44 protein-coding genes and 3 pseudogenes (2 of these 47 running past the window's edge) are annotated in these 57,671 nt (G+C 63.0%); 25 read left to right on the forward strand and 22 right to left on the reverse strand.

The features are described from left to right. Both KW568_RS16990 and KW568_RS16995 read left to right on the forward strand, forming a co-directional pair. On the forward strand, positions 1-471 hold the end of the coding sequence (locus tag KW568_RS16990; protein ID WP_004575295.1) for a glucose/quinate/shikimate family membrane-bound PQQ-dependent dehydrogenase. The gene continues 1,947 nt to the left of window position 1, outside the view; the window shows 471 of its 2,418 coding nt (coding positions 1,948-2,418); its start codon lies beyond the left edge, outside the window; the stop codon is at positions 469-471. Between the two features lie 100 nt (positions 472-571). Then, complete coding sequence (locus KW568_RS16995; protein WP_004575294.1) at positions 572-1,840, forward strand: carbohydrate porin; 1,269 nt, start codon at positions 572-574, stop codon at positions 1,838-1,840. A 42-nt stretch (positions 1,841-1,882) separates the two neighbouring features. Here the strand turns inward: KW568_RS16995 and argE are convergent, their stop codons facing one another. Together argE and KW568_RS17005 are read right to left on the reverse strand one after the other, a co-directional pair. Then, a complete protein-coding gene (gene argE / locus KW568_RS17000) occupies positions 1,883-3,043 on the reverse strand; it encodes an acetylornithine deacetylase (RefSeq protein ID WP_004575293.1) in 1,161 nt (386 codons plus the stop codon). After that, complete coding sequence (locus KW568_RS17005; RefSeq protein ID WP_004575292.1) at positions 3,036-3,713, reverse strand: DUF1028 domain-containing protein; 678 nt, start codon at positions 3,711-3,713, stop codon at positions 3,036-3,038. Before KW568_RS17005 ends, argE begins: the two co-directional genes overlap by 8 nt. A 317-nt stretch (positions 3,714-4,030) precedes the next feature. Here KW568_RS17005 and KW568_RS17010 point away from each other — a divergent pair, with 317 nt between their 5' ends. Both KW568_RS17010 and KW568_RS17015 read left to right on the forward strand, forming a co-directional pair. After that, a complete protein-coding gene (locus KW568_RS17010) occupies positions 4,031-5,350 on the forward strand; it encodes an NAD(P)/FAD-dependent oxidoreductase (RefSeq protein ID WP_004575291.1) in 1,320 nt (439 codons plus the stop codon). After that, positions 5,350-5,766 carry a RidA family protein gene (locus KW568_RS17015; RefSeq protein WP_003247763.1) on the forward strand — a complete coding sequence of 139 codons (417 nt, stop codon included), beginning with the start codon at positions 5,350-5,352 and terminating at the stop codon, positions 5,764-5,766. The genes KW568_RS17010 and KW568_RS17015 overlap by 1 nt, the downstream gene beginning before the upstream one ends. Before the next feature lie 202 nt (positions 5,767-5,968). Here KW568_RS17015 and KW568_RS17020 read toward each other — a convergent pair. Together KW568_RS17020 and KW568_RS17025 are read right to left on the reverse strand one after the other, a co-directional pair. Continuing rightward, positions 5,969-6,708, reverse strand: a pseudogene (locus KW568_RS17020) (SDR family NAD(P)-dependent oxidoreductase). Between the two features lie 177 nt (positions 6,709-6,885). Next, positions 6,886-7,713: an amidohydrolase gene (locus KW568_RS17025; RefSeq protein WP_004575290.1), complete on the reverse strand. Its 828-nt coding sequence runs from the start codon at positions 7,711-7,713 to the stop codon at positions 6,886-6,888. Between the two features lie 148 nt (positions 7,714-7,861). Between KW568_RS17025 and KW568_RS17030 the strand changes: the two genes are divergently transcribed. After that, positions 7,862-8,800, forward strand: a complete 939-nt coding sequence (locus tag KW568_RS17030; RefSeq protein ID WP_004575289.1) for a LysR family transcriptional regulator — start codon at positions 7,862-7,864, stop codon at positions 8,798-8,800. 125 nt (positions 8,801-8,925) lie between these two features. On the opposite strand, the gene KW568_RS17035 is transcribed toward KW568_RS17030, so the two are convergent. The 4 genes and pseudogenes from KW568_RS17035 to pgm all read right to left on the reverse strand — a co-directional run bounded on the left by KW568_RS17035 (position 8,926) and on the right by pgm (position 14,561). Beyond that, positions 8,926-11,331 (reverse strand): TonB-dependent receptor, encoded by a 2,406-nt coding sequence (locus KW568_RS17035; RefSeq protein WP_004575288.1) that lies wholly within the window; start codon positions 11,329-11,331, stop codon positions 8,926-8,928. Between the two features lie 67 nt (positions 11,332-11,398). Beyond that, positions 11,399-12,343 carry a FecR domain-containing protein gene (locus KW568_RS17040; protein WP_004575287.1) on the reverse strand — a complete coding sequence of 315 codons (945 nt, stop codon included), beginning with the start codon at positions 12,341-12,343 and terminating at the stop codon, positions 11,399-11,401. Next, positions 12,340-12,845 (reverse strand): annotated as a pseudogene (locus tag KW568_RS17045) (sigma-70 family RNA polymerase sigma factor). Before KW568_RS17045 ends, KW568_RS17040 begins: the two are co-directional and overlap by 4 nt. 78 nt (positions 12,846-12,923) lie before the next feature. Further along, positions 12,924-14,561 carry a phosphoglucomutase (alpha-D-glucose-1,6-bisphosphate-dependent) gene (gene pgm / locus KW568_RS17050; protein ID WP_003247749.1) on the reverse strand — a complete coding sequence of 546 codons (1,638 nt, stop codon included), beginning with the start codon at positions 14,559-14,561 and terminating at the stop codon, positions 12,924-12,926. Between the two features lie 173 nt (positions 14,562-14,734). Between pgm and KW568_RS17055 the strand changes: the two genes are divergently transcribed. Next, positions 14,735-15,382 carry a DUF1345 domain-containing protein gene (locus KW568_RS17055; protein WP_003247748.1) on the forward strand — a complete coding sequence of 216 codons (648 nt, stop codon included), beginning with the start codon at positions 14,735-14,737 and terminating at the stop codon, positions 15,380-15,382. A 275-nt stretch (positions 15,383-15,657) separates the two neighbouring features. Continuing rightward, a complete protein-coding gene (locus KW568_RS17060) occupies positions 15,658-15,918 on the forward strand; it encodes a DUF1652 domain-containing protein (protein ID WP_004575286.1) in 261 nt (86 codons plus the stop codon). A 51-nt stretch (positions 15,919-15,969) separates the two neighbouring features. Here the strand turns inward: KW568_RS17060 and KW568_RS17065 are convergent, their stop codons facing one another. The 6 genes from KW568_RS17065 to tpx all read right to left on the reverse strand — a co-directional run bounded on the left by KW568_RS17065 (position 15,970) and on the right by tpx (position 28,028). Beyond that, the gene (locus KW568_RS17065) at positions 15,970-18,057 is read right to left on the reverse strand and encodes a bifunctional diguanylate cyclase/phosphodiesterase (RefSeq protein WP_003247744.1); all 2,088 of its coding nucleotides are present in this window, start codon (positions 18,055-18,057) and stop codon (positions 15,970-15,972) included. Between the two features lie 129 nt (positions 18,058-18,186). After that, positions 18,187-19,677: an efflux transporter outer membrane subunit gene (locus KW568_RS17070; protein WP_004575285.1), complete on the reverse strand. Its 1,491-nt coding sequence runs from the start codon at positions 19,675-19,677 to the stop codon at positions 18,187-18,189. Further along, complete coding sequence (locus KW568_RS17075; RefSeq protein WP_003247741.1) at positions 19,674-22,781, reverse strand: efflux RND transporter permease subunit; 3,108 nt, start codon at positions 22,779-22,781, stop codon at positions 19,674-19,676. The genes KW568_RS17070 and KW568_RS17075 overlap by 4 nt, the downstream gene beginning before the upstream one ends. Continuing rightward, positions 22,778-25,876, reverse strand: coding sequence for an MdtB/MuxB family multidrug efflux RND transporter permease subunit (locus KW568_RS17080; RefSeq protein WP_004575284.1), 3,099 nt, complete (start codon positions 25,874-25,876; stop codon positions 22,778-22,780). The genes KW568_RS17075 and KW568_RS17080 overlap by 4 nt, the downstream gene beginning before the upstream one ends. Continuing rightward, positions 25,873-27,180 (reverse strand): MdtA/MuxA family multidrug efflux RND transporter periplasmic adaptor subunit, encoded by a 1,308-nt coding sequence (locus KW568_RS17085; RefSeq protein WP_004575283.1) that lies wholly within the window; start codon positions 27,178-27,180, stop codon positions 25,873-25,875. The genes KW568_RS17080 and KW568_RS17085 overlap by 4 nt, the downstream gene beginning before the upstream one ends. Before the next feature lie 347 nt (positions 27,181-27,527). Further along, a complete protein-coding gene (gene tpx, locus KW568_RS17090; RefSeq protein WP_003247734.1) occupies positions 27,528-28,028 on the reverse strand; it encodes a thiol peroxidase in 501 nt (166 codons plus the stop codon). A gap of 300 nt (positions 28,029-28,328) precedes the next feature. On the opposite strand from tpx, the gene KW568_RS17095 reads away from it, so the two are divergent. After that, a complete protein-coding gene (locus KW568_RS17095) occupies positions 28,329-29,516 on the forward strand; it encodes an MFS transporter (protein ID WP_004575282.1) in 1,188 nt (395 codons plus the stop codon). A 71-nt stretch (positions 29,517-29,587) separates the two neighbouring features. On the opposite strand, the gene KW568_RS17100 is transcribed toward KW568_RS17095, so the two are convergent. From KW568_RS17100 to KW568_RS17110, 3 genes are all read right to left on the reverse strand, one after another. Next, positions 29,588-30,868 carry a serine/threonine transporter gene (locus KW568_RS17100; protein ID WP_003247731.1) on the reverse strand — a complete coding sequence of 427 codons (1,281 nt, stop codon included), beginning with the start codon at positions 30,866-30,868 and terminating at the stop codon, positions 29,588-29,590. Positions 30,869-31,239: 371 nt separating this feature from the next. Next, positions 31,240-32,436 carry an aromatic amino acid transaminase gene (locus KW568_RS17105; protein WP_003247729.1) on the reverse strand — a complete coding sequence of 399 codons (1,197 nt, stop codon included), beginning with the start codon at positions 32,434-32,436 and terminating at the stop codon, positions 31,240-31,242. Positions 32,437-32,656: 220 nt separating this feature from the next. Next, complete coding sequence (locus KW568_RS17110; RefSeq protein ID WP_004575281.1) at positions 32,657-33,682, reverse strand: Ldh family oxidoreductase; 1,026 nt, start codon at positions 33,680-33,682, stop codon at positions 32,657-32,659. Positions 33,683-33,824: 142 nt separating this feature from the next. On the opposite strand from KW568_RS17110, the gene KW568_RS17115 reads away from it, so the two are divergent. The 11 genes from KW568_RS17115 (at position 33,825) to KW568_RS17165 (ending at position 46,609) form a co-directional block, all read left to right on the forward strand. Next, on the forward strand, positions 33,825-34,697 hold the full coding sequence (locus tag KW568_RS17115; RefSeq protein WP_004575280.1) for a MurR/RpiR family transcriptional regulator: 873 nt from the start codon (positions 33,825-33,827) through the stop codon (positions 34,695-34,697). 22 nt (positions 34,698-34,719) lie between these two features. Continuing rightward, a complete protein-coding gene (locus KW568_RS17120; protein ID WP_003247722.1) occupies positions 34,720-35,472 on the forward strand; it encodes a transporter substrate-binding domain-containing protein in 753 nt (250 codons plus the stop codon). 153 nt (positions 35,473-35,625) lie between these two features. Then, positions 35,626-36,345 (forward strand): ABC transporter permease, encoded by a 720-nt coding sequence (locus KW568_RS17125; protein ID WP_003247720.1) that lies wholly within the window; start codon positions 35,626-35,628, stop codon positions 36,343-36,345. After that, entirely contained in the window at positions 36,342-37,052 is a 711-nt protein-coding gene (locus KW568_RS17130; RefSeq protein WP_003247716.1) for an ABC transporter permease, read from the forward strand. Before KW568_RS17125 ends, KW568_RS17130 begins: the two co-directional genes overlap by 4 nt. A 16-nt stretch (positions 37,053-37,068) precedes the next feature. Next, on the forward strand, positions 37,069-38,313 hold the full coding sequence (locus KW568_RS17135; RefSeq protein ID WP_003247714.1) for an FAD-binding oxidoreductase: 1,245 nt from the start codon (positions 37,069-37,071) through the stop codon (positions 38,311-38,313). 22 nt (positions 38,314-38,335) lie between these two features. Further along, entirely contained in the window at positions 38,336-39,118 is a 783-nt protein-coding gene (locus KW568_RS17140; protein WP_003247711.1) for an amino acid ABC transporter ATP-binding protein, read from the forward strand. A gap of 465 nt (positions 39,119-39,583) precedes the next feature. Further along, the gene (locus KW568_RS17145) at positions 39,584-40,393 is read left to right on the forward strand and encodes a gamma-glutamyl-gamma-aminobutyrate hydrolase family protein (RefSeq protein ID WP_004575279.1); all 810 of its coding nucleotides are present in this window, start codon (positions 39,584-39,586) and stop codon (positions 40,391-40,393) included. Between the two features lie 564 nt (positions 40,394-40,957). After that, positions 40,958-41,869, forward strand: a complete 912-nt coding sequence (gene kdgD, locus KW568_RS17150) for a 5-dehydro-4-deoxyglucarate dehydratase (RefSeq protein ID WP_003247703.1) — start codon at positions 40,958-40,960, stop codon at positions 41,867-41,869. A 105-nt stretch (positions 41,870-41,974) separates the two neighbouring features. Next, a complete protein-coding gene (locus KW568_RS17155) occupies positions 41,975-43,339 on the forward strand; it encodes an MFS transporter (RefSeq protein WP_003247701.1) in 1,365 nt (454 codons plus the stop codon). A gap of 77 nt (positions 43,340-43,416) precedes the next feature. Continuing rightward, the gene (gene garD / locus KW568_RS17160; RefSeq protein ID WP_004575278.1) at positions 43,417-44,970 is read left to right on the forward strand and encodes a galactarate dehydratase; all 1,554 of its coding nucleotides are present in this window, start codon (positions 43,417-43,419) and stop codon (positions 44,968-44,970) included. 58 nt (positions 44,971-45,028) lie between these two features. Beyond that, on the forward strand, positions 45,029-46,609 hold the full coding sequence (locus tag KW568_RS17165) for an aldehyde dehydrogenase (NADP(+)) (RefSeq protein ID WP_003247696.1): 1,581 nt from the start codon (positions 45,029-45,031) through the stop codon (positions 46,607-46,609). Positions 46,610-46,729: 120 nt separating this feature from the next. Here the strand turns inward: KW568_RS17165 and KW568_RS17170 are convergent, their stop codons facing one another. Both KW568_RS17170 and KW568_RS17175 read right to left on the reverse strand, forming a co-directional pair. Beyond that, a complete protein-coding gene (locus tag KW568_RS17170; protein WP_004577239.1) occupies positions 46,730-48,058 on the reverse strand; it encodes an IS110-like element ISPpu9 family transposase in 1,329 nt (442 codons plus the stop codon). Between the two features lie 380 nt (positions 48,059-48,438). Beyond that, positions 48,439-49,188, reverse strand: coding sequence for a FadR/GntR family transcriptional regulator (locus KW568_RS17175; protein WP_003247694.1), 750 nt, complete (start codon positions 49,186-49,188; stop codon positions 48,439-48,441). A gap of 197 nt (positions 49,189-49,385) precedes the next feature. On the opposite strand from KW568_RS17175, the gene KW568_RS17180 reads away from it, so the two are divergent. The 3 genes from KW568_RS17180 to KW568_RS17190 all read left to right on the forward strand — a co-directional run bounded on the left by KW568_RS17180 (position 49,386) and on the right by KW568_RS17190 (position 51,510). Next, the gene (locus KW568_RS17180) at positions 49,386-50,036 is read left to right on the forward strand and encodes a DUF998 domain-containing protein (RefSeq protein WP_004575277.1); all 651 of its coding nucleotides are present in this window, start codon (positions 49,386-49,388) and stop codon (positions 50,034-50,036) included. A gap of 74 nt (positions 50,037-50,110) precedes the next feature. Continuing rightward, positions 50,111-50,440, forward strand: a complete 330-nt coding sequence (locus KW568_RS17185; RefSeq protein WP_004575276.1) for a hypothetical protein — start codon at positions 50,111-50,113, stop codon at positions 50,438-50,440. A 161-nt stretch (positions 50,441-50,601) separates the two neighbouring features. Next, positions 50,602-51,510: a LysR family transcriptional regulator gene (locus KW568_RS17190; RefSeq protein WP_004575275.1), complete on the forward strand. Its 909-nt coding sequence runs from the start codon at positions 50,602-50,604 to the stop codon at positions 51,508-51,510. On the opposite strand, the gene KW568_RS17195 is transcribed toward KW568_RS17190, so the two are convergent. Next, the gene (locus KW568_RS17195; RefSeq protein ID WP_004575274.1) at positions 51,511-52,029 is read right to left on the reverse strand and encodes a DMT family transporter; all 519 of its coding nucleotides are present in this window, start codon (positions 52,027-52,029) and stop codon (positions 51,511-51,513) included. It lies immediately after the preceding gene. A 195-nt stretch (positions 52,030-52,224) separates the two neighbouring features. Between KW568_RS17195 and KW568_RS17200 the strand changes: the two genes are divergently transcribed. After that, a complete protein-coding gene (locus KW568_RS17200; RefSeq protein WP_003247680.1) occupies positions 52,225-52,734 on the forward strand; it encodes a MarR family winged helix-turn-helix transcriptional regulator in 510 nt (169 codons plus the stop codon). A gap of 334 nt (positions 52,735-53,068) precedes the next feature. Then, entirely contained in the window at positions 53,069-53,833 is a 765-nt protein-coding gene (locus KW568_RS17205; protein WP_003247675.1) for a hypothetical protein, read from the forward strand. A gap of 147 nt (positions 53,834-53,980) precedes the next feature. Here the strand turns inward: KW568_RS17205 and KW568_RS17210 are convergent, their stop codons facing one another. Then, positions 53,981-54,562: a hypothetical protein gene (locus KW568_RS17210; protein WP_003247673.1), complete on the reverse strand. Its 582-nt coding sequence runs from the start codon at positions 54,560-54,562 to the stop codon at positions 53,981-53,983. Between the two features lie 215 nt (positions 54,563-54,777). Between KW568_RS17210 and KW568_RS17215 the strand changes: the two genes are divergently transcribed. Then, positions 54,778-56,910: a TonB-dependent siderophore receptor gene (locus tag KW568_RS17215; RefSeq protein ID WP_050562504.1), complete on the forward strand. Its 2,133-nt coding sequence runs from the start codon at positions 54,778-54,780 to the stop codon at positions 56,908-56,910. Between the two features lie 84 nt (positions 56,911-56,994). On the opposite strand, the pseudogene KW568_RS17220 reads toward KW568_RS17215, so the two are convergent. Beyond that, positions 56,995-57,671, reverse strand: a pseudogene (locus KW568_RS17220) (PQQ-dependent sugar dehydrogenase) (it continues 617 nt past the right edge of the window).

The following is a 57,671-nucleotide window of genomic DNA, read 5'->3' on the forward strand; positions in this document are numbered from 1 at the left end:
GGCATGGGCGCGGTACCGCTCAAGGGCACCCCGTATGCCGTGAACAAGAACCGCTTCCTGTCGGTCGCCGGCATTCCATGCCAGGCACCGCCGTTCGGCACCCTGACCGCCATCGACATGAAGACCCGCCAGGTGGCCTGGCAGGTGCCGGTGGGTACCGTTGAAGACACCGGCCCGCTCGGCATCCGCATGCACCTGCCGATCAAGATCGGCCTGCCAACGCTGGGCGGCACCCTGTCTACCCAGGGCGGCCTGGTGTTCATCGCCGGCACCCAGGACTTCTACCTGCGTGCCTACGACAGCAGCAACGGTAACGAAATCTGGAAGGCTCGCCTGCCAGTAGGCAGCCAGGGCGGCCCGATGACCTACGTCTCGCCGAAGACCGGCAAGCAGTACGTGGTGATCACCGCTGGCGGCGCCCGCCAGTCGACTGACCGCGGCGACTATGTGATTTCTTACGCTCTGCCGTAAGACCGCGTCGCCTGCTTCGCGGGCAAGCCCGCTCCTACAAGGCCCCTGTAGGAGCGGGCTTGCCCGCGAATGCCCCTCAAAGACAATCCGAGATTCTGTAATGCCATCCGCAATTCGCATCACCCCCACCCTGCTGCTGGCCCTGGCCAGCACCACCGCACTTGCCAACGACGACCTCATGACCCGCAGCACCCTGACCGGTGACTGGGGCGGCCTGCGTCATCAACTCGAAGAAGACGGCGTCAAGATCACCGGCGACTACAGCGGTGAAACCGCCTACAACGCCCATGGCGGCCTGCACCGTTCGGCGCGCTATTCGCAGAACGTCAAGCTGGGCGTGCAGTTCGACCTGTCGAAACTGTACGGCCTGGACAACGGCGGCAAGGTCCAGCTGACCATCAACGACCGCCGCGGCAACAGCGCCTCGGAAGACCTGGTAGGCAACCGCCTGCCAATCCAGGAAAACTTCGGCGGCCTGTACACCCGCCTGACCGAGCTGAGCTACGAGCGCACGCTGTTCACCCCGGCGCTCAACGTAAAACTCGGCTACATGGCCATGGGCAACGACCTCGGCGGCTTGGACAGCGGCATCCTGTGCAACTTCATGAACGCCGGCTTCTGCGGCCACCCGCTGAACATGTCGGGCGGCAGTGGCTGGACCAATTACCCCAACGCCCACCTCGGCGTGCGGGTGAAGTACGACCTGTCACCTGCCTGGCAGTTGCGCGTGGCGGCGTTCAACGTCGACCCCGAAAGCAACGGCAACTCCAGCCGCGCTTGGCACCTGGGGCCCAAGCACACCACCGGCACCGTGGTACCGGTAGAACTGGTATACAAGCTGCAGGGTGAACTGCCAGGCGAGTACAAGCTTGGTTACTACTACGACAGCTCTGATGTGAAACGCATCGGCAGCGATGATGAAGTGTCCGGCCGGGGTGGACATTACCTGCTGGTCGACCAGGCGGTGTGGAACGACCAGGCCTCCCCAGGCCGAAGCCTGCACGCCTTCGGCCAGTACTCGGCGTCGAGCAAGGCCGCTTCGCCGTTCACCAAGTGGTATGGCGCCGGCGTGGTGCTGTACAAGCCGTTCGAAGGCCGCCCGAAGGATACCGTGGCACTGGGTTACGGCCGGGCCGTACCCAACCCGCGTAGCCGCGATGTGCTGGAAGATGCCGCGTTCAACGCGGGCCAGCAGTTCCCGGATATCGACAGCGCCGAACAGTTGATCGAACTGAGCTACGGCTACCAGGCCACGCCATGGCTGAACCTGCGCCCGGATGTGCAATACATCATCGAGCCAGGGGCGTTTTCGGGCAAAGACATCGACAACGCACTCGTGGTCGGCCTGCAGGTCAAGGCGACCTTCTGAACCGCCGGGGCCGCACCGCGGCCCCATCCGCCGGCGCAACCCTCAAGCCTGTTTGAGGTAGTCCACCAGTCTCAGCAGCATGGCATCACAGCCGCGCAACTGCTCGACACTGACAAACTCATCCGGCTTATGGCCCTGGTCCATGCTGCCAGGGCCGCACACCACGGTGGGGATGCCCGCCTGGTCGAACAAGCCACCTTCGGTACCAAACGCTACCGTGCCGAACGTATCCGAGCCGCTGAGTAGCGCCACCAAGCGCGCAGCCTCGCTGTCTTCCGGTGTCGCCAGCCCCGGATAGGCACTCAGCGGCGCCAGGCGAATGGCGCTGGCGGTATTGACCTTGCGCATACGCGGCAGCAACTCGGCTTCAGCATAGGTTTGTAACTGGTCGGCCACCGCCTGCGCCTCGAACCCAGGGAGCGCGCGCACTTCGAAATCGAACTCGCACTCGGCCGGCACGATGTTCAGCGCCCTGCCCCCTTTGATCACCCCGGTCTGCACCGTGGAGAACGGCGGATCGAAGCGCTCGTCGTGATGAGCCGGCAGTGCCAGGGCCTCGCCGATTTCACCCAACTTGCCAATCAGTTTCGCCGCATACTCGATGGCGTTCACCCCATACGGCGCGTACGCCGAATGGCACGCCGCGCCCTGTACCTGGCAACGCATTGCCAGCTTGCCCTTGTGCCCCAGCACCGGTTTGAGTTCGGTGGGTTCACCGATCAGGCACAGCCGTGGTTTACACGGGCGCTGTTCGAGGGCAGCCAGCATCGAGCGCACGCCCAGGCAACCGACTTCTTCGTCGTAGGAAAACGCCAGGTGTACCGGCATGCGCAACGGCTGCGCGAGAAACGCGGGCACAGCAGCCAACACCGAGGCGATAAAGCCTTTCATGTCGGCCGTGCCGCGGCCATACAGGCGGCCGTCACGCTCACTCAGGGCGAACGGCTCGACCGTCCAGGCCTGGCCATCCACCGGCACTACATCGGTATGCCCGGACAGCACCACACCGCCAACATCCCCGGGGCCGACAGTGGCGAACAAATTGGCCTTGGTGCCCTCCGGGTTATGGAACAGCTCGCACGCCACCCCCAGCTCGGCCAGGTAATCACGGATAAAACCGATCAGCGCCAGGTTGGAGTCGCGGCTCACCGTGGCAAAGCCGATCAGCCGGGCCAGCAGTGCGCGACTGGCAAATTCACTCATCGCCCGGCACCCCATAACGTGGCGCGGCGGTCGGGTTGAGGGCGCGGGTGACGTAATCCTGCATCTGCGGGCGATAGGCTTGCCACAGGCCATCGAGCACGCCGATCGGGTCGCTGTCGGCCCAGTCGACGCGCAGGTCCACCAGCGGCCAGGTCAGCTCGCCAGCAATCTTCAGCGCCGCCGAGTGCACGGGCCCGGCTTCGCCACCCGCTGCCATCGCCGCGTGCATGGCTGCCAGCAGGCGGTCGGCCAGGTGGCCGCCGGCCTGCTCGAAGGCCAGCACCATGGCTTCGATCACCTGGGTCGAGGACAGCAGGTTGCCAGCCGCCGCGCATTGTTCGCCGGCCATTGCATGGTGTGTGCCCAAGGCTTCCCGCCCGGTGAACAAGGCCACCTGGCCTTGGCTGTCGATCACCGTGACCTGGCGGTACTCACTCCAGCCATTGGCACTGAGCACCCTGTCCAGCGCAGCGGCGGGCGGCAACTGGCCATGCTCCAGGGCATCGAGAATCTGCGGGCCCAGCGCCGGCAGGGTGATGTTCTGGGTCGAGACCGCGCCCACACCGGCACGCACCCAGGGGCAACGAGCCCCCACGGCGATGCTCGACGAGCTGATGGCGATACCGACCTGGCCGGTTTCCTGGCAACGACCGATGATGGAGAACGTCATGTCATGGTTCCTGTTGTGCTGTGCGATACACGGCATTCTGAGTGGAACCTTCGGGCGGGCGAAACGACCTTTTTCCGAGGGGGTAGGCAGGAAAAAACTAGGCTCACGGGCCCGCCCTTCGCACCCGCTCGAAAAACCACGTCACCCACCCGGCCAACCTGCCCCACAGGCCAGAGAAATCAAGGCCTTCGCCGTTTTATCGGCAAGCACCAGCTAAATACTATTTTCGCCATTTCCACGGCATCCCTAGTCTGGCTCCAGGCAACGGCGGTCCTCCAAAACGACCTGACAAAAACCGCCTGAACAAGGGCTCGGACATGACACTGAACAACCTCGAAATCGACACCCTCGTCGTCGGCGCCGGCCAGGCCGGCGTGGCCATGAGCGAACACCTGAGCAAGCTTGGCGTGCCGCACCTGGTACTGGAGCGCAACCGCATCGCGCAGGCCTGGCGTACCGGCCGCTGGGACTCGCTGGTCGCCAACGGCCCGGCCTGGCACGACCGCTTCCCGGGGCTGGAATTCAACCTCGACGCCGATGCATTCGCCGGCAAGGACCAGGTGGCCGACTACTTCGAGCAGTACGTACGCAAGTACAACCTGCCCGTGCGCACCGGCATTGAAGTGAAGCGCGTGGTGCGTAACAGCGACCGCCCAGGCTTCACCATCGACACCAATGAAGGCGTGATTCGCGCCAACCGCGTAGTCGCTGCCACCGGCCCGTTCCAGAAGCCGGTGATCCCAGCCATCGCGCCGAAAGACAGCAACCTGCACCAGATTCATTCCGCCGCTTATTTCAACCCAGAGCAGTTGCCTGAAGGCGCGGTACTGGTGGTCGGTGCCGGTTCTTCCGGTGTGCAGATTGCCGAGGAATTGATGCGCGCCGGGCGCCAGGTGTACCTGTCGGTCGGCGCCCACGACCGCCCGCCGCGTGCCTACCGCAACCGTGACTTCTGCTGGTGGCTGGGCGTGCTGGGCGAGTGGGACGCGGAAATTGCCAAACCCGGTCGCGAGCATGTGACCATCGCGGTCAGCGGCGCCCGTGGTGGCCACACCGTGGACTTCCGCGCCCTCGCCCACCAGGGCATGACCCTGGTCGGCCTGACCCAGTCGTTCGAGAACGGCGTCGCGCGCTTCCAGGACAACCTGGTCGAGAACATCAACCGCGGCGACGACAACTACCTGGCCCTGCTGGATGCGGCCGATGCCTACATCGAACGCAACGGCCTGGACCTGCCGGAAGAGCCCGAAGCCCGCCAGCGCCTGGCCGACCCGGAGTGCATGCGCAACCCGCTGCAGCAGCTGGACCTGGCCAAGGCCGGCGTCCGCAGCATCATCTGGGCCACCGGTTACGGCGTGGACTTCAGCTGGCTGCAGGTAGACACCTTCGATGCCAACGGCAAGCCCCAGCACCAGCGTGGTGTGGCCCGTGAACCGGGCGTGTACTTCCTCGGCCTGCCGTGGTTGTCGCGCCGTGGTTCATCGTTCATCTGGGGGGTGTGGCACGACGCCAAGCACGTCGCCGGCCACATCGCCACGCAACGTACCTACACCGCCTACCGCGACCGCGAGCAACGCGCAGCGGATGAGCAGCAAACCGCCAAGATCAGCAATGTCAGCACCCTCGGAGCCCACTGATGCCTACCCATACTCGCATCCGCATGTTCAACACCAAGGAAACCTACCCCAACCAGACCCTGGACAACGACTTGTGCCAGGCCGTGCGGGCAGGCAATACCATCTACGTGCGTGGCCAGGTCGGTACCGACTTCGAAGGCAAGCTGGTAGGCCTGGGTGACCCGCGCGCACAAACCGAACAGGCGATGAAGAACGTCAAGCAACTGCTTGAAGAAGCCGGCTCGGACCTGTCGCACATCGTCAAGACCACCACCTACATCACCGACCCGCGCTTCCGCGAGCCGGTGTACAAAGAGGTGGGCAAGTGGCTCAAGGGCGTGTTCCCGATTTCCACCGGGTTGGTGGTGGCCGGGTTGGCCCAGGCCGAGTGGCTGATGGAGATCGACGTGATCGCCGTGGTACCCGATCAGGAATAACCACAGGCCTGAATGACGGCGGGTGACTGCCACCTGCCCGTCCAGCCACGCCTGGGTTGCCCGTGCCGCTGCTTGCAAGCGTTGAGGTGCGGGCACGCCAACGGACGACGGCACTTGCACACTGAGACGTCGCCCGCAGTTCGCGCGTGGCTGGCTACCCGGCGCAGCTCCAACGCCATCGGACGTACCACACCCAGTCCATTCAGTAGGTTGCCCTCCCGCCGCTGAGGTCAAACACAAAGCCAGTGGTAAAGCTGCACTCAGGCCCGGCGATCCAGCTGACCATATTGGCAATCTCCTCGGCCTTGAGGAAGCGCCCCATGGGGATCTTGGCCTTGCTCGCGGCAATATGCTCGGCCGTCATCTCGGCCATCAGCGGCGTCTCGACCATCGCCGGTGCCACGCAGTTGAGCAGCACGCCATCCTGCGCCAGCTCCTTGGCTGCCGCCTTGGTGAAAGCGATGACCCCGGCCTTGGCTGCCGAATAGCCCGAGATGTACTGCACACCCTCCTTGCCGGCCATGGAGGCGATATTGACGATGCGCCCGTAGCCGCGCTCACGCATGTGCGCGATGGCGGTGCGGCAGCAATAGAACACACCGTTCAGGTCGATGGCGATGACGTTGTCCCAGGCGTCTGGCGGGTACTCCCAAGACGCCACCACCGGGCCGTTGATGCGGCATTGTTGACCAAGATCTGCACCTGCCCCAAACGCGCCAGCGTCTGGGCAAAAGCCGCCTCCACCGAGGCCAGCGACGACACATCCACTGCCTGGCGCAGCACCGGCTCGAAGCCGTTTTCCGTACTGTTCCAGCCATCGACGGCAAGGTCCCAGATCACCACCTGGGCGCCGGCGACATGCAAGCGGCGGGCAATCGCCAGGCCGATGCCACGCATGCCACCGGTGACGATAGCGGTTTGGCCTTGCAGGTACTGGCTCATTGTTCAGCTCCATTTTCGACAGAAGGAATATCCGGCAAGCGACGCAGGTCACATGCCTTTTGGGGCGCTAGCCGAGACGATCCTCCAGGCCATGGAGGATGCCGCCCGGGACGGGTGTTCTGTTCAGTGTTCATCAGGATTGCGCGCTTGTTGTTGGAAGGGCACACAACGGAGGGGCTAGGCAAACCCGAACAATCGCCGAGGGGTGTCCCACATCACTGTGCGGCGCAGCCGGGCATCCGGCATCAGGCGCTCGGCCAACTTCAGCAGCGGGCCGTAGTCCACCCGCGCGGGCTGGCGAATGAACGGCCAGTCCGAACCCCACACACAGGCTTGGGCGCCAAAGGCTTCGAGCAGGGCCTGCACGTATGCACTGCTCTGTTCGAACAAGGCATCCGCTGCGGCAAACTTCTGCATGCCTGACAGCTTCACGCAGGCGCGGCCGCTGTCGGCCAGCCGCAGCAACGCCTGGAAGCCGGCTTGCTGCACACCGGCAGCGACATCCGGGCGGCCGCAATGGTCAATCAACAGACGAGCCTGCGAGCCTTGCAGCAGGCCGTGCAGGTCCAGCAACTGGTCGTCACACACCTGCAGCTGGGCGAACATGCCAAGCTCGGCGAGCTTGCCGAACAGCCCGTCAACGCCCTTGAGGCTGGCTACCCCGTAAAGCGCGGGGTTGAAGGCGATACCCACCACGCCTTGCGCCTGTAACGCCGCCAGCGCGTCGAGGTTGATGTCCGCCTTGACCACCGCCACCCCCTTGAACCGCCCCTGCCCGCTGGCCAAGGCATGCAGCAGGCAGCGGTTGTCGGTGTGGTAGCCGCTATTGGGGCCCACCAGCAAGGCATGTTGCACGCCGTAAGCGTCCATCACTCGGGTGAACTGCGCCTGGGTGGCGACCTCTTGGCCGGAGGGCGCATAGGGTGCATCGGGGTGATAGGGGAAACGGGCAGGGTCAAACAAATGGTTATGGCAATCGATCTTCGCTTCGTCAAATATGTTCACGCAGCACTCCCGTCAAGCGCCACTGCGCTTGTCTGCAGATCTTGTTATTGTGCGCCGCAAGGGCGGTTAGGCTGGGGTTCACGATACTGTGTGGCCGGCTTTGACGCTCATACCCAGATGGCGAAAACCATAACCGAAGGTAATACACATGCTGCTTGGCAACGAAGGCGCGGACGCAAGCCCTATGGTGTTCAAGCTGCGGCACATGGAAGTGTTCAGGGCGGTGATGCTGACGGGCTCGATCAGCGCGGCGGCCAAATTGCTGTATGTGTCGCAGCCGGCGGTGAGCAAGCTGATCCAGTACATCGAAGCGCGCCTGGCCTACCCGCTGTTCGAGCGCGTCAACAACCGCCTGGTGCCGACGGCCGAAGCGCAGGTGCTGTTTCGCGAGGTCGAGCGGGTGTACCAGGCAGCGTTGCAGGTCAACGAATGTGCCCTGGCGCTGGGCGCTGGCGGCCAGCGCAAGTTGCGTATCTCGTGCAGTGCATCGTTGTCCACGGTGGTGATCCCGATGGCCCTGGCCCAGCTCAAGCGTGAATCACCGTCACTGAATATCGAGTGGCAAACCTCGTTGATGGGCGAAATGCCCAACCAGATCTTGTCGAAGAAGGTCGACCTGTCGATCGCCGCCCTGCCGGTGGTGCACGACCACCTGCATTCGCAAGCGTTCATGCGTGGACGCATGGTAGTGGTGATGCCGCCGGGTCACCCTTTGGCCGGTCAGCCCGCGCTGACCCTGCAGCAGCTGGAGGGCCATGCGTTGCTGCTGTTCCGGCCCGACATGCCGTTTGGCGAACTGTTGGCCGAACACATCGGGCGCCGCGGGCTACAGCTGAAATCACTGTTGTCGTTCACCAATGCCAACGAGGCTGTGGCGTTGGTCAAGCAAGGCATGGGCATCAGCGTGATCGACGAGTTCGTTGCACAGGACAGCGGGCTGGCGGTGGTGCCGTTGGCCGATGAGATTCACTTCGATATCAGCTTCGTCTATTCGCGCTTCGAGCCGCCCTCGCATGCAGCGCTGCAGTTGATGCGGGTATTGCAGGGGCAGGCGCAGAAGTTGGGCCGGGCGCTTGCGCCGGGCTGATCAGCTACGCAACTGCCCCCCTGTGGGAAGGGTTTCAGCCGCGAACGCTGCCGAAGCCGGTGCCATGCACCGAGTCGCCAGATTCGCGGGCACGTCCGCTCCCGCTGGGTATACAAGGGTTCGGTTTAAAAGCCGACCGTGGCCGAGAGCAGATAGGTCCGCGGGGTGGACAGGGTCAACCCCGGCTCACTGTCATCCGACGCCCCTGCCGAGCTCCAGTAGCGATCATCGAGCACATTCTCGACACTGGCCCGCAAGGTAACCTCGGTGGCGTCCACCTTGAAGGCATAACGTGCACCCACGTCATAACGCTCCCAGCCGTCGATGCGTTTGCTGTTGTTCTGGTCCAGGTACTGCGAGCTGGAGTGAATGCCGCGCGCTGTGAAGGTCAGCCCGCTCACCCCTGGCACGTCCCATTCAGCCCCCAGATTGACGTTGTATTCGGGCGTGGCCGGCGCACGGTTGCCATCGTAGGCACCGCCGACGGTGTCGGTCAGCTCGCTGTCGATATACATCACCCCACCCAACACCCGCACGCCCTGCACCGGCTCACCGAACACACTCAGCTCGATGCCGCGGTTGTCACGCTTGCCATTGGGGCCGAACACCCGCGAGGCGGGGTTGGTCTCGTAGGCCGGCTGGCGAATGCGGAAGGCGCTGGCAGTAAAGGCCACCTGGCCGAGGTCGTACTTGGCCCCCACCTCGATCTGGCGGCTGGTGAACGGCGGGAAGATCTGGTCTTCGTTGATCGAGGTCGAGGGGGCGATCTTGCCTTGGCTCAGGCCCTCCATGTAGTTGGCATACAACGAGAGCTGGTCGGTGACCTTGAGCAATACGCCCCCAGAAGGCGAGACTTTTTCTTCGTCATAGCCCGTATCGCCTTTGACGCCGTCGCTCCAGTCATCCACCTGCACCCGTTGCCAGCGCGCACCCAGGGTCAACAGCAGGCGGTCGTCAAAAAAGCCAAGGGTGTCGGCCAGGGCCACGCCGGAGAAGCGGTTTTCCGTGTAGACCTCGGGGTCGAGGCGGGTTGGCGTACCGGGTGTCCGTGCGGCCACCGGGTTGTAGAGGTTACTCGGCGCCGAGGCATAGCGCGCCCCGCCGTTGGTGAAGTCCATGTAGTAATAGGTGGCGGCCAGGTTCAGCGCGTGGCTCACCGGCCCGGTATGGAACCAGTGACGTAAACCGGCCATGGCGGTGCGCACCGACTCGTCCCGGGTAAAGTCACGCGGCTGCACGGTGAAGTCGCCGGCATCGTTGGTGATCGACACATTATGGCGCAGGAAGTCGTGGTTGCTCTTGCGCGCACCGACCGCACCATAGGCCAGCAGCGATTCGCTGATATCGTACTCGGCGTTCAGCGCACCGAAGGTGTCGTTGGTACGCGCCTTGCTCCAGGCCTGGGCGTAGTTGTGGCGTACGTCATTGGCATTGGGCACCTTGGCATTGGCACCGACCAGCACACGCTCCTGCGGGGCGTCGGTATCGCGCTCGGTGTGGCCAAGGTCTGCCGAGAGACGCAGGCGCTCGCCTCGAAAATCCAGGCCTAGCACCGCCATTTCGCGGTCGACGCGCTGGTGGTCCCATTCGGTATCACCGGCCTGCTTCACCCCATTGAAGCGCACGCCGAACTGCTGGCCTTCACCAAAGCGACGGCCGATGTCCACGGCGCCGCCAGCCTGGCCGGCCGAGGCGTAGCTGCCGGTGAATTCGGTGATCGGCTTGTCAGCGGCTCGCTTGGGCTGCACATTGATACCGCCGCCCACGCTGCCACGCGGCGATATGCCATTGATCAACTGGCTGGGGCCTTTGATGATGTCGACCCGGTCGGCCATTTCCATGTCGATCGAATACGTCGGCAAGATGCCATAAAGACCGTTGTAGGCCACATCACTGTTGAACAAGCTGAAGCCGCGAATGGTGAACTGCTCGAAACGCCCGCCCGCCGGGTTGGTAGCACGCACTGAAGGGTCACTGGCAATCAGCTCGCCCAAGGTGCGCGCCTGTTGGTTCTTGACCAGGTCGCTGGTGTAGCTGGTGATGCTGAACGGGGTTTCCATGAAGTCGCGCGAACCGAGCAAGCCTTGTGCCCCTTGGCGTGCCACTTGGCCACCGGCATACGGCTGCGCTTCGTTGCCTGCGGCCAGGCCGCCGACGATGCGGGTGGGGGCGATTTCAAGCGCGCCACTGGCCTGGGGGGCTGGCATCAGGGTGAAGGCCCCCTCACCCACTGGTAGCGCCTGCAGGCCGCTACTGCGCAGCAACTGGTTGAAGCCTTCATCGACACTGTAACGACCGGACAAGCCGTTACTTTGCCGGCCCTCTACCAATGCCGGGTCCAGCGAAAGGCTGACACCGGCCTGGTCGGCGAAATGGGTCAAAGCGGCACCCAGGCTGGCTGGCGCCACCTGGAACGTACGCCGGGCCGGCTCATCGGCCCAGGCGGGTGCACACAACAGCAGGCTCATCGCGAACAATGGATGTGCTGCGCGCGCCAGTGGGCGCAGGCGGCAAGTTTTTACTGCAGGCATTGAACAAGGCTCCCCTTTTATTTTCTCCTACCGGTAATGACCGGCGAGTGAAAAAAAGGGGACAGCCTCATGCTCGATTTTCTCGTGCGGTCAGGCTCACCCAATAACGCGTGCGGGTCTGCACTTGCAACGGCAGGCTGGCGGCGAGCAGGGCCAACACCCGGTCGGTGTCGTCAAGGCGGAACGTGCCGGTAACACGAAAGCGCTCCAGTTCTGGTGCCCAGCGCAGTACGCCGGGGCGATACCTGCGCAGTTCGTGCAGCAACTCGCCCAGCGGGCGGTCGTCCAGCCGAAGCGCACCTTCGCGCCAGCCCAGTTGCCATGCGTCGAACGCTTTGACAGGGCCAACGCCGGCCGCCTGCAAACTGGCCTGTTGGCCGGCCTGTAGCATCACGGCTGGACCCCGCAACGGCTGCAGGCTGACCGCCCCCTTGATCGCCGACACCCGGCAGGCCTCATCAAGCAGGCGCAGGCACGCCTCGCCCTCACTGAGCACCACCCGGCCGTAAGGCACCTGCAAGGTGAGGCTCAGGTTAGCGGGCACGCTGACGGCCACTTCACCGCGCAGCAGTGCCACGCGGCCTGCACCCCGCTCGATATCGACCGCACTGTCGGTGTTCAACTGCAACAAGGTGCCGTCGCTCAGCAGTGCCTGCCTGCGCTCTCCTACTGCGGTGCGCATGTCGGCGGTCCAGGCATCCAGCGGCAGCTCACGGCTCACCAGCCAGGCCATCGGCAACAACACCGACACACCCAGGGCTTGTTTGAGCAGTGCCCGACGACCGGCATCCGGGCGATCCAGGGCGGCCATCGCCAATGCGCCGGGCAACCCGGCAAACCGCGCTCGCAGCAGCGATGCCTTTTGCCAGGCGTCTTCGTGCAGGTGACTGCTGGCGCGCCATTGCGCCAGACGCTGCAGGTCAGATTCGCTTGCGTCGCCAGAATCCAGTAATGCCAGCCAACGGGCTGCAGCACGCAGCGCCTCGCGGGTTTCTGGGGGGTGGGGGCTCATTGCAACTCGGCCAACAGGCAATGTTCGTAAGCCTGCGCCATGTAGCGTTTCACCGAGCGCTGGCAGACGCCCAGGCGCTGGCCAATCTCGGCGTAGCCCAAGCCTTCCAGCTGGCTCCAGAGAAAGGCCTTGCGTATCGGCGGCTTGAGGCCGTCGAGCAATTCATCCAGTGCTTGCAGGGTTTCGAGCAGTACCCAGCGCTGTTCTGGCGACGGCACGTGTTGCTCGGGTAACTGCGCCAAGGCATCAAGGTAGGCCTGCTCCAGGCTACGGCGCTGGTGGAAGTTGCTGAGCAAACGCTTGCCCACAGGTAGGCACGCGGTTCGCGTATGTCTGCCAGCGGCTGGGCGCTGGCCAGGATGCGCAGAAAAGTATCCTGACTGAGGTCGGCGGCATCCCAGGCATTGCCCATACGCCGGCGCAGCCAGGTTTCAAGCCAGCCGCGATGCTCCCGGTACAGGGCAGGCAGGCCAGGCTCCGGTGGCGGCGCGGCGTCGATCATGAGGAGGGTCCTGCGGCGGAGTAAATAAGATTAATTCTAATTTACATCACACCGCAGAACCAAGCGGTTTGTTACCCGTCAGGCAATTGCTTCATCGACCAGCACTTGTGCTTCCTGCACCAGACGCTGCAAATGCGCCTCGTCGATGAAGCTTTCGGCGTAAATCTTGTAGATGTCTTCAGTACCCGACGGGCGCGCGGCGAACCAGCCATTGGCCGTCATCACCTTAAGCCCGCCAATCGCCTGGCCATTGCCTGGGGCGTGGCTGAGGATCTGCACGATCGGCTCACCGGCCAGTTCGGTCGACTTCACCTGCTCCGGCGCCAGCTTGCTCAGCAACGCCTTCTGCCGCGCATCGGCCTTGGCCTCGACACGGGTGGCGAACGGCTTGCCCAGCGCGTCGGTCAGGTCGGCATAAGCCTGGCTCGGGTTACGCCCGGTACGGGCGGTCATTTCGGCGGCCAGCAAGGCCGGGATCAACCCGTCCTTGTCGGTGGCCCACACCGAGCCATCGCGGCGCAGGAACGAAGCCCCTGCACTTTCTTCGCCACCAAAACCGAGCGAACCGTCGAACAGGCCCTGGGCGAAGAATTTGAAGCCCACCGGCACCTCATACAGATCGCGGCCCAGGCGTTGGGTAACGCGGTCGATCAGGCCGCTGGAGACCACGGTCTTGCCCACGGCGGCGTCGGTGCGCCACTGCGGACGGTGGCGGAACAGGTAGTCGATGGCCACGGCGAGGTAGTTGTTGGGTTGCAGCAGGCCGTCAGGGGTGACGATGCCGTGGCGGTCGTGGTCCGGGTCGCAGGCGAAGGCCACGTCAAAGCGCTCGCGCAGGCCTATCAGGCCCTGCATGGCATACGGTGAGGAAGGGTCCATGCGGATCTGGCCGTCCCAGTCGACGGTCATGAAGCGGAAGGTCGGGTCGACCTCGGTGTTCACCACTTCCAGGTCCAGCTGGTAGTGCTTGGCAATGGCCGACCAGTAGCGTACCCCTGCCCCGCCCAGCGGGTCGACGCCCAGGCGCAACCCGGCGCCACGGATGACATCGAAATCGATGACGTTTTCCAGGTCGGCCACATAGTTGCTGACGTAATCGTGGCGGTGGGTGGTCGGCGCCTGCAGCGCCTGGGCATGGTCCATGCGCTTGACGCCCGCCAGGTTAGCCGCCAGCAGCTCGTTGGCCTTGCCCTCGATCCACTTGGTCACGTCGCTGTCGGCCGGGCCGCCGTTGGGCGGGTTGTACTTGAAGCCACCGCTTTGCGGCGGGTTGTGCGACGGGGTGATGACAATACCGTCAGCCAGGCCCTGCGTACGGCCACGGTTGTGGCAGAGGATGGCGTGGGAAACCGCCGGCGTCGGCGTGTATTCGTCATCCTTGGACAGCATCACCTGCACGCCGTTGGCGGCCAGCACTTCCAGGGCGCTGGCGGTCGCCGGCGCTGACAGGGCGTGGGTATCGGCGCCGATGAACAGCGGGCCATCGATGCCTTTTTCCTGGCGGTACAGGCAAATCGCCTGGCTAATGGCCAGGACGTGATACTCGTTGAAACTCAATTCAAGCGAACTGCCCCGGTGCCCCGAGGTGCCGAAGGCCACGCGCTGGGCCGCCACGGCAGCGTCTGGGCGGCCCGTGTAATAGGCGGTAAGCAGCCGGGGAATATCGACCAGCACGCTGGCCGGAGCCGGCTTGCCTGCCAAAGGACTGAGCGTCATGCAAAAACCTCGAGTTCAACGGATGTTGGTGTTGGAACGTGCAGTGTACTGAGAGTTGCAATGCCGTGCGATGGGGGACTCAAAGAAACCCCAGGCCCTGCAGGGTATTGCGCCTCCCACCCAACCCTATGACGGTCTAGAGTACAAGCCATACCCCTTGTGAATGAGGCCCCATGGCTTTCCATCGCCTGACCCGCACACACCCCCGCCTGAGCCTCGCCGCTGCAGTCGGCCTCGCTGGCGCCTGGCTGATCCCCGCCGGTGATACCGTGCAGCACATCCTCGCTGGCTGGAACCTGGGGGTGTGGCTGTACCTGCTGCTGGTGCTCTACCTGAGCTGGACAGCCAGCCCGGAAAAGGTCCGCAAGGTCGCCGGCGTCGAAGACGAGAACGCCGGCCTGGTCCTGCTGACCGTGTGCATCGCCGCCATCGCCAGCCTTGCCGCGGTCACCCTGCAACTGGTCTCCAGCCGCGGCCTGCAAGGCACGGCCCTGGCCGTGCACTATCTCTACACCGGCCTGACCGTCGCCGGTTCCTGGCTGCTGATCGGCTGCATATTCACCCTGCACTACGCCCGCCTGTTCTACACCGGGCAAAACCACGAACCCCCACTGCGCTTCGCTGATGGCGAGCGCAACCCGGATTACTGGGACTTCCACTACTTCTCGTTCACCATCAGCGTGGCGGTGCAAACCTCGGACGTGGGCGTCGCCGGGCGTGGGTTGCGGCGGGTGGTGCTGGCGCATTCGTTGGTGGGCTTCGTGTTCAATACGGCGATTCTGGGGTTCACTATCAACATCGCTGCCGGGTTGCTGGGTTAAGCAAGCCGCTCGTCTGAAAAACCTGCGCGTCGAACGTCAGCGAACGCCACGAAACCCGATGGTTACCTGACACCTTGCGGTCGGGAAAACGTTTGCCCATGCAGCCAGCCCACACACTGCACCCATGACAAGGGTGTGACCGCTGTCATGCATTCGCACATTTGTCGTACTTGCAACCGATAATCGCGCGTAGCAGGTGCTATCTTTAGTTTCCCGGCGGCCGCATCGATGTGGCCACCCGCTCATCACGTCCAGGTACGGACAAGGAGGCTGGCATGAACAAGATGACGTTCCCCAACGCCTGCCAGGTGATGCGCTGGCATTTCCATCCGTTGGGTTTCGAGGCCAGCATGGATGCGCCACGCAGCATGGTTGCGCGGCTGTTCGACCGCGCCAGCGGTGAAACCCTGCTGGCGATTGCGGGCATCCCCTGTGCAGCAATCATGGCCGCCGCCGATGTAGAGCGCATCATCGAGGCCGTCGAGGCGGAAATGGATGCCTTCATTCCCGCCATTACCTTGCGCGATGCAGTCTAGGCTCTGTTTTCAACGCAGCCTCACCGAGTATCAAGGCTCTTCATACAGCGCCTAGCCCGCAGCAGTGAGTTCCGGGCCCATGGCCTGCAACTTGCTCATGAACTGCTCGGCCGGCACGGGCTGGCCCAGCAGGTAGCCCTGCAACGAATCACACCCCAGACGGGTCAGGAAGTCCTGCTGCTTGTCGGTTTCAACCCCCTCGGCAACGATACGCAGGCCTAACGCCTGGCCCAGTGCGACAATTGCCGAAACAATCGCCGCATCGTCACTGTCCTGCTCCAGGTCACGTACGAAACCGCGGTCGATTTTCAGCTCGTTGGCTGGCAGGCGCTTGAGGTACATCAGGCTGGAATAGCCCGTACCAAAGTCATCAATGGACAAGTCCACGCCCATGTCGGACAGGCGCTGCAGCACGGTCAGGCTGGCATCGGCATCGTGCATGGCGGTGGTTTCGGTAATTTCCAGTGTCAGGCAGTTGGCTGGCAAGCCGTTCTGCTGCAGGGCGCGGGCCACGCTGTCGACCAGGCCGGCATGGCAGAACTGGATGGCCGACAGGTTCACCGCCATGCGCCAGCCATGGTGCCCCTGGTCTAGCCACTGACGCATCTGACGGCAGGCCTCAGTGAGTACCCACTCACCAATGGGGATGATCAGGCCGGTCTTTTCTGCCAGGCCGATGAAGCGGTCAGGCAGCAGCAGGCCCTGCTGCGGGTGCTCCCAGCGCAGCAATGCTTCGGCACCGATCGGCTGGCAGGCCTGGGCGTCGAACTTGGGCTGATAATGCAAGCGGAACTGGCGCTGCTCAAGCGCCAGGCGCAAGTCCTGCAGCAGCTGCAACTGCTGGCGCGCGTTGCTGTTCATCGACACATCGAAGAAGCTGTAACCGTTCTTGCCGGCGCTCTTGGCATGGTACATGGCAGCGTCGGCGTTACGCAGCAACTCATGCTGGTCCTGGCCATTGCCCGGGTACAGAACGATACCCAGGCTCGCCGACAGTTGCAGGTCGTGCTCGGCCACGCGGAAAGGCCGGGACACCAGGTTGACCTGCTTGACCGCCACGTCCATGGCATCGTTCGGCTCCTGCAGTTCCACCAGCAGCACGAATTCGTCGCCGCCAATCCGTGCCAGCGTGTCCTGGCTGTGCAGGTGGCCGCGCAGGCGGGCCGCCACCGCTTTGAGCAGAAGGTCACCGATATGATGGCCAAAGGCATCGTTGACGGGTTTGAAGCCGTCCAGATCAATGAACATCAGGGCAAAACAACCGCCCTGCTCCGCCACTTTGGCAATGGCCTGTTCGATGCGGTCCGCCAGCAGGGTACGGTTGGGCAGATCGGTGAGGGTGTCGTGCAAGGCCAGTTGGGTCAGTTCCTGGTTGGCCAAGGTCAGCGAACGGGCCAACTCGGCAGTACGCGCCTCGAGACGCGCGTCCAGCACCGAAGTCAGCAAAGCCACTGCCAGTACTGCCAGCGTGGTGATCAGCACCAGGTAAACCAGGCTGTCCCCCTGCAACCCGCCCCCCAGCGCGCCGCAGAAGCTGCCCTCGGGGAAGTTTGCCGCTGCCATGCCGGTGTAATGCATGCCCACGATGGCAACGCCCATGACCACCGCCGCCAGGCCGCGGATCTGCCGTATATAGGGTGTGTGTGTGCGCAGGCGGAAGGCAATCCACAATGCCGCCGCCGAGGCGCCTACGGCAATCAGCAGCGAAGCGCCGAACAACGTCGGGTCGTAATCGATGCCTGGCAGCATGCGCAGCGCGGCCATGCCGGTGTAGTGCATGCAGGCGATACCGGCGCCCATGATCAGCGCACCGAACCCCAACTGCAGCGCTGGCAGGCTCGGCTGACTGACCAGCCACAAGGCAAAGCCCGAGGACAGCACAGCGATCAGCAGCGAGAACGCGGTCAGGGCCAGGTCGTACCCCAAGTCGATGGGCAAGCTGAAGGCAAGCATGCCAATGAAGTGCATCGACCACACGCCGATGCCCATGGCCAACGCACCGCCGCCCATCCACAGGCAGGCGGCGCGGCCCTTGGCCGTGGCGATGCGGCCGGTCAGGTCAAGGGCGGTATAGGATGCCAGTATCGCCACGCACAGCGAAATCAACACCAGCGAAGAGGAGTAGCTACCGGTCAGCATTGAGAGTTCCAGCGCCGGGACAGGGGGCCCGACAAAAGCTGACGATTGTACTCAAGCTTAAGCGAAACGCACGGGGTTTTTGCGAATGGGAATGGATCCAATAACCGCAGCCTACCCCTCTGCGTTCGGTCAATTCTGCTCGGCAAACGCCTGTTCTGCATCCCAGCCGCCGCCCAACGCAGCCACCAGTTGCACGCTGGCCACCAGGCGCCCTTGCAGCAGGTTCAGCACACTGCGCTCGTTGCTCAGCGCCGTGGTTTGCACGTTGACCACATCCAGATAGCCGATCAGCCCGGCACGGTAATGGTTTTCGGTCAGGCGCAACGACTCCCGGGCGGCGTCAAGCGCCTCTTGGCGCACCACGGCTTCATCGCCATACACCTTCAGTTGAACCAGCAGGTTTTCCACTTCCTTGAAGCCGTCCAGCACGGTCTGGCGGTACTGCGCCACCGTCTGGTCATACACGGCCACCGTGCGGTCGACCTCGGCGCTGCGTTTGCCGGCGTCGAACAGGGTCAGCGCCAACTGCGGGCCTACCGACCAGTAGCGGTTGGGCAGCTCGATCCAGTTGCTGAAGCTGCTGCTGGAATAACCACCACTCATGCTCAGGCTGAGGTCCGGGAAGTAGGCTGCCCGCGACACCCCGATGTTGGCGTTGGCCGCCATCACGTTGCGTTCGGCTGCAGCGATGTCCGGGCGCCGCTCCAGCAGTTGCGAAGGCAGCGAAACCGGTATTTGCGGCAACGCGGGAATCGTTTTGCTGTCGGCCAGGGCGAAGTCGGCCGGAGCCTTGCCCAGCAGCACGGCGATGGCATTTTCGAATTGCGCACGCTGCCAGATCAGGTCAATCAGGTCAGCCTGGGTGCTTTTGAGCTGCGTGCGGGCCTGGGCCACGGCATCCGGGCCGGCGACACCGGCGCGGTACTGGTTTTCGTTCATTCGCAGCGAGCGCTCATAAGCCGCCACGGTGGCTTCCAGCAAGCGCTTCTGCTCATCGATCACCCGCAATTGCAGGTAGTTCTGCACCAGCTCCGACTGTTGGCTCAAGCGGATCGACGCAAGGTCGGCGAAACTCGCTTCGGCACTGGCCTCGTTGGCATTCAGAGTTTCGCGCAGCTTGCCCCACAGGTCGATCTCCCAGCTCACGCCCAACTGCGCGTTGTAGGTGTTGCGAATGCCGCTGCTGTTATTGGACAGGCTGGAACTGGAGCTGCCGGTGCCCTGCGCCGAACGGTTCTTGCTGGCGCTCAGGTCCAGGCTGGGGAACAGCGCCGCACGGCTGCTGCGCACCAGCGCCTGGGCCTGGCGGTACTGGGCTTCTGATTGCGCCACGGTCTGGTTGCTGCGGTTAAGCTCTTCGACCAGCGCGTTGAGCCCGGCATCACCGTAGATTTCCCACCAGGCGCCACGGGCGATGGCGTCGGACGGCGAGGCCTGGGTCCAACCTTCGGCGTGCTTGAACTGCGCCGCCGTGCTGTTCAGCTCGGGGCGGTGGTAGTCCGGGCTCAGGGTACAGGCACTGAGCAAGGCCACGCACAACCCGGCACCAAGCAGGCGCGAGCCACGGCCACGGGTCAGTGCCTGCAGGGCACGGTGAAGTGGGGTCTGGGCAAAAGTCATAGCGGGGTTTCCAGGGCGGCGTCGGTGCGCACGCCGCGCCAACGGTTGAAACGGTGGCGCAGGCGGTCCAGGTACAGGTAAACCACCGGCGTCGTATAAAGGGTGAGGATCTGGCTGAACACCAGGCCACCGATGATGGTCAGGCCCAGCGGCTGACGCATTTCTGCGCCTTCAGCCTGGCTCAGCAGCAACGGCAATGCGCCAAGGATCGCTGCCAGGGTGGTCATCAGGATCGGCCGCAGGCGCAGCAGGCAGGCCCGGCGAATCGACTCTTCCGGCGAAAAGCCCTGATGGCGCTCCAGCTGCAAGGCCAGGTCGATCATCAGGATGGCATTCTTTTTCACCACCCCGATCAACAGGAACAGCCCCAGCAACGAGATCAGGCTGAACTCGCCACCGGTGACGTACAGCGCCAGCAAGGCACCGACGCCCGCCGAAGGCAGTGTCGAGAGAATGGTCAGCGGGTGAATGTAGCTTTCATACAGAATACCCAGCACCAGGTACACCAGCAGCAGTGCGCCAAGGATCATGAATGGCTGGCCCTGCTGGGTCTGGGCAAAGGCATCGGCAGTGCCGCCGAGCTTGGCAATCACCTCCTCGGGCAGGCCCAGTTTGGCCACCGCGCGCTCCAGTGCCGCCATGGCCTGGTCGGGGCTGTAGCCCTCGGCGACGTCGAAGGCGATGTCTTCCGAAGCGAACTGGCCTTCGTGGCTGACCCGGTCGTTGGCCAGGCTGTTCTCGTAGTGGGCGATGGTCGACAGCGGCACCCGGGCGCCGTCGGCGGTGATCACCTGCACTTGCTCCAGCGTGCTCGGGTCCCAGGCGTATTTGGGGTTGATCTCGAGCACCACCTGGTACTGGTTGAGGCTGTCGTAGATGGTGGAGATCTGCCGCTGGCTGTAGGCGTTGTTCAGTACTGCGGTGACCATGTCCATGTCGATGCCCAGGCGCTTGGCCTGGTCACGGTCGACCACCAGCGTCACCTGTTGGGTACCGGCACCATCGCGGGCGTCAATGGCGGTCAGCTCAGGCAGTGCACGCAGCGCCGCGACCACCTTGGGGAACCATTCGCGCAACGCCGCCAGGTCGCCACTTTGCAGGGTATACAGGTACTGAGAGGAGGTCTGGTCACGCCCACCGCCCCCCAGTTGCAGGTCCTGGTCGGCCATCAGGAACAGGCGCCCGCCGGGCACTTTGGGCAGCTCCTTGCGCAGGCGTTCGATCACCTTCTGCGCATCGATCTTGCGCTCGCTGATCGGTTTCAGGCGCACCAGCACCATGGCGTTGTTGGTACCGCTGTTGCCACCGATGAAACCGGCAACGCTCTGTACTGCCGGGTCGGCCAGCAAGGCGCGGCGGTAGATTTCCATCTTCGGCTGCATCACCGTGAACGACAGGCCGTCGTCACCCCGGATGAAGCCCATCAACTGGCCGGTATCCTGCTGGGGTATCAGCGTCTTGGGCACCACCACGTACAGGGCGATGTTGATGCCGATGGTGGCCAACAGGCTGAGCAGGGTCAGGCGCTTGTGGCGCAGGGCCCAGCCCAGGCTGCGGTCATAGGCAGCAACCATGCGCTGATGCAGCTTGTCGCTCCAGCGCTGCAGGCGTGTCTGCTGGGCCTGGTGCGGCTTGAGCCAGCGGGCGCAGAGCATCGGTGTAAGGGTGAGCGACACCACCAGCGAGACGATGATCGCCGCCGCCAGGGTGATGGAAAACTCCTGGAACAGGTTGCGCACGATGCCGCCCATGAACAGGATGGAGACGAACACCGCCACCAGCGACACGTTCATCGACAGCAAGGTGAAGCCCACCTCCTTGGCGCCCAGGAAGGCCGCCTTCATCGGTGGCTGGCCGTTCTCGATGTGCCTGGAGATGTTTTCCAGCACCACGATGGCATCGTCCACCACCAGCCCGGTGGCAAGGATCAGCGCCATCAGCGACAGGTTGTTGAGCGAGAAACCGCACACGTACATGACTGCGAACGTCCCCACCAGCGATACCGGCACCGCCAGGCTGGGGATCAGCGAGGCGCGCAGGCTGCCGAGGAACAGGTAGACCACCAGGATCACCAGCACCACGGCGATCAGCAGGGTGTGCTCGGCCTCTTTGAGGGTAGCCTTGATCACGGGCGAGCGGTCCATGGCCACGTTCAGTTGCACGCTGGCGGGCAGCAATGACTGCAATGCCGGTAGCTGCGCCTTGATCTGGTCGACCGTTTCGATGATGTTGGCGCCGCTCTGGCGGTTGACCACCAGCAACACCGCTGCCTGGTCGTTGAAGAAGCCGCTGTTGTAACGGTTTTCAACGCCGTCGGTGACCGTCGCCACGTCAGACAGGCGCAGAATGGTGCCGTTCTGCTGGCGAATCACCACCGGCTCGTAATCCTTGGCACTTTCCAGCTGGTCGTTGGCCCGCACCTGCCAGTTGCGCTCGGTGTCCTCGACAAAGCCCATGGGCCGGCGCTGGTTGGCGTTGGACACGGCGGTGCGCACTTCGTCCAGCGACAGGTTGTACTGGTTGAGCAGTTGCGGCTCGACGGCAATGCGCACGGCAGGCAGCGAACTGCCGCCGATCTGCACCTCCCCTACCCCCGATACCTGAGCCAGGCTCTGTGAAAGGATGGTGTCGGCCAGGTCATACAGCTGGCCCTTCTGCAACACATCCGAGGTCAGCGACAGCACCATGATCGGCGCCTGCGACGGGTTGATCTTCTTGTAGGTGGGCATGCTACGCATGCCACTGGGCAGCAGGTTGCGGGTAGCGTTGATCGCCGCTTGCACCTCACGGGCTGCGCCATCGATGTCACGGCCCATCTCGAAGCCGATGATTACCCGTGTCGACCCCTGGTTGGAGCTGCTGGTGAGCGTGGTGACGCCGGCAATGCTGCCCAGCTTGCGTTCCAGCGGTGTGGCCACGGTGGACGCCATGACCTCGGGGCTGGCACCAGAGAGGTTCGCCGACACCACGATCACCGGGAAGTCCATTTGCGGCAGTGGCGCCACCGGTAGCAAGCCAAAGCTGACCCCACCCAGCAGCATGATTGCCAGGCTCAACAGCATGGTCGCCACCGGGCGACGGATGAAAGGCCCAGACAGGTTCATGCCTGGGCCTGCTTCACGTCAGTGGCCGGGCGCAGGCGGCGGGCCAGGCGATCGAAGTACAGGTAGATGACCGGGGTGGTGAACAGCGTCAGCACCTGGCTGACCAGCAACCCGCCGACCATCACCAGGCCCAGTGGCTGGCGCAGTTCGGCACCGGAACCGGTGGCAAGCATCAGCGGCACCGCACCAAACAGCGCGGCCAGGGTGGTCATCAGGATCGGCCGGAAGCGCAGCAGCGCCGCCTGGTAGATGGCATCACGCGGGCTCATGCCCTGGTGGCGCTCGGCCTCCAGGGCGAAGTCGATCATCATGATCGCGTTCTTCTTGACGATACCGATCAGCAGGATGATGCCGATGATAGCGATCATGCCCAGGTCGTTACCGCTGATGAGCAAAGCCAGCAAGGCACCGACCGCCGCCGACGGCAGGGTCGAGAGGATGGTGATCGGGTGGATGTAGCTTTCGTACAGCACCCCCAGCACGATGTACATGGTCACCACCGCCGCCAGAATCAGCAGCAAGGTGCTCGACAACGATGCCTGGAAGGCCTCGGCCGCACCCTGGAAGCGGGTTTGCACACCCAGCGGCATGCCGATGTCCTGCTGCACCTGCTCGATCACCTGCACGGCTTCGCCCAGCGACGCGCCGTGAGCCAGGTTGAACGACAAGGTCACTGCCGGGAACTGGCCGATGTGAGAAATAGCCAGCTGGGCTTGACGCTGCTCGATCCGCGCCAGCGCCGAAAGGCGCACCTGGCCGCCATCGGTGGCCTTGACGTGGATCGACTCCAGCGCCTGCGGGCCGATCGTGGCGGCGTCCTTGGACTGCAACACCACGCGGTACTGGCTGGCCTGAGTGTAGATGGTCGAGATCTGCCGCTGGCCGAAGGCGTCGTACAGGGCATTGGTGATCTGCGACACGCTGATCCCCAGGCGGCTGGCCATGTCACGGTCGATGACCAGGTACACCTGCAAGCCCTTGTCCTGCAGGTCGCTGGCCACATCGGCCAGTTCCGGGCGCTGCTGCAGCGCCTGCACCAGCTTGCCACTCCACTGCGCCAGCAGGTCGGCGTCCGGCGACGACAGGCTGAACTGATACTGGGTCCGGCTGACCCGGTCCTCGATGCTCAGGTCTTGCACCGGCTGCATGAACAGGCGGATGCCCACCAGCCGGTCGACCTGCGGCTGCAGGCGGCTGATCACTTCGCTGGCGCTGACATCGCGCTCGCCGTGGGGCTTGAGGTTGATCAGCAGGCGACCACTGTTGAGCGTGGCGTTGTCGCCGTCTACGCCAATGTAGGACGACAGGCTTTGCACGGCCGGGTCTTGCAGGATGACCTTGCTCAGGGCCTGCTGACGTTCGCTCATGGCGGCGAACGAGGTGGACTGCGGCGCTTCGGAAATACCCTGGATCACCCCCGTGTCCTGCACCGGGAAGAAGCCCTTGGGCACGACCATGTACAGAAACACCGTGAGCACCAGGCTGGCCACCGCCACCAGCAAGGTCAGCGGCTGATGCTTGAGCACCCACTGCAGGGCACTGCCGTAGTGCTTGATCAGCCAGTCGATCCAGGCGCCACTGGCACGGTAGAAGCGGCCTTGTTCTTCTTCCTTGGGCTCGCGCTTGAGCAGACGCGCGCACATCATCGGTGTCAGGGTCAGGGACACCACCAGGGAAATCAGAATGGCGACTGCCAGCGTGATGGCGAACTCGCGGAACAGGCGACCGACCACGTCCGCCATGAACAGCAACGGGATCAGGACCGCAATCAGCGAGAAGGTCAGCGAAATCAGGGTGAAGCCAATCTGTCGGGCGCCCTTGAGCGCCGCCTGCATGGGCGTCTCGCCCTCTTCGATATGCCGGGAGATGTTCTCCAGCATGACGATGGCATCATCGACCACAAAGCCGGTGGCGATGGTCAGGGCCATGAGTGTCAGGTTGTTGACCGAGAACCCGGCCAGGTACATGACCCCGAACGTCCCGATCAGCGACAGTGGCACGGCAATCGACGGAATGAGGGTGGCGCTGAAGCGGCGCAAGAAGACGAAGGTGACCATCACCACCAGAACGATGGCGATCAGCAGTTCGTGCTGCACGTCCTTGACCGCGGCACGAATGGTCTGGGTGCGGTCGGTCAGCACCGAGACATCGAGGCCGGCCGGCAGGTTGTCGGTGATCGACGGCAGCAGGCCCTTGATGCGGTCGACCACTTCGATCACGTTGGCGCCCGGCTGACGCTGGATGTTCAGCAGCACAGCATGGTTCTCGTTCGCCCAGGCGGCCAGCCGCTCGTTCTCGGCGCCGTCGACGATTTCGGCCACATCTTTCAGGCGCAGCGGCGCACCGTTGTTGTAGGCCAGGATCAGGTTGGCGTATTCCTCGGGAGAACGCAGCTGGTCGTTGGCATCGAGCATCGACACCCGGGTCGGGCCGTCGAAGTTGCCTTTGGGCTGGTTGACGTTGGAGGCACCGATCAGCGTGCGCACGTCATCCAGATTCAAGCCATTGGCCGCCAGGGCGTCGACGTTGACCTTGATGCGTACCGCCTGGCGCTGGCCACCGGCAATGCTGACCATGCCCACGCCGCTGATTTGCGCCAGCTTTTGCGCCACGCGGGTATCGACCAGGTCGTTGAGCTTGGGCAGCGGCATGGTCTTGCTGGAGATGGCCAGGGTCAGCACCGGGGTGTCGGCCGGGTTGACCTTGTTGTACACCGGCGGTGCCGGCAGGTCACTGGGCAGCAGGTTGCTGGCGGCGTTGATCGCGGCCTGCACCTGTTGCTCGGCAACGTCCATGTTCATGTCGAGGTTGAAACGCAAGGTCAGCACCGACGCGCCGCCAGAACTGGTCGAGGCCATCTGTTCCAGGCCCGGCATCTGGCCGAACTGGCGCTCCAGTGGCGCGGAGACAGCGCTGGTCATCACCTGCGGGCTGGCGCCGGGGTACAGGGTCATGACGCGAATGGTCGGGTAATCCACCTGCGGCAAGGCGGAAACCGGCAGCAACTTGTAGGCGATCAGGCCAGCCAGCACGATGGCCAGCATGCTCAGCGTGGTGGCGACCGGGCGCAGGATGAACAGGCGCGAGAGGTTCATGCGCCCGCCTTGCCTGCTGCGTTGCCAGGTTGTGCTTCATCTGTTTGCGCCGCGCCCTTGGTTTCCTGCCCTTGCAGGTGCTGGCCCGGGGTGGTCGGCACTTGCGAGCTGTCTTCGACCACTTCCACCTGGGTGCCTTCGCGCAGGCGGTCGGTGCCTTCCAGCACCAGGCGGTCGCCGGCCTTCAAGCCGTCGAGAATGACGCTGTTCTCGCCATCGCTGGCGCCCACCTTGAGCTTGCGGACATTGACGGTGCTCTTCTCGTTGACCACATAGGCAAAGGTGCCATCGTTGCCAAACTGGATGGCCGCGGCCGGGGCCATGACCACCTGTTTGAGGGTGTCGGCCAGCAAGCGCACGTTGACGAACTGGTTGGGGAACAGGGCCAGGTCCTTGTTCTCGAAACGGCCTTTGAACTTCAGCGTGCCGGTGGTGGTGTCGATCTGGTTGTCGATGCTGCCCAGCACACCGGTGGACTGCAGCTTGCTGTCACCGCGGTCCCAGGCCTCGACCGGCAGGCTGGCGCCACTGCGGTAGCGCTCCAGCACAGTGCTCAGTTCGGTTTCCGGCAGGGTGAAGGCGACGTTGATCGGCTCGGTTTGGGTGATGACTACCAGCGCGGTGGTGTCGTTGGCGGCCACCAGGTTGCCCAGATCGAGCTGGCGCAGGCCCACACGGCCACTGATCGGCGCACGGATCTGGGTGAAATCGAGGTTCAGGCGGGCGTCGTTGACCTGTGCCTGATTGGTCTTGACCAGCCCCTGGAACTGCGCAACCTGGGCTTGGGCAGTGTCCAGGGTTTGCTTGGCGATGCTGTCTTCGGCGTACAGGCCTTTATAGCGGGCCAGGTCGACCTGAGCATTCTTCAACTGCGCCTGGTTCTGCGCCAAGGTGCCTTCGGCCTGCTGCAGGGCGATGCGATAAGGGCGCGGGTCGATTTCGGCCAGCAGGTCGCCAGCCTTGACGCGCTGGCCTTCCTTGAAGTGGATGTTCACCAGTTCGCCAGCCACGCGGCTGCGCACATTGACCGTATTGGTCGCGGTGACCGTGCCCAAGGCTTTGTAGTAGAGGGGGAAGTCGCCTGTCCGCACCGGCACGACACGTACGGGTACCGGGTCACTGGAGCCGCCAAAACCTGGGCGGCCGCCGATCATGCCCATGCCCTTGCCACCGCGCATGCCACTGGCTTCTTTATGCGCAGGCGTCGCTGCGGGCCACAGCCACCAGGCCAGTGCAGCCACCAGCAGCAGGATCAGCAGGCCGACGAGCCAGCGACGAAGGGAACGGGAATTGGACGCTTGCATGGGTTGAACGAACCTTGTTCGGAATGACGACTTGGGGAGGATGAACGATAAGCACTGCCATCGTTTTAGCAAAGGGCCTTTACCAGAGGTTTACCTTTGCCTGACGTTGCCAAGCGGCGGAATTTTAAATGAAAACGGCCCGGAACGTGTTCCGGGCCGTTACAGGGTGTTGCTTGGAGCGGTGGCGGGCCTGAAGGTTCGGTTGCCTGGTCTGGCCCCTTCGCGGGTGAACCCGCTCCTACGGGGATGTCACAGCCGTTGAAACCTGTGCCGCACGTTGTAGGAGCGGGTTTACCCGCGAAGAGGCCATCACAGGCTACAGACGCCCGCCCTGCCCCACGCAATCCTTACTTCAGTACAGCCAGCGCCGCGTCGTAGTTCGGCTCGTCAGCAATTTCGCCAACCAGTTCGCTGTGCAGCACCTTGTCGTTCTCGTCCAGCACCACCACGGCGCGGGCGGCCAGGCCGGCCAGCGGGCCGTCGGCGATGGCTACGCCGTAGTTTTCGAGGAACTCGCGGCCACGCAGGGTCGACAGGTTCTTCACGTTGTCCAGCCCTTCAGTGCCGCAGAAGCGTGCCTGGGCGAACGGCAGGTCAGCCGAGATGCACAGCACCACGGTGTTGGCAACGTCGTTGGCCTGGGCGTTGAACTTGCGCACCGAGGTGGCGCAGGTTGGGGTATCGACGCTTGGGAAGATATTCAGCACCTTGCGCTTGCCGGCGTAGTCTTTCAGCGACTTGTCAGCCAGGCCTTCACCTACCAGGGAGAAAGCCGGAGCCTGGGCGCCGGCCTGTGGCAGGTTACCGTTGACCTGGACCGGGTTGCCTTTGAGAGTCACTTGAGCCATGACGAAATCCTTATGCGGGGTTTGAAAAGGACACTGAGTTAAGCATGAAGGCAGCCGGGTGCCTATGGGGGCAGGTGAAATTGTTCCATTGCCGGACGATTTTTGTGGACAAAAAATGCCGATAGCCGCGGTTATGGCCAGTTGCCTCACCGTTGCCGAACGCCCATCCCGGCCTCTCCCTACAATTCCTACACCTCTATCGGAAGTTTCGCTACCAAGCTCACCTTGTACATCTTTAGCGTACTGATTTACTGGATGACGAAAGCTATTTCTTGCAGTTCCAATCGAGGAGTTAATGGCATGAACCGCCCCGCTGGTTCGCTCCGGCGCCACCTGTGCTCGACATTGCTGATTTTGTTATGTCTGCTGGGTGTGTTTCCTCTGGACGTGATCCTCCCATCATTCCCTGCGCTCTCAGATGAGTTTCGGGTCGACACAAAACAGATTGCGTACTCAGTGAGCTTTTTTGCTGTTGGTGTGGCCATGGCGCAAATCGTGATCGGCCCACTGTCGGATGGCATCGGGCGCAAGCGTTTGTTGCTCGCTGGGTTGAGCGTATCTATTGTGGGGGCGCTCGGTTGCGTAGTTTCAACCCATTATGAAACGTTCATGGTCTTTCGCTTGGTGCAGGCCCTGGGTTGCGGCAGCCTCGTGCTAGGCCAGGCGCTTGTGCAGGACCTCTACAGCGGTACACAACGCAATGCCATGCGCATCCTGTTAACAAGCGCGAGCGGGTTGTTCATCTCCCTGTCACCGCTGGCAGGTGCCTTTCTTCAACAGTCGTTTGGCTGGAAGGCAAGCTTTACGGTATTCGTGATCATCGCTGCAATCGTTTCACTTCTATCGTGTGTGCTGCTCCATGACGCACCTGCGTCGCATGACCGGGCGCCAAGCATGTCCAGTTATCGGGTGATGCTGCGAGACACGGACTATCTCGCGCATTCCATGCTCTCCAGCCTCGCCTTTGCCTGCCATTTTTCCTTTATCGTCATAGCGCCCTTGCTGCTGATGGGCAGGCTGGAGCTGACGGCCTATCAATTCTCTCTGGTCTTTATCGGCTATGGGTTGGCATACATCGTCGGCGGCATGGCTGCGACCTACCTGAACAGTCGCGTAAGCCCGCAAGCTCAAATAAAAGCAGGCTTGCTGCTTATAAGTACGGCGGGCATCACCCTTTTGATGTGGGAATGGGTAGCAGGTTTATCTGTGCTGGGTGTTCTGCTGCCGATGATTGTCTGTACCACCGGGACAACCCTGGTACGCCCCGCCGCAACGACCCAGGCTTTGGCGCGCTATCCGCGTCAGGCAGGTGCGGCAGCGTCGCTCAATACGACATTGCTGTTCGCCGGCGCCGGTTTGACGAGTAGTGTGGTCGCAGGTTTGGAAAGCGAGCTACCGGCCGGCTTGGGCGTGCTGTTCGTGGTGGCCAGCCTGTGCGGAGGGTGGCTGCTTGCATGCACCAAGGACGATGGAATGCAACGCTGCTGAAACCTTGATCAGGCAAAAAAAAGCCCGGGTGGCGACAAGCGACCCGGGCATTCTTGAATGAAACGGGTGAATCAGCTTACAAGGCCGTACACCACCGAAGTCAGCGCAACCAGGCCGACCACAACGACGAACACGTTGGAGGCCGCACCGCTGTACTTGCGCATCGATGGCACACGGCGAATGGCGTACATCGGCATCAGGAACAACAGCACCGCGAGAATCGGGCCGCCGAGCGACTCGATCATGCCGAGAATGCTCGGGTTGAGCGTGGCAACGATCCAGCAGACTACCAGCATCAGTGCGGCAACCACGCGGTCCAGGGCCTTGGCGCCTGGGCGCGCACCGGTCTTGGCGATGATGCCCTTCAGGCCTTCGCTGGCACCGATATAGTGGCCGAGGAACGACTTGGCGATGGCCACGAAGGCGATCAACGGCGCAGCGAACGCGATGGTCGGGTTGCTGAAGTGGTTGGCCAGGTACGACAGGATCGACAGGTTCTGCGCCTTGGCTTCGGCCAGCTGGGCGCTGCTCAGGGTGAGCACGCAGCTGAACACGAAGAACAGCACCATCACCACCATCAGCAGGTGGGCACGACGCAGGATCTGGCCGCTGCGCTCGTCGGCGTGCGCGCCGTAACGGCGCTTCTGGTCGACGGCAAAGGCCGAGATGATCGGCGAATGGTTGAACGAGAACACCATCACAGGAATGGCCAACCACAGGGTGTGCAGGAAGGCCGAGGCCGGCGGCACCTCTGTGGCGCTGTCGAGAATGCCACCGGTCCAGTGCGGCACCAGGTACAGGCCCAGCAACGCCAGCGCAACGATGAACGGGTAGACCAGCAGGCTCATGACCTTGACCGTGGCCTGCTCCCCGCAGCGCACGATGGCCAGCAGGCCGAGGATCAGCACGAATGACAGGATTGCCCGAGGCGGCGGCTGCATGTGCAGCTGGTGCTCCATGAAGCTGGACACGGTGTTGGTCAGCGCCACGCTGTAGATAAGCAGGATCGGGAAGATGGCGAAGAAGTACAGCACGGTGATCGAGGCACCGGCGGTGATGCCGAAATGCTCCTTGACCACTTCGGTGATGTCGCTGCCATCGCGCCCGGAAAGGACGAAACGGGTCAGCCCGCGATGGGCGAAATAGGTCATCGGGAAGGCCAACACGGCCAGGATCAACAGCGGCCAGAAGCCGCCAAGGCCGGCGTTGATCGGCAGGAACAGTGTCCCGGCGCCGATGGCTGTGCCGAACAGGCCCAGCATCCAGGTGGTGTCGTGACGCGCCCAAGTGCCGAGGGCGGCGGGGGTCGATTCTGCAAAGCGTTGTTCAACGCTTGGGGCCTGCTCATTCATTCCGGGTGAAGCTCCACTCGCAAGACTGCAACAGGCTGAGAATGGCGAAATAGACGTTTCGCCCAACTCAACCGGAAAAGAGGGGCGCGATTGTGCACGGAAAGGTTGCACTTGCGAAGCCCTTTTCCGAGGAGCGGTTGCACTTGTCTTTACAAGTGGAAGGCATTGCTGGTGTCGTTCGGTGGAATGTCGCGGCCTTGGGGCCTGTGGGAGCGGCCTTGCGTCGCGAAAGGGCCGCAAAGCGGCCCCAGCAATGTCAGCGGCAAAGCTGCAATCGTGGGGGCGCTCCGCCCCCCTTTCGCGACGCAAGGCCGCTCCCACAAAGTCCAACCGCGCCCCACAGGAGGGGCCGCAGCTGGTCCCTTGGCGAGTTACTTCTGAACGGCAGCGAACGCTTCGGCAACCCGTTGCAGGTTGGCCGGGCGCAGGCCGGACATGCACACACGGCCGCTGTCGATCAGGTACACGCCGAACTCGTCACGCAGGCGACGTACCTGCTCGACGCTAAAGCCGGTGTAGCTGAACATGCCGCGCTGGCGCAGGAAGAACTGGAAGTCCTGGCCCGGCAGCAGCACGGCCAGGGCATCGACCAACGCCTGGCGCATGTCGAGGATACGCTTGCGCATCACTTCGACTTCTTCGGCCCACTGGGCATTCAGGCCAGCATCGCTCAGTACGCCAGCAACCAGCTGGGCGCCGAAGTTGGGCGGGCTGGAGTAGTTGCGGCGCACGGTGGCCTTCAGCTGGCCAAGCACGCTCTGGGCAGTGGCCTCGTCATCGCACACCACCGACAGGCCGCCCACCCGCTCGCCATACAGCGAGAAGATTTTCGAGAAGGAGTTGCTGACCAGGCACGGCACGCCGGCACGGGCCATTTCGCGGATAGCGTAGGCGTCTTCTACCAAGCCTTCGGCGAAGCCTTGATAAGCGATGTCGAGGAACGGGATCAGCTGGCGCGCCTTGACCACTTCGACCACTTGTTGCCACTGGTGCTGCTGCAGATCGGCACCGGTAGGGTTGTGGCAGCACGGGTGCAGCAGCACCACGCTGTTGGCCGGCAGGCTCTGCAAGGTGGCCAGCATGCCGTCAAAGTCCACGCCGCGGGTGGCCTGGTCGAAGTACGGGTAGGTGTGCACCTTGAAGCCTGCACCTTCGAAGATGGCGCGGTGGTTGTCCCAGGTCGGGTTGCTGACCCAGACTTCGGACTGCGGGAAGTAGCGCTTGAGGAAGTCGGCACCAACCTTCAGGGCGCCGGAGCCACCCACGGTCTGTACGGTGGCCACCCGGCCGCCGGTCACGGCCGGGTGATCAGCACCGAACAGCAGCGCCTGGATGGCTTGGCGGTAGCTGGCCAGGCCTTCCATCGGCAGGTACAGGGAGGCTTCGTGGTCCTGACCGGCAATGCGTTTTTCCACCGCATCCACCGCCGCCAGTTGCGGCACCACGCCGGCCTCATCGTAGTACAGGCCAATACTCAGGTTGACCTTGTCGGCGCGCGGGTCGGCCTTGAAGGTTTCCATCAACGAGAGGATCGGGTCGCCGGCATAGGCATCGACATGTTTGAACACAGCGTGCAGCTCCTTGGATCAGGACGGTACGGAAAGTCAGCCCTGAGCATACCCGCAGAGCGGGCTCAGGAACATCCACTATTGTGCAAGGTTGTCTATGCAACATTGCATGGCTGGAAATTCGTGCTGGATTCTTCGCGGGTAAACCCGCTCCTACGGGTTCAGCGCACAGCCTGGGAACAGCTCAGGCACCTGTGGGTTTACCCGCGAAGGGGCCAGATCAGCCAAGCAGCTCTTTCAGGCCTTGCAACTCCTGCTCGGTCACCGCCACCCCCTCCTCCTCGGCCACCTCGCGCTCACGGTAGCGCCGCTCGCCCGGCATGCGCGTCAGCCCCACCGCCTGCATGTGCTCCACCAGCTCGCGGCTGCGCTGGGCAAAGCGCTCGCCCTCGGCCTTGCCTGGGTCGATGACGATGATCAACTGCCCGGTCCATGGCGTTTTCGCCCCCGGATGCCCGGACCAATCGAACTCCCAGGAGAAATGACCGCCGGTCAGCGCCGCCGCCAGCAGCTCGACCATCATCGACAACGCCGAGCCCTTGTGCCCGCCAAATGGCAGCAGGGCGCCGCCTTCCAGGATCGCCTTCGGGTCGGTGGTCGGCTGGCCATCGGCATCCACCCCCATGCCCTCCGGCAATTGCTGGCCGGCGCGCGCGGCAATCTGCACATCGCCATGGGCCATGGCACTGGTGGCCATGTCGAAAACGATCGGGTCATGCTCGGCGCAAGGCGCAGCAAAAGCGATGGGGTTGGTACCGAACAGCGGCTTGCGTGCACCATGCGGCACCACGCAGGTCATGCTGTTGACCACGCTGAGGGCTACCAGGCCCTCTTCGGCGAACGGCTCGACATCCGGCCATAGCGCGGCGAAGTGGTGCGAGTTGTGGATCGCCAGCACGGCAATGCCTGCGCTGCGCGCCTTCGCCACCAACAGCTCACGGGCCGCCGCCAGTGCTGGCTGGGCAAAACCGCCCGCAGCATCGACACGCACATAGCCGGCGGCCACGTCGCTGACCTGTGGCGTGGCCTGGCCATCGACCCAGCCGCTGGCCAAGGTCGAGACATAACCGGGCATGCGGAACACCCCATGGCTATGGGCGCCATCACGCTGGGCGCTGGCGCAGTTGTGGGCCAGCACCCGGGCCACGGCCTCGCTGCACCCATGGCGCTGGAAAATGGCCTGCAACAGGCTTTGCAGCTCGGTAAAAGGCACGCGCACAACGGTGCTGGTGGAAGGTGCGGACATCTGAAGCTCCTTGTTGATTTTGGAATGGCTACAGCGTTGCAACGACAAAAACTTTCCTTCATGTGACAGCAATCTGTCAAATGTTGACTTGATGACAGAAAACATTCATTTTCTTCCCAAGCCTCACCCCTGGAGCCGCAGCATGAGCCAACTGATCAAGCAACGCCTGGAAAACAGCCTCGAAGGGGCCGCTGCCTCGGGTCGCAAGATCGCCACCTACATGCTTGCCAACCTGCACGAACTGCCGTTCCAGACCTCGGCCAGCATTGCCGCCAAGCTGGGCGTCAGCGAATCCAGCGTCGGGCGCTACTGTCGCTCACTGGGTTATGCCCACCTCAAGGCGCTTAAGCAAGACCTGCAGAACGATCTGGGCGATGGCCCGTGGCTGGTAGGCGATCGTCTGCAAGATTACCGCCAGAACCAGGACGCCAGCGACAACGCCGGCAGCCTGGAGCTGGAAATCGCCGCCCTGGTGCGCGTACACGAATACCGCCAGAGCCCCGCCTGGCACACCGTGGCGCAACGCCTGGCGAGCACACCGCGGGTGTTCATCGCCGGTTTCCAGACCGAGCGCGGCATCGCCATGTGCATGAGCCACCTGCTGCAATACCTGCGCGATGGTGTGCAACTGGTGGACATCAGCGCCGGGCACTTCGGCGAAGTGCTGCTGGGCCGCGCCGAAGACAGCGCCCTAGTGGTGTTCGAGGCGCGCCGTTATTCCCGCCATGCCCTGATGCTGTGCCAGAAGGCGCGCGAGGCTGGCATTGCGGTCACCCTGGTGACCGACACCTTCTGTGACTGGGCGGATGCCAATGCCGACGAGGTGTTCCGCATCCCCACCGAGTTCAACCTGTTCTGGGAATCCACCTCGACGATGCTGTCGTGGGTGCATCTGATGGTCAACGAGGTCTGCAAGAAGCTCGGACCGGATGTTGAAAAACGCTTGGAAGCAACTGCCGCTCTACATAACGAATTCGTCGGCTACACCTCGTGGTCGACGGGCAAACAACAATAGCAAGAGTGCAATGAGGTGCGAGATGAACAAGTCCATGGCCTTGCTGGGTGCGTGCGCCCTGCTGCTGGCGGGTGCCGCCAGCGCTGAAACCCTGCGGTTCGCCACCGAGGGTGCCTACCCGCCCTTCAACTATGTAGACGCCGATAACAAGCTGCATGGCTTCGATGTCGACATCACCCATGCCCTGTGCGAACAGATGAAAGTCGAATGCACGCTGGTGGCGCAGGACTGGGAAGGCATCATCCCCGCCCTGATGGCGCGCAAGTATGACGCGATAGTGGCATCGATGATCGACACCGAAGAGCGACGCAAGAAGATCGCCTTCACCGAGCACTACTACCGCACGCCCCTGACCGTGGCGGTTGCCAAGGACAGCAAGATCGACAGCGCCCAGACCGACTTTGTCGGCTACACCGTCGGTGCGCAGTCTTCCTCTACCCAGGCCATCTACGCCGAAGACGTGTACGGCAAGGCCGGTGCCGACGTGAAACTGTACCCGACCATGGACGAAGCCAACGCAGACCTGGCGGCCGGCCGCCTGGACGGCGTGATTGCCGACAAATTCCCGCTGCACGAGTGGATGAACAAGAACGGCGGGGATTGCTGCAAGATCCTTGGCGACGTGGCCGACACCAAGGCCGATGCCGCGATCGCTGTGCGCAAGGACGACGAAGCCCTGCGCCAGCGCCTGAATACCGCGCTGCAACAGATTGTGGCCAACGGCACCTACCAGAAGATCGCCAGCAAGTACTTTGCTTTCGATATCTACAACTGATCTTCAGGAAGTTGTGCGCCCCCCCTGTGGGAGCGGCCTTGCGTAGCGGCCCCGGCAATCTCTGCAGTTGCATAAACCCTGGGCCGCTACGCAGCCCGTTCGCGACGCAAGGCCGCTCCCACAAGGCCGCATAACCTGCCCAAGAGGTTCGTCATGCTCGATCAATTGTCCTTGCTGTCTTTCGCCAGCGGAGGCTGGGGCCAGGCGTTGCTGGCCGGCGCGCTGGTTACCGTTTCCCTGGCCTTGGCCTGCCTGCCCATCGGCCTGCCACTGGGCCTGGTGGTCGCCCTGGCGGCGCGCTCACGCAAACGCCTGCCACGGGCCTGGGCCACCACTTTTTCCACTGTCTTCCGCGGCCTGCCCGAGCTGCTGACGTTGCTGATCATCTATTACGGCTGCCAGATCGCCGCGCAGAAGATCCTCGCCGCCATGGGCTACCAAGGTGAGTTCCTCATCAACACCTTCCTCGCCGCGATGATCGCCTTCAGCCTGGTGTTCGCCGCGTTTTCCAGCGAGATCTGGCTGGCCGCCTTCAAGACCCTGCCCAAGGGCCAGCTGGAAGCCTGCTCGGCGCTTGGGCTTAGCAAGCGCACCGGTTTCTTCAAGGTGCTGCTGCCGCAACTGACCCGCATCGCCCTGCCCGGCTTGTCCAACAACTGGCTGTCGCTGCTCAAGGACACCTCGCTGGTGTCGACCATCTCGCTGGTCGACCTGATGCGCCAGACCAACCTGGCGGTCAGCGTAACCAAGGAGCCGATGTTCTTCTACGGCGTCGCCTGCCTGGGCTACCTGCTGTTCGCGGCACTGTCCGGGCGCGTGTTCGCCTACATCGAACGGCGCAGCAACCGCCACCTGCAAGGAGCACGCGCATGAGCTTCGATCAACTGCTGGCAATGGTGCTTGACCCCGACCTGCTGGAACGCTACGGCCCGCGCTTCATCGACGGCCTGCTGGTAACCGCCAAGCTGGTGGCGATTTCCTTCAGCCTGGGTGCTGTGCTCGGCCTTCTGCTGGCCCTTGCCCGCCTGTCTCGCAGCCTGGTACTGCAGCGCATGGCAGCCGGCTACGTGTACTTCTTCCGCGGTTCGCCGCTGCTGGCGCAATTGTTCCTGCTGTATTACGGCCTGGGTTCGCTCAAGGGCTTCTGGCAGGACGTCGGCCTGTGGTGGTTCTTCCGGGATGCGTGGTTTTGCACCTTGCTGGCGTTCACCCTGAACACTGCCGCCTATCAGGCCGAGATCTTCCGCGGCAGCCTGATGGCGGTTGCGCCTGGCCAGCATGAAGCGGCGCGGGCGCTGAACCTGAAGCGCTCGACCACGTTCTTCAAGGTGATATTGCCGCAGTCGCTGCTGGTGGCCATTGGCCCGTTGGGCAACGAACTGATCCTGATGATCAAGGCCAGCGCGATCGCCTCGCTGGTGACGATCTACGACCTGATGGGCGTGACCAAACTGGCCTTCTCGCGCAGTTTCGACTTCCAGATCTACCTGTGGGCCGCCGTGCTCTACCTGGTGATCGTCGAACTGGTGCGGCGCCTGTTGAAACACCTGGAAGCCCGCCTGGGCCGCCACCTGAACTGACCGAAGGATACGTTTCATGCATTGCCAGACCCTTGTCCTCGGCGCCGGCATCGTCGGCGTCAGCACCGCGCTGCACCTGCAGGCACGCGGGCGCCAGGTAATTCTGATCGACCGCGACGAACCGGGCAGCGGCACCAGCCACGGTAACGCCGGGCTGATCGAGCGCTCCAGTGTCATCCCCTATGCCTTCCCGCGGCAACTCGGCGCACTGCTGCGCTACGGCCTGAACCGCCAGCCCGATGTGCGCTACAGCCTGGCGCACCTGCCCAAGGCCGCACCGTGGCTGTGGCGTTACTGGCGCCAGTCGGCACCCGGGCGCCTGGCCGGCGCCGCCGCCGATATGTTGCCGCTGGTGCAGCGCTGTGTCGACGAGCATGACGCGCTGATCGCTGCCGCCGGCCTGGAGGGCCTGGTGCAAGCCAAAGGCTGGATCGAAGTGTTCCGCGACCCCGCGCTGTTCGAGCAGGCAAAAACCGATGCCAAGGGCCTGAGCCGCTACGGCTTGCGGTTCGAAATCCTTGAATGCGGGCAGCTGCAGGCACGTGAACATCAGCTGGACGCCACCGTGGTCGGTGGCATCCACTGGCTCGACCCGAAAACCGTGAACAACCCCGGCGCGCTCACCCGTGGCTATGCGGCGCTGTTCCTGCAGCGCGGCGGGCAGTTCGTGCATGGCGATGCGCGCAGCCTGCGCCAGGCCAATGGCCAATGGCGGGTAGAGAGCCAGCGTGGCCCGATCACTGCCGACGAGGTGGTGGCCTGCCTTGGGCCTCAGTCAGCCGACCTGTTCAGCGGCCTGGGCTACCAGATCCCGCTGGCCATCAAGCGGGGCTACCACATGCACTACAGCACCCGTGACGGCGCTCAGCTGGAGCACTCGATCTGCGACACCCAAGGCGGCTATGTACTGGCGCCGATGGCGCGCGGCGTGCGCCTGACCACCGGCATCGAGTTCGACGCAGCCAGTGCGCCTGGCAATCAGATTCAGCTGGGCCGCTGCGAGGCCTTGGCGCGCAAGCTGTTCCCGGCCCTCGGCGAACGTCTGGACGACACGCCATGGCTGGGCCGCCGCCCCTGCCTGCCCGACATGCGCCCGGTGATCGGGCCGGCGCCGCGCCACCCAGGGCTGTGGTTCAACTTCGGCCATGCCCATCACGGCCTCACGCTGGGGCCGGTCTGCGGTCGGCTGCTGGCCGAGCTGCTCACTGGCGAGCCCCCCTTCACCGACCCCGCGCCTTACAGCGCGACCCGTTTCGACTGAACCCACGCGGGAGAACAACAAGATGACCGCACCACTGAGCCTTGCCACCCTTGCCCCCGAACCCGACCCGCGTTCGGTGCTGATACGCATCGAAGGCCTGAACAAGCACTATGGCGCGTTCCACGTGCTGCGTGACATCGACCTGCAGGTGCGCGAAGGCGAACGCATCGTGCTGTGCGGGCCGTCCGGCTCGGGCAAGTCGACCCTGATCCGTTGCATCAACCGCCTGGAAGTCGCCCAGCAGGGCAGCATCCAGGTGGACGGCATCGACCTGGCGGCCACCACGCGCGAGGCTGCACAGGTACGCAGCGACATCGGCATGGTGTTCCAGCACTTCAACCTGTTCCCGCACATGAGCGTGCTCGACAACTGCCTGCTGGCCCCCACCAGCGTGCGCGGGCTGTCACGCAAGGACGCCGAGGAGCGGGCACGCATGTACCTGAGCAAGGTCGGCATCGAAAGCCAGGCGCACAAGTACCCCAGCCAGCTGTCCGGCGGCCAGCAGCAGCGCGTGGCAATCGCCCGGGCGCTGTGCATGAAGCCGCGGATCATGCTGTTCGACGAGCCCACTTCGGCGCTGGACCCGGAAATGGTCGCCGAGGTGCTGGACGTGCTGGTGCAGTTGGCTGGCACGGGCATGACCATGCTGTGCGTCACCCATGAAATGGGCTTTGCCCGGCAGGTCGCCGAGCGGGTGCTGTTCCTTGAGGGAGGGCAGATCATCGAGGACAGCCCGCCACAGGTGTTCTTCAACCAGCCGCGCACCGAGCGGGCCAAGGCGTTCCTGGCGCAGATACTGCACTGATTGAAGACCTGTCACTGGACTTTGTGGGAGCGGCCTTGCGTCGCGAGAGGGCTGCGCAGCAGCCCCGGCAATCTATGCACAGTGCTGAAATCCGAGGGGCCGCTTTGCGGCCCTTTCGCAACACAAGGCCGCACACATGGACCAAGGTGACTTCAAGCGACCTATTCATTGCGCCGCTGCAATGACCCAACTGCATCGTTAAATATTATTGACCGCAGCCCCTGCCAAACCCACGCCGCCACAGGCCCGCATCGGTTTCAGCCCCCAGAAAACGGCGTCTCCCCCGCGTTAAAGCCCGCTTCCGTCGTTTGACATATCGAACGGCTCTGGCAAGCTATCTACAAGCCCCGACCGGAATCGTCGCCTCTGACGAGCCGGCAGTGCTCGGGGCTACAGGCAGCACCCAAGGCCCCGCGCCGTGCGCCTGCACAACAACGACAGGCCGAACCTGTCCCAAGGTGACATATGTCCAACAGCAACATTGGCAACAAGCAACCTTCCCTGCGCAAACCCGTCGTCCTGATGACCATGGGCAGCCAAGAGCGCAAAGGCCATGACTACCAGGTCATGACCCACAAATACATTACCCCGCTGGTCGAGTTCTCCGATTGCGTCCCGGTGTTGGTGCCTACCTGCTGCGGCACTGACGACCTCGAGACCTACCTGGACATGGCCGACGGCGTTTACCTGACTGGCGCTGGCAGCAACATCGACCCGGCCCTGTATGGCCAGGAAAACCAGACCCCAGGCAAAGGCCAGGACCAGAACCGCGACCTGTTCGACATTCCGCTGGTCAAGGCGGCGATCAAGCGTGGCCTGCCCATTTTCGGCATCTGCCGCGGCATGCAAGAAATCAACGTGGCCCTGGGTGGCGACATTTACCAGAAGGTGTATGCCGAACCTGGGTTCAATGACCACCGGGAAAACCCGGAAGACCCGGTCGAAGTGCAGTACGCCCAGGTGCATGGGGTGAAGATCCAGCCGGGCAGCTGGCTGCACGACACCCTGGGTACCGACGAGATTCGCGTCAACTCGCTGCATGGCCAAGGCCTGCACAAGCTTGGCGCCGGTATTGAAGCGATCGCCCGTGCCGAAGATGGCCTGGTCGAAGCGATTCACGCGCCAAGCATTTCGCCGTTCTTGTTCGCGGTGCAGTGGCACCCTGAATGGCAGGCGGCGAAGAACCCTGACTCGATAAAGATCTTCCAGGCTTTCGGCGATGCTTGCCGGGCCCAGGTACGCAAGGCGCAAATCAAGCGCCAGCACGCGGCCTGACCTTCAGTTTCCTCTGCTTTGATCGCGGGGCGGTGCAAGGCCGCCCCCGTTTCCCCGGTCACCCTCTGCTGGTCCCAGAACACTTCCCGTGGAATCGGGCGGCGGGCTTGTGCCTGTCTCCGCGATCGTTTTTTCCTTCCCCTTAAGAGATACGATGACTGCCATGTGTTTGTCGTCGTACCTGCTGCGCCTGTGAAATCGAGCGCCGCCCGCGCGACGCTTCGCGGGTAAACCCGCTCCTACGTTTGTTTCGGGCCAGTTATGCCTGTGGCATTTGCGCGCGAACGCCTTGGCGCATGCCTCGATATCGCGTCGTACAAACAAGGCGGTCGCGCGCGTCTGGCACAGGCGATACTGGCCCGAAACAAACGTAGGAGCGGGTTTACCCGCGAAGCGCCGCGCGGGCGGCGCTCGATCTGCGCCACAACACACCTATCCAGACGGCCACCCTGGCGAGAACACAAAACTCTGAAAAAGGACTAGTCATCGCACAAGTTGTACGATAACTTACCTCCAACGCAAAACAACACCCCCTCACCCAAGCGCCACAGGATGCCAACAACAATGAATCCACAAGAACTTAAATCCATCCTCTCCCACGGCCTGCTGTCTTTCCCGGTCACCGACTTCAATGCCCAGGGCGACTTCAACCCGGCTGGCTACATCAAGCGCCTTGAGTGGCTGGCCCCCTACGGCGCCAGCGCGCTGTTCGCCGCTGGCGGTACCGGTGAATTCTTCTCCCTGGCCGCCAGCGAATACAGCCAGGTGATCAAGACCGCGGTCGACACCTGCGCCACTTCGGTGCCGATCCTCGCCGGTGTCGGTGGCTCTACCCGTCAGGCCATCGAATACGCGCAAGAAGCCGAGCGCCTGGGTGCCAAGGGCCTGCTGTTGCTGCCGCACTACCTGACCGAAGCCAGCCAGGACGGCGTCGCCGCCCACGTCGAAGCGGTGTGCAAATCGGTAAACATCGGTGTGGTGGTGTACAACCGCAACGTCTGCCGCCTGAACGCCGACCTGCTGGAAAAACTGGCCGAGCGCTGCCCGAACCTGATCGGCTACAAGGACGGCCTGGGTGATATCGAACTGATGGTGTCGATCCGTCGTCGCCTGGGCGAGCGCTTCAGCTACCTGGGTGGCCTGCCGACCGCCGAAGTGTATGCTGCCGCCTACAAGGCCCTGGGCGTACCGGTTTACTCCTCCGCGGTGTTCAACTTCGTGCCGAAAACCGCCATGGACTTCTACAACGCCATCGCCCGTGACGACCACGCCGCCGTGGCCAAGCTGATCGACGATTTCTTCCTGCCCTACCTGGACATCCGCAACCGCAAGGCCGGCTACGCCGTGAGCATCGTCAAGGCCGGCGCCAGAATTGCCGGTTACGACGCTGGCCCGGTGCGCACTCCGCTGACCGACCTCACCGCCGAAGAGTACGAAATGCTCGCCGCGCTGATGGACAAGATGGGCCCGCAGTAAGCGCTGCCCGCGGCCTGCCAGATGCCGCACCCGGAGTGGGCCTACCCCCACTCCGGTTACAATTCGTGAGCCCGCACAAAAATAACTAGTGGGAGTTTTGCCAGCATGCAAGCGACTAAGAAAACGCATGTGCGCTACCTGATCCTGTTCATGCTGTTTCTGGTGACCACGATCAACTATGCCGACCGCGCTACCATTGCTATCGCAGGCTCCAGCCTGCAGAAAGACCTCGGCATTGACGCCGTAACCCTCGGTTATATCTTTTCCGCCTTCGGATGGGCTTACGTGGCTGGCCAGATTCCTGGTGGCTGGCTGCTCGATCGCTTCGGTTCCAAGAACGTCTACGCCTTCAGCATCTTCACCTGGTCGCTGTTCACCCTGCTGCAGGGTTTTGTCGGTGGCCTGCCGGTTGCCTGGGCCGTGGTCACCCTCTTCACCCTGCGCTTCCTGGTCGGTTTCGCCGAAGCCCCGTCATTCCCGGGTAACGCGCGCATCGTCGCCGCATGGTTCCCGACCCAGGAACGCGGCACGGCGTCGGCCATCTTCAACTCGGCGCAGTATTTCGCCACTGCACTGTTCGCCCCGATCATGGGCTGGATCGTGTTCAGCTTCGGCTGGGAGCACGTCTTCGTGGTCATGGGTGTGCTGGGCATCATCTTCTCGATGGTGTGGCTGAAGACCATCTACAATCCGCGCCAACACCCGCGCATCAGCCAAAGCGAACTCGAGCACATCGAGCAGAACGGCGGCCTGGTCGACATGGACCAGAAGCGCGGCAGCGACGGCCCGAAATGGGGTTACATCAAGCAGTTGCTGACCAGCCGCATGCTGCTGGGCGTATACCTGGGCCAGTACTGCATCAACGCCATCACCTACTTCTTCCTCACCTGGTTCCCGGTGTACCTGGTGCAGGAACGTGGCATGACCATTCTCAAGGCCGGCTTCATCGCCTCGCTGCCGGCGGTGTGTGGTTTTATCGGCGGCGTCCTGGGTGGCGTGATCTCCGACTGGCTGCTGCGCCGCGGCAACTCGCTGACCTTTTCGCGCAAACTGCCGATTGTCTGTGGCCTGCTGCTGTCCACCACCATGGTGTTCTGCAACTACGTCGATGCCGAGTGGATGGTGGTTGGCTTCATGACGCTGGCGTTTTTCGGCAAGGGCATTGGCGCACTGGGCTGGGCGGTGGTCGCGGACACTTCACCCAAGCAGATTGCCGGGCTGTCCGGTGGCCTGTTCAACACCTTCGGCAACATCGCGTCGATCACCACCCCTATCGTGATCGGCTACATCATCAGCGCCACCGGCTCGTTCAAGTGGGCGCTTGTGTACGTGGGTGCCAACGCGCTGGTCGCGGTATTCAGCTATCTGGTTATCGTCGGCCCCATCAAGCGTATCGAATTGCGTGATGCTGCCCCGAAGCCACACGCTGAGCCTGCCACCGACGGCGAACTGGCCAGCTCCCGTCACTGAAAAAACACGCCCGCGCCGGGTCACCCGGCATGGGCGGATGTACAAAAGCCTGAGAACCTGACAAGTAGGGCCCAAACATGCAGTTGATCGAACATTCCGACTCGCCCCGCTACGTCCGCCTGCACGACGACGACAACGTCGTGGTCGTTGTCAACGACGGCGGCTTGGGCGAAGGCGCCCGCTTCGCCGACGGCCTGACCCTGATCGAAGGCGTGCCGCAAAGCCACAAGGTGGCCACCGTGGCCATCGCCAAGGGCGAGCCCGTGCGCCGCTACGGGCAAATCATCGGCTACGCGCTGGAAGACCTGCGCCAAGGCAGCTGGGTTCAGGAAAGCCAGCTGGCCATGCCGGCCGCCCCGGACCTGGACAGCCTGCCGCGCTGCGATGCAGTGCCACAACCGCTGCCGCCGCTGGAGGGCTTCACCTTCGAGGGCTATCGCAACGCCGACGGCACTGTCGGCACCCGCAATATCCTCGGCATCACCACCACCGTGCAGTGCGTGACCGGCGTGCTGGAACATGCAGTCAAGCGCATTCGCAACGAACTACTGCCCAAATACCCCAACGTCGATGACGTGGTAGCCATTACCCACAGCTACGGCTGCGGTGTGGCAATCAACGCCCGCGACGCTTACATCCCGATCCGCACCGTGCGCAACCTGGCGCGCAACCCCAACCTTGGCGGCGAGGCACTGGTGATCAGCCTGGGCTGTGAAAAACTGCAAGCCAGCCAGGTGATGCACGACAACGACCCCTCGGTGGACCTCAGCGACCCATGGCTGTACCGCCTGCAAGATGCCAGCCTTGGCTTTGTTGAAATGATCGAGCAGATCATGGACCTGGCCGAAACCCGCCTGAAGAAGCTCGACCAGCGCCGCCGCGAAACGGTCCCGGCCAGCGAACTGATCCTCGGTATGCAATGCGGTGGCAGCGACGCCTTCTCGGGCATCACCGCCAACCCGGCACTGGGCTATGCCGCCGACCTGCTGGTCCGCGCTGGCGCCACCGTGCTGTTCTCTGAAGTGACCGAGGTGCGCGACGCGATCTACATGCTGACCTCGCGCGCGGAAAACCAGGACGTTGCCGACGCGTTGGTGCGCGAAATGGACTGGTACGACCGCTACCTGCAGCAAGGCGCCGCCGACCGCAGCGCCAACACCACGCCGGGCAACAAGAAAGGCGGGCTGTCGAACATCGTCGAGAAATCGCTGGGTTCGATCGTCAAGTCGGGCAGCGGCGCTATCCAGGGTGTGCTCGGCCCAGGCGAACGGGTCAATCGCAAAGGCCTGATTTTCTGCGCCACCCCAGCCAGCGACTTTGTCTGCGGCACCTTGCAGCTGGCAGCCGGCATGAACCTGCACGTCTTTACTACCGGCCGCGGCACCCCGTATGGCCTGGCCATGGCACCGGTGGTCAAAGTGTGCACCCGCAGCGAACTGGCCCAGCGCTGGCCCGACCTGATCGACATCGACGCCGGTCGCATCGCCAGTGGTCGCTCGACCATCGAGGAGCTGGGCTGGGAGCTGTTCCATTACTACCTGGACGTGGCCAGCGGCCGCAAGCAGACCTGGGCCGAACAACACCGGTTGCACAACGACATCACCCTGTTCAACCCGGCGCCCATTACCTGATGCCGCAGCCCTGACCACGCATTCACACACGCCACTCTCAATCCCACAGGAGCACCCCATGCCTGAAATCCTCGGCCATAACTTCATCGCCGGTCAGCGCAGTGCCGCTGGCCCTCAGCGCCTGCAGAGCCTGGACGCCAGCACTGGCGAAGCCCTGCCCTACAGCTTTGCCCAGGCCACCGAAGCCGAAGTGGACCAGGCCGCCAAGGCCGCTGCCGCTGCCTTCGCCGAGTTCCGCCAACTGGCTCCGGCACGTCGGGCCGAGTTCCTCGACGCCATCGCCGCTGAACTCGACGAACTGGATGACGCCTTCGTCGCCATCGTCTGCCGCGAAACTGCACTGCCCGCCGCCCGTATTCAGGGCGAGCGCGGCCGCACCAGCGGGCAGATGCGCCTGTTCGCCCAAGTGCTGCGCCGCGGCGACTTCCTCGGCGCGCGCATCGACCTGGCATTGCCCGAGCGCCAACCGCTGCCACGCGTAGACCTGCGCCAGATGCGCATCGGCGTGGGCCCGGTCGCCGTGTTCGGGGCCAGCAACTTCCCGCTGGCCTTCTCCACCGCCGGTGGTGATACCGCGGCCGCCCTCGCCGCGGGCTGCCCGGTGGTATTCAAGGCGCACAGCGGGCACATGGCCACGGCCGACCTGGTCGGCTGCGCCATCGTGCGCGCCGCTGAGCGTACCGGCATGCCCAAGGGCGTGTTCAACATGGTATTTGGTGGCGGCGTGGGCGAGTGGCTGGTCAAGCACCCCGCCATCCAGGCGGTTGGCTTCACCGGCTCGCTCAAAGGCGGCGATGCCCTTTGCCGCATGGCCGCTGAGCGCCCGCAGCCAATCCCGGTATTTGCCGAGATGTCGAGCATCAACCCGGTCATCATCCTGCCGGGCGCCCTGGCCAAGCGTGGCGAAGCCATTGCCCGCGAGTTGGCGGGGTCCGTGTGCATGGGCGCCGGGCAGTTCTGCACCAACCCTGGGTTGGTGATTGGCCTGCAGTCACCACAGTACAGCCAGCTGCTCGCCGACCTTGGCCAGTACCTGGACCAGCAAGCCGGGCAAACCATGCTCAACGCTGGCGGCCTGCGCAGCTACGTTGGCGGCCTTGAACACCTGCATGCCCATGCCGGTATCGAGCATGTGGCCGGCCAGGCGCAGGAAGGCAACCAGGCACGCGCTCAGCTGTTCAAGGCCGATGCACGCCTGCTGGTCGAGTCCGACCCGCTGTTGCAGGAAGAAGTGTTTGGGCCCACCACCGTGGCTGTAGAGGTGCAGGACCACGACCAACTGCGCGACGCGCTGCTCGGCCTGCGCGGCCAGCTGACCGCGACGCTGATCGGCGAGGCGGAAGACTTCGATGCCTTCGCCTGGCTGGTGCCGCTGCTGGAGGAGAAAGTCGGGCGAATCCTGGTCAATGGCTACCCGACCGGTGTCGAAGTCTGTGATGCGATGGTGCACGGAGGCCCGTACCCGGCGACCTCCGATGCGCGTGGCACCTCGGTCGGCACGTTGGCCATCGACCGCTTCCTGCGCCCGGTGTGCTACCAGAACTACCCGCAGACACTGCTGCCTGAGGCACTGCGCGACGGCAACCCGCTGGGGCTGCGGCGGTTGGTGAACGGGCAGTGGAGTGACGGGGCGATCTGACCGGTGCAAGCAACAAGAAAGCCCTGCGCACGGCGGGGCTTTTCTTTTTGACTGTACCGGCCTCTTCGCGGGCAAGCCCGCTCTCATCAAACAAAATGCAACCCATTGTTTTCTAAACACTCAAGCGGCCACCAGTTGATACCCCAGTTTCCGGGCTTTGCGAAGCAAAGCCCGGACCTGCCGGTCTTGGCTTCTGGTTTCAAACTCCTCAAGACCTTGTTCAACATAAGCCTGCTTCTTGGTTAACAGGTTGTACACCAGACGTGCCAACTGATGCGCAGTGGCCTTGATGGCGCAGCTGGTATCCATTCGAGTCAGTCTGGCTCGGTGTGATGCACCAATGAAACCCTTGTCGTTACGGGCATTGGATGCGGCCTGCTTGAGTGCTTGAGCTGCTCGATTGACTATTTTGGGCCCGCCACCTGCCAGTCGATGACCGCCGGAAATTCGGGTAGGGGGAGCCAGTCCCAACCAAGAGCAGAAGTGCTGTGAGGACGGGAAGCGTGATAGATCTGTACCGATCTCCCCTGCCAGCACTAATGCAGTGTCCACCCCAATGGTTGGAATTGCGGTTAGGTCCACGCCAAGAACTTTCCACAATGTCTGATGCAATTCAGTCTGTTGGACACCGTTTCGGTGTGGGCTCCGTAAAGGCTTATTGGATGGCTCTGGCTTGTTTTGCAGCACCGGCAACTGCTCTAACGCGGCTTTTATGGCGTCGTCACAATCAGCAATTTGCTGCTCCAGGAAGTCATAGGCAGCCAATTCCTGAGTTAGCGCATGCAAATGCTCGCGCCGCCAATTGCCATGAAGACTCCGAGCGACAGCCTCCTTGCCTGCCTTGATGCGGCGGTCGGTCAGTTCAGCCAGTTGCACTGGGTCCCGTTCACCTGCGCAGATGGCTCGCAAAATCTTCATGCCAGTTACACCGGAAATATCACTGATGACATTGGCCAGCTGGATGTTCATTTGGCTCATGGCCTTTTGCATACGGTTCAGCGTCTGCGCCTGGTCTTTCACTTTGGAAGCACGCTGCCTGACCAATGACCGGACGCAGCAGGTCAGATCATCGGGGCGGAATGCGCCTCTGAGCAGTCCATGAGTCATCAGCTGCCAAATCCACTGGCAATCCAACACATCTGATTTACGGCCCGTGATTTGCCGAGTTGCTCTGGCATTGACGAGATAAACCTCAAAACCGCGCTCGCTGAGAATCTCGTAAATTGGAATCCAATAAACCCCCGTGGATTCCATGGCAACGACCTTGATCCCCAGGCTTTCAAGCCAGTTAGCCATCTTGAGTAGGTCGTCAGTAAAGGACGTGAACGACTGGACGGGATTTTCGTGCCGGGGATCGACCGCCACGAAATGTTCTCGACCACCGACATCGATCGCCGCGCAATCGGGATGGACGACGGTAAAGCGTTGCTTGGAAGGCTTGCGCGCCATGATGAATCCTCGCAGGATAAAGGGCGCGCGGGGCACACGGTGGCGAAAGGGTTCACTCTCTCATACGTGGTCACAGCTGAATCAGCTGATGCCTACAGGGACTTCACGCCGATACCGTGCGGATCACTCTCCTACGCGGGTGTGCGGACACACACCAGTGCTGGCTACGATCTCTGTCCCGCGCACACGAACCCTAACAAAGCAAAAGGCGGCTGGCCCTACCGGGCCAACCGCCTTTTCTTTTTCAAAATGTCAGCGTCGCTGCGGAACTGAAGCCGTACACCTCATGTTTGCTGCGCGACAGCGCAGCCCGGAAGGGCTGGGTGATCTCCTACAGGGCTATCTTGCCCGCGAAGAGGCCAGTACTGGCAGCAAAGGCTTCAGGTCCCTTGCGCTTCCGCCGCCTCATGCGCCTGGCGCAAGCGCTCGCGGCTGTTGCTAAGGTGCATGCGCATGGCCATCTTCGCCCCTTCGCTGTCACGCCGGGCAATCGCCTCATAGATCGCCTCGTGCTCATGCATCAGGCGACTCATGTAATGCGCCTGATCATCATGGGCCAGGCGCGCCGAATTCAGCCGGGTGCGCGGAATGATGCTGGTACCCAGGTGGTTGATGATGTCGGCGAAGTAGTGGTTGCCGCTGGCCTGGGCAATGCGAAGGTGGAACTGGAAGTCCGCCGACACCGCATCGGTGGCGTGGGCCGCCCCCTCGTTGAGTTCGTCCAGCGCCGCCCGCATACCGGCCAGGGCTTCGTCGCTTCGCCGCTGGGCCGCCAGCCCGGCCGACTCGATCTCCAGGGCAATGCGCAACTCCAGCACCGCCAGCACCTCGCGCAGGGTGACCACGGTGGCCGGGTCGATACGGAAACCGCCCGTAGCCGGCGCATCCAGCACGAATGTACCAATGCCGTGGCGAGTCTCTACCTGCCCGGCGGCCTGCAACCGCGAGATCGCCTCACGCACCACCGTGCGGCTGACGCCCTCCTCGGCCATGATCTGCGATTCGGTCGGCAGCTTGTCGCCGCGCTTGAGCTGGCCGCTGCGAATGCGTTCGGTCAGCACCGTGACCAGTTCCTGGGCCAGACTGCGCGGCTTGCGCCGGGTCCTTGCCTGTACCTGCTGCTCTGTCATTGCCCTGTATTTCACCTTGAAAGACAGCGCTCATCATAGCGCAAGCGGTTGTACGATCACATACACCCCGTGCGGTATTTATTGCCATCTTTGCAGTCCCTGGCCCCTGAAAAACGCACAGAATTCCTGGCCCATGACGTGCGCAAGCCTGTACTGTACGCCTCCACGCTCACTGTTCCATGGAAGGAATCTGCAGTATGAAAACCCTCGACCGCCTTTTGCTCGGCAGTGGCCTGCTGATCCCCCTCTGGCTGCTGGTGGGGGTATGGCTCACCGCTCAGGCCTACCCTGGCTATGATCACCTGCAACAGGCCATGAGCCAGCTTGGCGCGGCCGGTTCGCCAACCCACAGCTGGTCGCCACGGGTCAACAATTTCCCTCTGGCCCTGCTGTTTGCCCTGTTTGCCTGGGGCCTGGTGCGGCGCTGGCGCAGTTCGAAGCTGGCGCTGCTGAGTGCGGGCCTGGTGTTGCTGCATGGCATGGGCAGTTTGGGCACCGGCTGGTTCCCTTGCGACCAGGGCTGTGCACCGGCACAGCCATCTACCTCGCAGCAACTGCATAACCTGTTTGGTCTGCTGATGTTCCTCTCACTGACCTTGGCCAGCGCCGTATGGGCATGGCTGGGCAACCGCATTGCCGGCTCCCCCGCCTTGGCGCTGCTTTCCCTGGCTTGCGTGGTGTTGGCCATCATCACCGTCGCGTTGATGGGCCAGGCAGCGCAGAGTGGCCAGCTGTTCGGCCTCTATCAACGCCTTAACTACGGTGTTTCGGTGCTCTGGGTTGCCAGCCTGGCCTGGACAAGCCTGCGCAGGCCCTTGGCCAGCCCGCTGCGCATGGCTGTGACCTGACGGCAAATTGCTGGCCCACGGCTGCGGAAAGCGAAGGCAAACTCCGTTCTCTTTCAGATGCTTAGGACAGCAACATGCGAGTACTTCTAGCAACGATGGCCGGCTGCCTGCTGGCCACCTTCGCTTTCGGCGCCCAAGCCAGGGCACTGAGCCAGAACGATCGCCACACCTGCAGCTGGGGCGCGCAGATAGCCGCCGAGGCCCAACAGGCCAAGCTTTCCGGGGTGACCTTGTATGCCACGCGCAAGAAGCTGCAGGTACGCAAATTCCCCAAACCCTGGATGCGCATGACTGCCTTCGGCATTACCGAGCAGACGTACAACAGCCGCTCACGGCTCAAGCCGGCAGCGATAAAGCGGACTTACTTTGAGCAGTGTGTTCAGCATGCGACTGCAAGAAGATAATTGTTTTTTATCAGTAAATTACAGAGCAAACATAAACCCATTTAGTAGAATTCATGTGCTGTGAAGTGACCTCTATCGCCAGCAGCTTGTAAGCGCGTGCAAGAGTCAAGCATTTGTTAAGCTGATACAAGTCGCCAGAAATAACCAAGGCCATTCACCTGATGGATGAACTGCGCAAGATCGACCTCAACCTGCTGCTCGCCCTGCATGCCCTGCTCAGTGAACGGCACGTGACCCGCGCAGCCCTGCGCCTGCACCGCAGCCAACCGGCGGTGAGCCACGCCTTGGCGCAGTTGCGCAAACACTTCGACGACCCTTTGCTGGTACGCCAAGGCGGCGGCATGGCCCTTACCGCCCGCGCCCAATCCCTGGCACAACCGTTACAGGATGCACTGAGCAATCTCGACAGCCTGCTGGCCACCCCGCTATTCGAGCCAGCCAGGGCCCAGCGCCGGTTCCGGCTGTCGCTGTCCGACTACGCCTCGCGCATCATCCTGCCGCACCTGTTGCGCCACCTGCGCCAAGTCGCGCCCGGGGTGGACCTGGCCATCAGCCAGGCCAGCCGTGAAACCATGTTGGCGCAGTTGCTCGATGGCGAACTGGATCTGGCCCTGGGCCTGTTCCCCGAACTGCCTCAGGACATCACCGTCCAGCCCCTGTTTGCGGATCGCTTCATCAGCGTTGCCGATCGCCAGGCGCTGCCTGCCAGCGGCGGCATGGCCCTGGAAGACTGGCTGGCACGCCCACATGTATTGATGGCCATGCGCCCGGATGCTTTCGATGAAATCGAGCGCGCACTGGCCGCCCGGGGCCTGCAACGCCGTATCGCCCTGGCCATGCCGCACTGGAGTGCGGCAGTCGAAGTGCTGGCCGGCACCGACCTGATCCTGACGGTGGCCAGCCGCGCCGTGGGGTCGTTGCGCCAGCACAGGACACTGCGCCAGTTCACGCCGCCACTGGCCATCCCCTCGTTCGACTATCAGCAAGCCTGGCACAACCGCAAGGACAGTGACCCCGGGCACCGCTGGCTGCGCGAAACCGTATGGGCCTGCAGCCAAGCAGGGCGCTGATCAGTTTTCTTGCCCCTTCACAGCTGCCGTGGAATGGGCCGGTGACGCCGTTGCCCAAGGGCCTTGTACCAGCAACACTCCGCACAGGATCAGCACCACGCCAGCCACCCTGGCCAGGCTAAGCGGCTTGCCACCCAGCCCCATCGCCCCGTAGTGGTCGGCAAGCACTGCCGTGATGATCTGCCCTGCCACCACCAGTACCAGGAACCCTGCTGCGCCAAGTTTCGGGGTGAGTGCTGCGGCGCCGGCTACATACAGTGCCCCCAGCACGCCTCCAATCCATAACCACCAGGGCCCTTGCAAGGCCTTGCCCATGTCTGGTGCCGGTACCCGGATAATCAGCAGCGCAGCGATCACCACCAGCATGCTCACCGTCAACGATGTGAAAGCCCCCCACAGCCAGTGCCCAAGGGCCCGGCCTACCGCAGCATTGCCGGCGGCCTGAAATGGCAACACAGCACCGGCAAGCAACGCCATTGCCACAGGAAGCACCAGCAGGAGCATCGATTTACTGAACATGGCAGTCCTCATCCAAGGTATCGATGGCCACCATGATGGTGCATTACCCAGTACTGATAGAAATCAAAATCCTGCACTTGAACTATTCGTACCATGCATAGTGAAACATTCCTTCCGTCCGGCGTGCGCATGTTGTCTTAACCCTGAAACATCTGTGCTGTTGACTTACTAAGGCACCAAGATAAACTGCGCCTTATGAATACGCTTGAGAACAAGCATCACATCATGCTCGATGCACTGGCCGAGGCCCCCGCTGACGCCAGGCAGAACGTGCGCCTGTGTTTCGAACTGCTGTCCGCTGCAGCGGCCATCAACCGGGTATGCGCCGCACGGTTGGCCCGCCATAACCTGTCGGAAGGGCGGTTCGCAATCCTCCTGACCTTGCAAGGTGCAGGCGGCCGCCTGGCACCGCTGGAGCTGGCGACGCGCCTGGCAATCACCTCAGGCACCGTGACCGGCCTGCTCGACGGCCTGCAGGGTGATGGCTTTATCAAGCGCCGCAAGGACGCCCATGACCGGCGCAAGCTGAGCATCAGCCTTACCTCGGCAGGCATAGCGGTACTCGACGCCGTTTTCGCCGAACACACCGACTGGATCGGCACGATCATGCAGTCACTGGACAACGCGCAACGTGATGCCCTGTCCGCCACGCTACAGGCACTCTCGGCCAGTCCTGCCCTGGCACTGCCACCGGACAAGCACTGAACCCAAGGCACACCCGCAAGACCACATGGAGGTGGATGATGTTGCAGAATCAGAGCCTATTGGCCCGGTTTGGCAGGAAGCCCCGGGTACAAAGCGAACACGACCAGTCAAGTCGTTGCCAACCTTGGCTCGAGGCCTGCTTGCCAGCGTCGCTTTACCGGCGCCTGTTCATCCGCCGGCTTGCCAGACAGCCAGTGGCCATCGAGGGTTTCAGCTTTCGCCCATCGAAGACTCGGCACTGGGCCGTCGACTGGAGGATGTGCACATCAACGAGGCTGTGCACGTGCCTGGCCGGCAATCGACTGCACCGTGCCACTGCCATGGAGCCTTAGCCATGAGCGACGACCGAAAGTCCCTGATCGACCTTGGCCAACTGCCAACCCGCAACCTGGCCGAATGCCTGGCGGTGGATCAAGCCGCCTTGGTCAACGCCTTGACAGGCCAATTGCCAGCAGCATTGGTTGAGCACCTCGCTGCCAGTGCGGACCAGGCCCAGGCACTGGGCCTGTCAAAAAAAGTGGCGGACATTGGCCTGGCGCTGGGCAAGTGGCTGGAGCAAGCCGCCGAGTCGTTGCGCCAGCACGTGTTCGAGCAATGCTGCACGCACCCGTCCGATACCGTGCGCAGTTGGGCAGCGTTCGCCCAGGCGTACCTGTCACGCTCGCAGCCTGCGGAAGATGCCCTGCTGGCGCAGTTTCGCTTCGCCCGCGATGAGCACTTCGGCGTGCGTGAATGGGCATGGATTGCCCTGCGCCCGCGCCTGGCCCAGCACCTTGAAGCGGCCCTGGCGCTACTCGGCCGCCATACCGGCGATGCAGACCCGCTGGTACGTCGGTTCTGCATCGAGATCCTGCGCCCGCGCGGCGTTTGGTGCGAGCACATTGCCACGCTCAAGCAACAACCAGAAGTGGCCGAGCCGTTGCTGGTACCGCTGCTGGCCGAAGCTGAGAAATACGCCCAGGACTCAGTCGCCAATTGGCTCAACGATGCCAGCAAGACCCGCCCCGACTGGGTACTTCAGCTGTTTCAGCGCCATCCCCCGGCTTGCAAGGCCTCACAGCGCATCCAGACCCGGGCTACCCGAAGCCTGCGGCAGTGACACACCACAAGTCGACTACCCCTAACGTGCAGAGCCCCAGGCCTTGATCGAAGCCGCCGGCTACTGAGGCCCGCTCCCCGGCACCAGCCTGCCCGGACCGCAAACGGCCGATCGTAGGCGAGTAACCGAGGTCGGCAACGGCCGAGGTCAGCGCGAGGTTTCGACGCGCAGTACTTCGGTGTAGATCGCGTCGACAGTCTGGCCAACCTTGAGGTTCTTCATGCGTTTCTGCAGGTCTGGGTTCTCGACCTTGACCACCTGCAGCTTGCCCTCCGGTGGCAACAAGCTCACCTCATGCGTCTTGAGGTCGATCTTCTTGATCTGAGAGGTAACCTTGACCTGGCGGAACGCCTCGCCGCCCGGGTTAGGGTTTTGCTCGGTTGCACGAATGGTACCGGACTCTTCAGTCGCTTTCGGCGCCCCACCCACTTCCGGATTGAGCACATAGGCCACGGCGCGTGTCACGTAGATGTCGACTTGGTCACCGACTTTCAGGTTGGGCAGCGCCTTGGCCTTTTCGGTCAGCTGGAACGTCACATCCTTCTTCTCGTCAGGGCCTTTCACCGTGACTTGTCGGGTGGCCAGGTCGATAGCCGTTACCTGTGTGGTGACATGGCTTTCCAGCGCCTCGCTCCCGATGGGGATACCGGCAGCCTGTACCGTGAAGCTGGCAGCAGAGGCCAGCGTGGCAAGGGCTACAGCACGAGCGAGAGTACGAATGGGGTTCATAGGCGTGCTTCCCTGTGATCAAGTCCGAATAGGCGCGTGAAAGGCTCACGCGCTAACAAGCATAGCCATTACCTGCCGCCTTGCCGGCCCTCCCGGTTGGCGACACATTTCGTCGCAGAGATCACTGTTATAGCTAATACGAATTCTTTACACTTGCTTTACATTTGCAAATCATTACTATTCGTGACCCCGATAACAACAAAGAGTCGCCTGTAATGGCAAAAAGGTCTGTTGCCCCAGCATCCATTTCCATGCTGGGCCTGCTCGTTGTGCCTGCTGTCCACGCTGCCGCCCAAACCGATACGCAAAGTAGCCTCGCCCTGCCCGCCACCGCCGTCACCAGCGTCTATGAGCAGCAAAGCTACAAGGCCAGTGAAAGCCGCAGCGCCATGAAGATCGACGCGCCGCTGCGCGATATCCCGCAAACCGTCAACGTCGTTCCCGAAAGTGTGATCAAGGACCAAGGCGCACAGTCCATGGAAGACGTGCTGAAGAACGTGCCCGGCATCGGCCTGTCCAACGGCGACGGCCAACGCGATCAGGTGACCATCCGTGGCTTCAGCGCCATTGGCGACATGTACATAGACGGCGTGCGTGACGACGCCCTGTACTTTCGCGACCTGTCCAACATCGAGCGTGTCGAGGTGATCAAGGGCCCGGCCGCGGTGCTGTATGGCCGTGGCTCCTCGGGCGGGCTGATCAACAGCATCAGCAAAAAACCAAGCTTCACGCCCAAGCGCGAAGTCGGCATGAACGTCGACAGCGAAGGCAAACGCCGAACCCAGTTCGACACCGGCTGGGCCGACCCGCAAAGCAACCAGGCCTACCGCGTGACCGGTGCCTTCGAAGACAGCGACACCTTCCGCGATGATGGCTACATCGACCGCAAGGCCATCGCACCGTCGGCCTACTTCCGTCTCTCGGACGACCTGGAACTGAACCTGGGCGCAACCTACCTGTACGACAAGCGCCTGATCGACTTCGGCATCCCGGCCCTGGGCAACCGCCCGGTGGACGTGGACCGCGACAAGCGCTTTGGCTCTGGCGATGCGGACCAGGATTACGCCCGCAGCGAGGTGTTCTCGCTTACAGCCAGCCTGGACTACCGCATCAACGACAACTTCACCCTGACCAACACCAGCCGTTACTACCGCTACGACCTGGACCGCAACAACACCTTGGCCGACAGCAGCCCGACGCGCTTCGTCACCGCGCCCGACGGTGAACTGCTGATCAAGCTCAACCGCGGCAACGTCGCCCGCGATGAGTACGGTGTGTTCAACCAGACGGAGCTCAAGCAACAAGCGCAACTGGCCGGCATGCAGCACAACCTGTTGTACGGCGTGGAAGCAGGCTTTCAGGACAAGTACCAGCGCGTGCTGAGCCAGACCAACGTGGCCCAGGTACCGGTGTACCGTGATGCCTTGGTGCCGGTACCGGAACATGCCGCCAACCTGTCGTCCAAGGGCACCAACTGCCAGCAGACCACCGGTCTGTACGTGCAGGACATGATCGAGCTGAACGCGCACTGGAAGGCATTGGTCGGTGTGCGTTATGACATCTTTGGCCAGGAGTACGACGACGACCGCGTGCAAAACATCGACCTGGATCGTACCGACAAGACCTGGAGCCCGCGTGCGGGTCTGGTCTACCAGCCAGACGCCATCCAGTCCTACTACGTGTCGGTCAGCCGCAGCTATCAGCCTTCGGGCGAAGTGTTCGCGGTGAGCCCGAGCAACCAGCACCTGGAGCCGGAAGAAACCACCAACTATGAAATCGGCGCCAAATGGGACCTGCTCGACAGCCGCCTGTCACTGACCGCCGCAGTGTTCCGCCTTGAGCGCACCAATATGAAGACTGCCGACCCGGCCAACCCCAACCTGACCGTATTGGCTGGCGAACAGCGTACCGATGGCTTTGAAGCCACCGTCAGCGGGCATCTCACCGACAAGTGGCAGATCTATGCCGGTTACGCTTACCTGGACGCCGAAATCACCAAGTCCAACAGCAAGACCAATGGCGTGGCGAACGAAGGCCAGACCCCTACCCTGACGCCGCGCAACAGCGCCAACGTCTGGTTGGTACGTACCCTGACACCAGAGTGGCGTGTGGCCGCCGGAGCCAACTACGTCGACGAACGCTACACAGCGCTCGACAATGTGGTGGTGATGGCAGGCTATACCACCTTCGACGCCGCGCTGCTGTACAGCGTGCCGCAGTGGGATGCCGCGCTGCGCCTGAAGAACGTGTTCGACCGTGACTACTATGCCTCGGCACATGGCTCGGTCGACCTGATCACCCCAGGGGCACCGCGCACACTGGAAGCCAGCTTCAACTACCGCTTCTGACCCACGCGCAATGCCTGTCAGTCAGCAATTGGGCCGCTCTGCGGCCCATCGCCAGCAAGATTTGCCGAATTGACCCGATAGCATTCAGCGATTCCGCGTCACCCGCCACACCGTATTCGCCAGGTCATCGGCAATGATCAACGCCCCACGCGGGTCCACCGTCACGCCAACCGGTCGCTCCCGGGTCTTGCCATCCTCACCGCGAAAGCCCGTGGCGAAGTCGATCGGCTCCCCAGCAGGCTTGCCATTGCTGAACGGCACGAAAATCACCTTGTAACCCACCGGGTTGGGCCGGTTCCAGCTGCCGTGCTCGCCCACGAATACACCGTCGGCAAAGCGCTCGCCCATTGCCGAGGACGAGAAGTCCACACCCAGTGCAGCCACATGCGAACCCAGGCTGTAATCCGGCTTGATCGCCGCCGCCACCTTGTCCGGGTTCTGTGGCCGCACCCGCTCATCCACATGCTGCCCCCAGTAGCTGTAAGGCCAACCATAGAAGCCCCCTTCACGTACCGAAGTGAGGTAGTCCGGCACCAGGTCGGGGCCCAGCTCATCCCGCTCGTTGACCACCGTCCACAACTGCCCGGTCTGCGGCTGGATGGTCAATGCCGTCGGGTTACGCAAGCCGGTGGCATAGGGCCGGTGTGCGCCGGTCTCGGCATCGACCTGCCAGACCATGGCCCGATCGATCTCCACCTCCAGGCCGCGCTCGGTGATATTGCTGTTCGAGCCGATACCCACATACAAGAAGCGGCCATCCG

The organism is Pseudomonas sp. HD6515 (assembly GCF_024971855.1).
GTDB classification, from domain to species: Bacteria; Pseudomonadota; Gammaproteobacteria; order Pseudomonadales; family Pseudomonadaceae; genus Aquipseudomonas; species Aquipseudomonas alloputida.

What these genes read in the sequence shown, in the direction of transcription:
- KW568_RS16995 (WP_004575294.1), top strand. Translation starts at nt 572, where the DNA reads ATGCCATCCGCAATTCGCATCACCCCCACCCTGCTGCTGGCCCTGGCC.
- argE (WP_004575293.1), bottom strand. Translation starts at nt 3,043, where the DNA reads ATGAGTGAATTTGCCAGTCGCGCACTGCTGGCCCGGCTGATCGGCTTT.
- KW568_RS17005 (WP_004575292.1), bottom strand. Translation starts at nt 3,713, where the DNA reads ATGACGTTCTCCATCATCGGTCGTTGCCAGGAAACCGGCCAGGTCGGT.
- KW568_RS17010 (WP_004575291.1), top strand. Translation starts at nt 4,031, where the DNA reads ATGACACTGAACAACCTCGAAATCGACACCCTCGTCGTCGGCGCCGGC.
- KW568_RS17015 (WP_003247763.1), top strand. Translation starts at nt 5,350, where the DNA reads ATGCCTACCCATACTCGCATCCGCATGTTCAACACCAAGGAAACCTAC.
- KW568_RS17030 (WP_004575289.1), top strand. Translation starts at nt 7,862, where the DNA reads ATGCTGCTTGGCAACGAAGGCGCGGACGCAAGCCCTATGGTGTTCAAG.
- KW568_RS17035 (WP_004575288.1), bottom strand. Translation starts at nt 11,331, where the DNA reads ATGCCTGCAGTAAAAACTTGCCGCCTGCGCCCACTGGCGCGCGCAGCA.
- KW568_RS17040 (WP_004575287.1), bottom strand. Translation starts at nt 12,343, where the DNA reads ATGAGCCCCCACCCCCCAGAAACCCGCGAGGCGCTGCGTGCTGCAGCC.
- pgm (WP_003247749.1), bottom strand. Translation starts at nt 14,561, where the DNA reads ATGACGCTCAGTCCTTTGGCAGGCAAGCCGGCTCCGGCCAGCGTGCTG.
- KW568_RS17055 (WP_003247748.1), top strand. Translation starts at nt 14,735, where the DNA reads ATGGCTTTCCATCGCCTGACCCGCACACACCCCCGCCTGAGCCTCGCC.
- KW568_RS17060 (WP_004575286.1), top strand. Translation starts at nt 15,658, where the DNA reads ATGAACAAGATGACGTTCCCCAACGCCTGCCAGGTGATGCGCTGGCAT.
- KW568_RS17065 (WP_003247744.1), bottom strand. Translation starts at nt 18,057, where the DNA reads ATGCTGACCGGTAGCTACTCCTCTTCGCTGGTGTTGATTTCGCTGTGC.
- KW568_RS17070 (WP_004575285.1), bottom strand. Translation starts at nt 19,677, where the DNA reads ATGACTTTTGCCCAGACCCCACTTCACCGTGCCCTGCAGGCACTGACC.
- KW568_RS17075 (WP_003247741.1), bottom strand. Translation starts at nt 22,781, where the DNA reads ATGAACCTGTCTGGGCCTTTCATCCGTCGCCCGGTGGCGACCATGCTG.
- KW568_RS17080 (WP_004575284.1), bottom strand. Translation starts at nt 25,876, where the DNA reads ATGAACCTCTCGCGCCTGTTCATCCTGCGCCCGGTCGCCACCACGCTG.
- KW568_RS17085 (WP_004575283.1), bottom strand. Translation starts at nt 27,180, where the DNA reads ATGCAAGCGTCCAATTCCCGTTCCCTTCGTCGCTGGCTCGTCGGCCTG.
- tpx (WP_003247734.1), bottom strand. Translation starts at nt 28,028, where the DNA reads ATGGCTCAAGTGACTCTCAAAGGCAACCCGGTCCAGGTCAACGGTAAC.
- KW568_RS17095 (WP_004575282.1), top strand. Translation starts at nt 28,329, where the DNA reads ATGAACCGCCCCGCTGGTTCGCTCCGGCGCCACCTGTGCTCGACATTG.
- KW568_RS17100 (WP_003247731.1), bottom strand. Translation starts at nt 30,868, where the DNA reads ATGAATGAGCAGGCCCCAAGCGTTGAACAACGCTTTGCAGAATCGACC.
- KW568_RS17110 (WP_004575281.1), bottom strand. Translation starts at nt 33,682, where the DNA reads ATGTCCGCACCTTCCACCAGCACCGTTGTGCGCGTGCCTTTTACCGAG.
- KW568_RS17115 (WP_004575280.1), top strand. Translation starts at nt 33,825, where the DNA reads ATGAGCCAACTGATCAAGCAACGCCTGGAAAACAGCCTCGAAGGGGCC.
- KW568_RS17120 (WP_003247722.1), top strand. Translation starts at nt 34,720, where the DNA reads ATGAACAAGTCCATGGCCTTGCTGGGTGCGTGCGCCCTGCTGCTGGCG.
- KW568_RS17125 (WP_003247720.1), top strand. Translation starts at nt 35,626, where the DNA reads ATGCTCGATCAATTGTCCTTGCTGTCTTTCGCCAGCGGAGGCTGGGGC.
- KW568_RS17130 (WP_003247716.1), top strand. Translation starts at nt 36,342, where the DNA reads ATGAGCTTCGATCAACTGCTGGCAATGGTGCTTGACCCCGACCTGCTG.
- KW568_RS17135 (WP_003247714.1), top strand. Translation starts at nt 37,069, where the DNA reads ATGCATTGCCAGACCCTTGTCCTCGGCGCCGGCATCGTCGGCGTCAGC.
- KW568_RS17140 (WP_003247711.1), top strand. Translation starts at nt 38,336, where the DNA reads ATGACCGCACCACTGAGCCTTGCCACCCTTGCCCCCGAACCCGACCCG.
- KW568_RS17145 (WP_004575279.1), top strand. Translation starts at nt 39,584, where the DNA reads ATGTCCAACAGCAACATTGGCAACAAGCAACCTTCCCTGCGCAAACCC.
- kdgD (WP_003247703.1), top strand. Translation starts at nt 40,958, where the DNA reads ATGAATCCACAAGAACTTAAATCCATCCTCTCCCACGGCCTGCTGTCT.
- KW568_RS17155 (WP_003247701.1), top strand. Translation starts at nt 41,975, where the DNA reads ATGCAAGCGACTAAGAAAACGCATGTGCGCTACCTGATCCTGTTCATG.
- garD (WP_004575278.1), top strand. Translation starts at nt 43,417, where the DNA reads ATGCAGTTGATCGAACATTCCGACTCGCCCCGCTACGTCCGCCTGCAC.
- KW568_RS17165 (WP_003247696.1), top strand. Translation starts at nt 45,029, where the DNA reads ATGCCTGAAATCCTCGGCCATAACTTCATCGCCGGTCAGCGCAGTGCC.
- KW568_RS17170 (WP_004577239.1), bottom strand. Translation starts at nt 48,058, where the DNA reads ATGGCGCGCAAGCCTTCCAAGCAACGCTTTACCGTCGTCCATCCCGAT.
- KW568_RS17175 (WP_003247694.1), bottom strand. Translation starts at nt 49,188, where the DNA reads ATGACAGAGCAGCAGGTACAGGCAAGGACCCGGCGCAAGCCGCGCAGT.
- KW568_RS17180 (WP_004575277.1), top strand. Translation starts at nt 49,386, where the DNA reads ATGAAAACCCTCGACCGCCTTTTGCTCGGCAGTGGCCTGCTGATCCCC.
- KW568_RS17185 (WP_004575276.1), top strand. Translation starts at nt 50,111, where the DNA reads ATGCGAGTACTTCTAGCAACGATGGCCGGCTGCCTGCTGGCCACCTTC.
- KW568_RS17190 (WP_004575275.1), top strand. Translation starts at nt 50,602, where the DNA reads ATGGATGAACTGCGCAAGATCGACCTCAACCTGCTGCTCGCCCTGCAT.
- KW568_RS17195 (WP_004575274.1), bottom strand. Translation starts at nt 52,029, where the DNA reads ATGTTCAGTAAATCGATGCTCCTGCTGGTGCTTCCTGTGGCAATGGCG.
- KW568_RS17200 (WP_003247680.1), top strand. Translation starts at nt 52,225, where the DNA reads ATGAATACGCTTGAGAACAAGCATCACATCATGCTCGATGCACTGGCC.
- KW568_RS17205 (WP_003247675.1), top strand. Translation starts at nt 53,069, where the DNA reads ATGAGCGACGACCGAAAGTCCCTGATCGACCTTGGCCAACTGCCAACC.
- KW568_RS17210 (WP_003247673.1), bottom strand. Translation starts at nt 54,562, where the DNA reads ATGAACCCCATTCGTACTCTCGCTCGTGCTGTAGCCCTTGCCACGCTG.
- KW568_RS17215 (WP_050562504.1), top strand. Translation starts at nt 54,778, where the DNA reads ATGGCAAAAAGGTCTGTTGCCCCAGCATCCATTTCCATGCTGGGCCTG.